The sequence below is a fragment of the Nonomuraea purpurea genome (assembly GCF_042650645.1).
In the GTDB taxonomy this organism is placed as follows: domain Bacteria; phylum Actinomycetota; class Actinomycetes; order Streptosporangiales; family Streptosporangiaceae; genus Nonomuraea; species Nonomuraea purpurea.
Window position 1 is genome coordinate 1 of sequence record NZ_JBHSBI010000005.1, and the last position, 54,356, is coordinate 54,356.

A 54,356-nucleotide genomic window follows, 5' to 3' on the forward strand; every position below is an offset into this window, starting at 1 on the left:
TGCCGGACAGGTCGACGAAGTTGGTCTCGAACCGCTCCAGCTTGTCCCAGCTGCCGTCTGGGTTCTTGCGCCAGCGGGCCCGTCCGCGGCGGGTCTCGTCGATGCCCAGCACCTGGACCGGCTGCGGTTCGGCCAGCACGGCGTCGGCCAGCGCGGTGAAATGGCGGTGCGTCAACGGCCAGCCCAGCCGGTACTCGCGGCAGGCCGCCGCGACCGAGGCGCCTGAGGCGACGCGGCGCGCTGCGGCTCGGCACAGCCGGCCGGTTACTCGTGCTCGGGGCGGGATCTCAGCGACGGACTCGGTGAACGCCTTGCGCGGACACAGCGCCTCCTTGCACGCGAACTGCCGCTTATGCCAGCGCACGTGCAGTGCTTGTTCTCCATAGGGCAGGTCGCGGGGCCGGGTCGTGCGTCGCTGCCGCACCGATGTGGAGATCACTCCGCACTGCGGGCAGGCTGCCCACTCCTCGGGTCGTTCGATATGCACCACCCGCGCCGATTGCTGCTCATCCTGGGCGACGCGTTCCACCTTGACGACCGTGATTTCCGGCATGCCGAACAGGATCGAAGTACTGTCGTTCACAGCTCGTGGCCCCCGTCACTAACTGTCCTTGATCAACAGCCAGCGTTACGGGGTCACGAGCTCTCGCGTGTCAGGCCACGCCGACACCCTTCCCCCTCAAGATCGAAGAGCTGATATGACAGACTGCGAGCAGAGGCGTACCGTCCAGGCGAATCGCTCACAATGATCAAGGAAACAGCAGAGCAATGGACCGTAAAGACCTGACCGCTGCAGACCTCGCCGGGGCTGCTTGGCGGAAGAGCTCCCTCAGCGGCAATGGCGGCGGGAACTGCGTCGAGGTCGCCACCAACCTCCCCGGGATCATCGCCGTCCGCGACAGCAAGAACCCCAACGGCCCCGCACTCGTCTTCACTCCGGACGAATGGCGGGCCTTCCTCGGCGGCGTCAGGCTCGGCGAATTCAACGAATAGCCTGATCGCTCTCCGTCGATGATCATCGTTGTCGCCAAAGGGGTGCACTGCCGTTTCTGTATCTCGCGCGCAAGCTCCTGGCCGAATCTGGCGTTCAGGAGCTTGCCGCTTTCCCCTGCGGTAATTTATGGAGCATCGCAGAATTGGCTGGGGCCGATGTTCGCCAACCTGACCGTCGGCAGGCGTGCCCTGAGGGAACGTGTGGTCGATGCCAAGCTCACCGTCATCATCGGCCCAGGAAGCCAGGCGGCGCCTCGCCGCCCAGCTCCGCGACTTGCGTGCGGAGGCACGCATCACTGGCCGGGAGTTCGCCCAACGTGCGGGTTGGGCCGACGCGACGACCGTCACAAAGATCGAGAACGCGCGGCGAACGATCACTCCTGACCACATTCGCCTGTGGTGCCGCATCTGTGGCGCGTCCGGGCAGCGCGAAGCCGAACTCCTCGCCGAGCAGCGCATGGTGATCCAGATGTGGATCAGCTATCGGGAGCTGGGATGGCGGGTGGGGTTGAACGCCACGCAGAAGATGGGTACCGGAGACCTCTTCGAGCGGCTCTCCGTCTTCCGCAGCTATCAGACGAAGCTGCCGCACGGGCTCTTGCAGACGCAGGCGTTCATGACAGGTGTGCTGCTCGGCGTCCGCGAGGAGCGGCATGTGGAGGTCGATGACGTGGCCGAAGCCGTCGCCGAACGCATGAGCAGGCAGCGGTTCCTGCGCACCCATCGGCGGTTCCTGTTCATCGTGGAAGAAGCCGTTCTGCGCTACTCCATGTTCAGCCACCGGACGCATCGCGAGCAGTTACAGCATCTCCTGCAGGTGATGGGCTGGCCGTCGATCTCCTTCGGCGTCATCCCGATGAGTGCCGATCGAAGCGGATACAGAGTTCGGGAGTCCTTCGAGCTCGTGGACGACGACAAGGCGACGATCGAGCTGATCAGCGGTTTCCTGTCACTCACGCACTCTGACGAGGTCGCGATGTACGCCGAGGCTTGGGACCGTCTGGCGGCCTTGGCCGTTCACGGCGACCAGGCCCGCGCCCTGGTGCTGTCGGCGCTGGCCGCATTCGACGATCAGGAGGATTTGTAGTCGGCGTGTGGGGTGGCCCGCTCCCAGGCGATCTCAAACGCGCCGACGATGTCGCGGATCACCCGCGGATCGGAGCTGAAGGTGTAGTGCCTCGGGTTGGTGCCGTCACCGCGCTGGAAGTTCCATCGGATCACCCGGTGATCGAACACCCAGCAGTCGGCGCCGGGCAGCATGAGGTCTGCCGCCTTGGTGCGTGGTAGCCACCGGATGTCTTCGCCCGCCTTGACGTTGGTGTCGGTGAGCGCATGCTCCCACTTGATGTACTCGCTCAGCGGCTCGGAGACGATCCGGACGCGCCGCCATCGAACACCGCGTGCTGCGGACTCACGTACCAGGTCCAGATGGTTGGACCAGTCGTAGGAGGAGGCGTCGCCGGTCTGTTGCCACTCGGCGAAGCCCTGCTCTGTCTCGTCGTAGGAGTCGCGCATCTCGAAGCGGATCAGGGATCGCTGTGTCGCAGCCAGGAGGGTGGCGAAATCATGCTGTCCCGGACCCTGCCGGCCCTCCTCGAAGCTGTCGTCGATTGCCTCCCGGATCGCTGGAAACAGCCGATCGGGAACCCAGATATCCGTCTCGTCCTCGCCCTTGCCGACGTCCTGGCCGAACCTGGAGACGAGGGCCGAATCCTCCACTGTCTTGCCGCGGATGTAGATGCCGCCCGGCGCGCTCCATACGGCGGGGCATTCGGACTGATTCGATGTGGGGTCGCCGCCGACGAAGGCGACCTCGGAAGGGCCGGGAAAGGTCATCGCGTCTCCAGCGCTCGGAGTGCCGTCAGGTAGACCTTCACTCACCGCTTTCACCTCGGTCAATGAGGATGAGGTGCCAATCCTTGCCAATTCTCTGGCCACAGTGCGTGATGAAGCGTCACCTTCGGTATATGACCTCGCAAGCCGTCGAGACCACCCGTGTAGTGCGTCAAGGAGTGGGATCTGCTGCGGCCCTCATGTGTGTGAAGTCAGCTGAACGGCGATGCGGGGACATCACCAACACATAGTGTCGAAACAAGTCGAAGGGGGCCCATGATGGGCAAGCACGAGGACGACGAGAAGCCCAGCGACAAGCCGTTGCCCAAGACGGAGCCGTCGCAGAACGGCCAGCAGCCGGGCGGCAAAGGTGACGGGGCGCACGGCGGCGGAGAGAAGAAGTGACCAACCTGATCGAACAGATCACCGGGGCGTTCGAGCCCCTGGGAAGTCGCTGGATGAAAGCGCTGCACGCCAACCCACGCGGCCTTTTTGTCCCCGACCAGGCATGGGTGCAGCCGGAAGACGACCACGGCTACCTCCTCGATCGCACCACGGATGCGGCGGCATGGGAGAAAGCCGTCAACTCCGACATTCCGATCATCACCCAGATCGACGATGGCGCAACACCGGTCGCGCAAGGCGGCGGCCTGTACACCTCCTCCTGCTCGATGCCCTCGATCGTCGCCGCCCAGCTCGAGCTGCTCGGCCTGTACGAGGATGACGACGTTCTCGAAGTGGGCACGGGCACCGGTTGGACGGCCGCGCTGATCGACAGCTATGTCGGAGAGGGCCAGGTGACCAGCATCGAGGTGGACATCGATGTCCACCGGCGAGCACAGGCCAACCTCGCCAGGGCCGGGCGTGACGTCCGGCTCATCCACGGTGATGGGACCCTCGGCCATCCCGACGGCCGTCCGTACGACGCTGTCCATGTCACGGTCGGCGTGGCGGAAGCGTCACTGGCGTGGGTCGAGCAGACGCGGCCCGGCGGCACAATCGTGTTCCCGTGGATGCCTGCCTGGAGGCCGGGCGCGTTCGTGGCGTTGCGCGCGCTCGGCGACGGCACGGCGGCCGGACGTATCGGCACCGGCTGCTCGTTCATGATGCTGCGCGGCCAGCGGACCTCGGAGCTGCGAGGGCTCGGTGAGGACGTACGGGAGCGAGTCGCCCGCGTCGATCCGCGACGGCTCGCTGGTGAGTGGGCGGCCGGCATCTTTGTGTCGGCGATGCTTCCCGGCGTCGTGTGCACCATCGGGACCGGCGGCTCGTTCGTGCTGTGGGCCCACACCGACACCTCAGCGGCCTGTGTGGGCTGGAGCAAAGCAGCCGGAGACTGGCTGGTGGAATGCAGCGGTGATCGCGACCTGTACGCCGAAGCCGAGGAGGCATTCCTGCGCTGGTTGTCGTGGGGCAGTCCGGCCGCAGAGCGTTTCGGCTACACCTGCACGCCGGCGGGCGACGTTGTCTGGGTCGACCACCCCGGGCGGCTCGTCAGTCTCTGACAGAGACAATCCGCTGGTTTTGCGGGTTCTTCGTTGTTTCACCGGCGGGTAGCAAGCCCTGTCAGACTGCGAGCAGAGGCGTACCGTCCAGGCGAATCGCTCAAAATGATCAAGGAAGCAGTAGAGCAGTGGACCGTAAAGACCTGACCGCTGCAGACCTCGCCGGGGCTGCTTGGCGGAAGAGCATACTCAGTGGAAATAACGGCGGGAACTGCGTAGAGGTCGCCACCAACCTGCCCGGGATCATCGCCGTCCGCGACAGCAAGAACCCCAATGGCCCCGCACTCGTCTTCGCCCCAGGCGAATGGCGGGCCTTCCTCGGTGGCGTCAGACTCGGCGAATTCAACGAATAGCCTGATGGGTCTCTGGCAGCAACACTTGTCATCGCCTCATGGGGCGTGCTGCCGTTTCCATATCTCGCTTACAAGCGCCTGACCGTCTCTCGTGGTCAGGCGCTTGCCGCTTTCTCTGCCAGGACGCAGGTCCGTCTTCCGTCATATGCGCGCCCGGAAAACTGGGGTGTCCCTTCGCCCGGTGGAGCGTCCGCAAGTTCGCCGACTACCTGGCCGACAACCCCGCCCGGCGTAATAACCGATGCCACGCCGCCGCGACGAACGCGTCATACTCCGATCGATCTGTCATCCCGAGGAGTGCCGATCGGGGCGGATACAGAGTGCGGGAGTCCTTCGAGTTCGTGGGCGACGATCGAGCTGATCAGCAGCTTCCTGTCGTTCATTCACCCTGACGAGGTCGCACTGGATGAGTAAGGGATGCACATGAGTTGGCAATCATGCGCCGCACAGCTCGCGACGGGGGTGACGCCAGCGGGGTCGCGCTGGCGGGAGCCGGTTGTGTCCACGCCTCGGCATCTGTTCGTGCCCCGCTGGTGGGACACACCCCCCGGAGCCGATTTCGGGCACTGGGAACTGCACGACGGTCCGTCCGATGCTGAGAGCTGGTTGGCGGCGGCGTACAGCGATCAAACGCTGATCACGCAGGTCGCGGGCAAGCATGCCGATCATGCGCACTTCGGCGACGTCGTGTCGGGGCGTCCGACGTCGTCGGCCACTCTGCCGAGCCTGGTGGTTCGTATGCTGCGGCACGGTGAGATCTACGACGGGGCACGGGTGCTCGACGTAGGAACAGGATCGGGCTACAGCGCGGCGCTGTTGTCACGGTTGCTCGGAGATGGCCGGGTGACCAGCATCGACGTGGACCCGTACCCGGTGGAGGCGGCTGCGGCCCGTCTGGATGCGATCGGTCTGCATCCCAAACTGGTCGCCTGCGACGCCACCGGCCCGCTGCCGGGGGAGTTCGATCGGATCGTGTCGATGGTGTCGGTACGCCCGATCCCGCCGAGTTGGCTGGCGGCCCTGAAACCGGGCGGACGGCTCGTCACCGTGATCGCGAACACCTCCTTGATCGTGACGGCTGTCAAGACCGCGGACGGTAAGGCGGTGGGGCACATCGCGCGGGACTGGGCGATGTTCATGCCCACGCGTTCCGGAGGTGACTATCCCCCGAGGTCGCATGAGCTGTTCGACCTCGCGCGGGAGCAACGGGGCGAGCAGGTGAGCCGGGGCCGCTTTCCGGTCGTGGACACCGGAGGCGCGTGGGAGCTCCGTTCCATGCTGGAGGTCATTACCTCCGGTGGGATCGAGCATGATTTTGAAGGGTGAGGACGGGCGGCGGACGGCGTGGCTGGTGCACGCGGATGGGTCCTGGGCGAGGGCCGGCGCACACGGGGCCGAATTGCCGGAGGTTCACCAGGGTGGTCCGCGCCGGCTGTGGGACGTCGTCGATGACATCCGTGAATACTGGCTGGTCAACGGGGCGCTACCGCTGTATGGGGCGCGGGTGTTCATTCAGCCGGACGGTGCTGTTCGGGTGGCCCGAGCCGGTTGGCGCAAAGTCATTCGGTGACGGGTCTGCCGCTTCCCGTCGTCGAATGACCAGTTGATGGAACCTGTTAATTGCGGCATACCTCATCTGCGCTTCGCTGGAAAGCAAACGACCAGGGCAGCTGAGCGTTCCTGAGGATCGCTCCTGGCACTATGAGGGGCATCAGGCTGTGTACGTTCGCGTACCCATCTCCAGGCCCGAAACTGTACCTCGACACACGCGAAGCTCAGCGCCTGGGCGGACCGTCCCCGCGTGTCTGGGGAGCACACGAGGTAGGTGTCCGTTCGGGCGTTGAACGGCGGACCATCCCCAAGGGTGGTTGACGAGACCGCCGCCGCACCGACGTCATCGGCATCTCCCCGCACCGGGACACGATCATCCGTCTGGTCGGCCCGGTGCTGGCCGTGCGGCACGACGAGTGGACCGAGGGTGGGTTCGCCAGATGGCCCCACTAATGAAAAAATATACGATGCCTTCGAATGGTAATAGCGTGAAGTGGATCGAGGCCACGGGTGGGCCATTCGTGCTCGTCGCGCTTGATGATGTTTCCCTCTGGACAGGGCATCGGGGCGACTACCAGCAGGCTTGCGAAGTGGATGGAGCTACAGGGTTTGTCGGTTTTGGCGACCCTGAGCGTCAGCGAACGGCCCTCATCTTGTGGGACGAGCCTCTACGAACCGCATATCTGCCAGAGCATCAAGCCTTTATGCAATGGCTGTATGCGGATTTAGAAGATGAGCTAATCCAAATGGTTAATTCTCAAATTTCGTTGGCCGCATGGAAGGACGGGCCGTCAATCGGGGTGCGTGATACAGTCATACTGTTCGATGCAGCAATGCCCGGAATAGAACTGACCTCAGACGACTCTCTAGAAATTCAACTGAGGCGCGGAGTGTATCGAGTCCGGACGGCCGACATTGAGTCTGGAGGTCGTCAGGCGGCACGAGTCCATCAACTTATTAGGCTGCTCGGATGGGAATTCTGCTGATGGACACTCAGCGGAAATAGCGGAGGGAACTGTGTCGAGGTCGCCACCAACCTGCCCGGGATCATCGCCGTCCGCGACAGCAAGAGCCCAACGGCCCCGCTGCCGTTTCCGTATCTCGCTCACAAACGCTTGCCTGTATCTAATGGTCAGGCGCTTGCGCTTTCTCTGCCACGACACAAGTACTCACGAGTGCTGCCGGTGCACATCCGGGGCCGGTTTCCCCTTCTCCATCCTGGCTTTTCCCGAGGTCTACGATCCCGACATGGTGACGAGCTGTGGATTGAGGACGACAGTGAGGTTCATCGCTATAGCCTCGTCTTCGACCAACTGCGTGTGATAACCGTGGGGGAGGCGACGAACATGACCATGGCAGTTCCTCGTAGGCCGAGTCCGTACCTTGCGGCGCTGATGACGCTGGTGCTGACGATCGCTGTTTCTGCCTGTACGCCGGACCCGGCGACAGCCCTTTCGTGTGCGCGCCTAAGGATGGTCGCGCTCAACTCCTTCGCCATCACCCATGGCGATTATGAGCTGAACAGCGGCACAGCCATCGCCGGAGCCGCCTGTGAAGACGGGGCTTTGCCCATAGAGCTCGGACCCCGTAGCGCGATGACTGAAGCTCCACGGTGGTCCGGTGAGATCCGATGGGGGAATGTAGGCGAGGTCCTGGCACCGGAGACGCTACCTTGGCGGCTCACCTCGATATTGAGCGCGGCCAGTGGGGCGACATCCGTAAGCGACGGCCTGGACAATCAGGAGGCATTGCTCGAAGCCATCCCAGCCGACACGCCCGTCCAGGTCTTCGTTCTCTTGGCCGAGCCGCTCAGGGAGAAAGAGGTACGAGCTCTCTGGCCACACCCACGCAGCGTGCTGGTGGCGCCCGACCAGCCGTTGATTTGGGATGCGCCGATACTGTGCGGCTACAGAGGATTCGACACGTGTCAGTTCGCCGCCAATCCCGAGCCGCTCACCGCCCAATTCAGAAAATGGGTTAGCCTGTTGCAGGAGAATGACGAGCAATTGCTCGGCCAATTTCATCTCAAGCTCGAGAATTTGCGGATGTACGCAAGAGGCGGCCTCATCTACGGATTCACCACCCGAAATCTTCCCGGCCCAATTCGAGGCATTGCCCGGGATTCCCGCATCCGAAAAGTCTATGTGGTTGATGCCGATTTGCCTCGTCTGTGAAGGGACCCACGATAGGCAAGGCACAAGAACACAACCAGCCGGTACTCTTGGGAGGCGAGTCGCGCCAAGACATTTGCCGCCCAGACGAGGATGTCATCAACGCGTGAGGCTGACGGCATCAGGAACCATCGCCAGCGATCCAAAGCGCTTTGGGCCAAGGCACCTGACCTCGATGATTCACGGGTTTGGGTGGTGGTGGCCGCTTCGGCCGAGGGTCTCCACGGGGGTCGCGCCGGGGCGGGTCCACTGCGGTACGGGGCGGCTGGTCGGGCCCCAGGTGGCGTTCCCGTCCGCGTCCGAGCGCCAGCACCAGCACGGGCTGCGCCCCTCGGGCCAGCCCTCCGGGTTGTCCTCCCACGCCTCGCCGCGGCCGTAGGGCGTCATGTCGAGCAGGCCCAGGGACCCGTTGACCCGCTCGTTGCCACGGCCCGTCGTGGAGTAGGTGAGGAACACGCGGTCGCCGTCGCGCAGGAAGCAGGTGATGTGACCCATGTTGCCGCCGACCGGCGCGTCCACGTCGCGCACCGAGTACCAGGGCTGGGTGTAGCCCATGAACTCGACGTAGGAGGCCACCTCGTCCCAGCGGCCCGTGGTCAGGATGGCGAACGAGACGCCGCGGGCGTTGAGGTAGACGGCGTCCTTCAGGTGCCAGGCCGTGGTGGTGCAGCCCTCGCACTGCCCCTGGTGCGGAGCCCCGTCGTGCCACATGTGCTTGTAGACCACGAGTTCGTCGCGGCCCTGGAACAAGTCCAGGAACGGGACCGGGCCGTCGGGCCCGACGACCTCGACCGTCCCGTCGAGCTCCACCATCGGCAGCCGGCGGCGGGCCGCGGCGATGGCGTCGCCCTCGCGGGTGTGGGCCTTCTCGCGGACCAGAAGCTCGTCACGGGCGGCCTGCCAGGTGGCCAGGTCGACCACGGGCGGGCGGCCGGGTAGCGCGGTGGCCGGGTTGTCGGGCGTGGTCGTCATGGTGTCCTCCGTGGTGTCGGGCCGCATCCTACGACGGTCACCAGAACAGACTCGCGACCCGGCCGGAACTCATCGCGGCAGGGGGCGCCCCGCGGTCAGGGAGTGGTTTGACCGCGCTCGACGGCTCCGGACGGCGCGGCAGTCCCGGCGGACGGGCGGTCGTAGATGCCGATCGCCCACTCGCCGGGCCGCTCGCCGACCGCCTCCGAGAGACGTTCGCGCACGTCCCGGTGGGAAAGCGCGACACCAGCGGCCTGCTCGTCGCACGTCGCCGACCTGGCCGTCAGCCTGGACATGCCCACACCGTTGGTGCCCGCGGAGGCCGCCGATGCGGTCACCGTCTGCCTCACCCGCATCGCCGTGGCCCGTCATGGCTTCCTGCCGGTGATGCGGGCCTTGTCCCGACGCGAACGCGCCGCTGATCCGATCGCAGCGTTCTGACCGGCGCAGACCGAGCGCCTGGAACGGAAGCAGACTATGCACGGCTGCAAGGGGGCAGCCCTTGGTCTGACCCGAGCAGAACTTAAACGACAAGCTTCACTGGGAACGCGGGGCCAGGATGCCGAAGGCTGTTCGCGTTATGCGGCGTGGGTGTCGGTGCCGCGTAGGATGTACAGGTCATCGCCGAACACGGCCGAGATCTGGAGTTGCCCGCCCAGGGCCTGCACATAGCGGGCGATGGCCTCGACGGTGAACACCTCACCGCGTTCGATCTGGGAGACCCGGCTCTTGGTCACTCCCATCAGGTCAGCGAGCTCGGTCTGTGACAGGCCCAGGCTCTTGCGCCGTTCGGCCAGCCGGTGGCCGTCGATGTAGGCCTGATTACGCCGCCCTGCCTCAGCCACGGCCTCCTCGCCGCCGGAGGTAGCCACGATGTCGGCGCGGACGTTGCTCCACTTGGGAAAATTCGTCATCGGTCCTTCTCCTCCGCTTCGCGTTCGGTCAGGTACTCCGCATACAGCTCTTCGGCGCGAGGGATGGCGCGCCGATACCAGCCCGACCAGTCACCATACGGGGCCGAGTCGCCGATTCTGGCAGCTATCCGGGGCGGGGAGAGTCAGGGCGGAGCTCTCGGTGGAAACGAGGGTCGAACCTGAGACTGATCAAAGCGCCTGGTCGGCGCGGGCGTGCGCCGTACACTGGAGAGCATGAACAGGGCCCAGCATGTGCCCTATGTCCTGGAGCAGGACGAGGACGGGATCTGGTGCGCCAGCGCTCAGCTCCGGCCCGGCGTGGGCGCGGTGGGCGACGGCTCCACAGCTGAGGCGGCAGCGGCCGATTTGCGCGAGGCTCTCATCGCCTTGATCGAGGAAGTCGGCTTTTCGCCCGAGGCGGCCGTGACGGTGGATGTCGCCTGATGCCACCAACGGGCGAGCAGGTGAGCCGGGGCCGCTTTCCGGTCGTGGACACCGGAGGCGCCTGGGGGCTCCGTTCCATGCTGGAGGTCATGACCTCCGGTTCATTCAGCCGGATGGTGCTGTTCGAGTGGCCCGAGTCGGTTGGCGCGAAGTCATTCGGTGACGGGTCTGCCGCTTCCCACTGTCGTCTGAACAGACGTGAGAGGCGAGGCCGTCCCCGTCGCCTCGACCCGGCGTGAGGCAGATGTGTGCGACTGCCGGGAGAGGGGCAAAGCTTCATCTCGTCGCCCCTCCCCGGGTGGTGATCAGGCGGATTCGGTGGGGAGGCCGGCGCCGACCCAGTCCTCTATGCCTTCACGGTACTTGCGGACGTTGGTGTAGCCGAGGGCGGTGAGCCGGTCGGCGACCTGTCCGCTGTTGGGGCACGCCGGGTTGGAGCAGTAGGTGACGATCGCGGCGTCGAGTTCGGGGAGCAGGGAGGATGCCAGTTTGTCGACATCGTTCCTGACCAGTGCGACGGCGCCGGGCAGATGCTGCTTTGCGTAGTACTCTCCGCCGAGCGCGTCGACGACGGTCACGGTGCCGGCGTCGATCTCCGCCTTCAGTTCGGTCCGGGTGATGAGTGCGGCCATGTCGCTACCTCCAAGAAATCGGACTATAGTCCGGTTGTGGCTCACGACAATAGCGGACCGCAGTCCGGTTCTGCAATCCCGTTGGAACTGCTGCGCACGCCACCTCCCAAGGAGCGGGTGGACGCGGCACGTAACCGGGCTGCGGTTCTGGAAGCCGCCGCCCGGCTGTTCGCCGAACATGGTGTACAGGCCGTATCCATGGACCAGGTGGCCGCAGCCGCCGGCGTCGGTAAGGGCACTTTGTTCCGCCGGTTCGGCGACAAGTCCGGGTTGGCCGTCGCTCTGCTGGACGCCCGGGAGAGGGCGCTGCAGGAGGCGATCCTGCATGGGCCGCCACCACTCGGCCCCGGGGCGGCAGCCGACGAGCGGCTCACCGCGTTCATCGATGCCTATTTCGACTATCTGTTGGAGCACCTGGATCTGATCCGAATGTCGGAGACCGCGACACCCGGTGCCCGATACCGGATCGGGGCCTACCGGTTCTGGCACCGCCACATGGCGATCCTGCTCGGCGGAACTTCTGACCCCGAACACACCGCCCATGCCGTGCTGGCCGCCTTGTCGGCTGAGCACGTATCCGCACTCCTGCCGGAGCTGGGCGCGGAGCGGATGCGCGCCGGCCTTCTCCGCCTTGCACGTTCAGCGATGCAACTCTCCGGACAGTGAGCCAAGGCTCAGGCCATCCGCGAACCTGCGCCTTCCCGCACGAGTCCTGAGCAGATTCGGCCGCGCGCAGATATGCAGAGGTAGCGCCGCGATTGGCTGGAGTGCCGCCGCGTCCTGGGGCATGAGCCGATGGGCGAACGGTCAGGATCGGCCCGTCCCCAGCCGCCGGGTGAGGAACTGTTCGAACGTCAGCAGTCCCCGGTGCTGCCGGCGCAGGGCCGCGATGTCGGCCTGGAAACTCCTATTGCGGTCGCATCAGTTCGAGGTCTTCGCCCCATGCGTCCAGTACCGCGTCGTGCCCGGCGTGCCGGGCTACTGCCTCGACCTGGGCGAACAGGTGCCGTTGCAGGTCCACGTCTCCCGTGCTCGAAATGCGGTTCACGGCGTCCAGCAGCAGACCGCTGTCCCAGCCGGGCAACGGGTATCGGGCCAGTTCCCACTCCAGGTACTTGTTGTAGGGGCGGGGGCGACGGTCGAGGGCGAAGAGCAGTTCCAGCAGGAACCGGATGCTGTCGGCGGCGTCGAGCCGGGCGGCGAGCAGATGTCCGTCCCGGTCGTTCTTGACCGAGCGGTAGAGAGAGTTGGCGTAAGCGTCGAGCCATTCAGCAGCGTCCCGGAACGCTTCGTCGGCCTCGAGTCGTGCCTTGGCGGCCAGGATCTGGGCGACGCCTCCGTCGAGCCGGTCGAGTACGACCCTGGCGCGGGCGAGGGCGTAGCGCTCGAAGCCCGGCATTCCGGTCGTGCGGAACTCGGTGAGGGGGACGATGGCGAGGTCGAGTTCGGGAGTGCGGTGGCCCGCGAACCGGGTGAGGTCCGTGGTCGTGTCGTCGGCGAGGACGACGTACAGGTCGTGGTCGGAGTGCTCGGTGGGCATGCCGTCGTGGGCGTGTGAGCCCTTGAGGACGAGGCCGACGACGGCGGGGTCGGCGGTGGCGAGTTCGACGAACGCGGGGTAAGTGGGGGGCTGCTGAGTGGGCATCGAGTCCTCTTCGTCCTGAAGGCGCGCAGCTCTGGTGAGACGCACGTCATACCCGGTGCCTATCAGTCGCTGCGAACTGCGCCCTGCCCGCTACAGCGCTTGCACGCCTCCCAGACCACCTTCTGCTCCCTGCTGCCGTCTTTCTTCTCCACGATGATCGTCTTGTGCTCCCCACATGCACCCTTGCACTTCGGGCAGATCATGTGCGGCATGCGCCCTCCTAGAGGAGGATGACGGTTCCCTGTCCTTGACAGCGCCGGCACCTGATCCAGGTGCCGTTCATGTAGGTGCCGCAGGTGCTCCGGCACCGCGGGCACATTCCGTGTGCCAGTTGCCGAACGTCGAACTCTGTCGGAGGGCGGAAGGTCGACCCGAGAGCCGTCCGCGCGTGACCGATCATCGCCATGACCTCAGGAGCCATGCCTTCGGGCAAAGGATCAGGCTGTACCCCGGACCGGTTGATCGTGATGCTCCCCCCGCCTGGAGCGGGAAGGGTGAGCGTTTCGTCTCGGCTGAGCCGGTAGGCGAGAATTTGCACGAGGCAGTCAGCGCGACTGGTCATGACTGCGATCCTAGGGACATACCGAGTCGCTGTCCGGCGGGCGGCTGAGCATCTCCCGGACAACCTCCGGCGACCTGCGCCGTCGCTTGCACACCTGCCCTACTGGCCACACATCCGTCCCTTCGGGTCGCGGTCCATGGAACCGGCAACCGAGTTGCTGCATCGACACGAGACCAGATGGAGCTACCCACTGGATCGCCCCGCCAACAGCGGATCCGGGCCCCCTTTCACCGCCGCGGGACCGGTTCCGAAGAACGGGACAGCCCGCCATGTAGCAGAATGGTCGTGTGACGGAGGTCATCCAGGCCGAGCGCATGCCGGCGACCGGGAAGTTTGTGCGCTGGGGCTCCATCGCCGTCGCGGTGGTCGCGGGCGGCGGCTATCTCGCCATGGCCGCGATCGACGGTGATCTCGGCGGGATCAAACTGCTCGCCCCGAGCGTGTTCCTCCCGCTGGCGATCGTCATCACGCTGCTCACCCCCTCGGCGGGACGCTGGTTCGACCGCTGACACGCGCTTTCATGGCCGCCGCGCTCACTGGGTGGTGAAGGGCGGGCAGATCTCGAAGGCCACTGATCGCTGCACCTGCTGCGGGGTCAGCAGCTTGAAGACGATCCGGTTCCGGCTCGGTGAGTCCAACCCCTGGGGCCCGTAGTGCCTCTGCGTCGAGCTCAGCGGAAGCGCAGGGCTGCGTCCCCTGTCGACGCCGTTGACGATCCACCGGTAGGTGTAGTCGACGGACCCACCGGTGGGCTTGAGCACGGCGTAGACGGTCGTTCCGCTGCTCCAGCATCCCTGACTCAGCTTGGCTCCCTGCATGTGGATCGACACGCTGACTCCACCGCCGGTCCTGGGCTTTGACGTGGTCTGCGTGCGCTTGGGGGCGGTCGATGTCTGGCCTGTGGACTTCGCTGTCGGCTTGGGCTCAGCCGTCGGGGTCGGCTTCGCTGTGGAGGCAGGGCTCGGTTTCTTGGTCTTCTTCCTCGTCGGTGTGGGAGTCGGGGTGGGAGTCGGGGTCGGGGACGAACTCGGGTGAGGGGATGAGTTCGGCTGAGCCGTGATGATTTGTGCCGTCGATGGCGGCCACCACCACACCACCGCCGCGGTGGCCAGGGCCGTGACCGTGGCGCCCCCGATGATCGGCAGAACCAGCAGTCGCTTGCCGCCCTGCCGTGCGGGCTGAGTCTTGTTCCGCCGCCTCGGGCGCGTGGGCGCCGCGCCGCCCAGCAGGCGGAGCAGGACCTCTTCCATGTCAGGCCGGTCCGCCGGGTTTTTGGCCAGACAGTCGAATACGATCTCGCGCAGCGGTGGGGCCAGGTCGCCTGCGTACGGCTCGTCGTTCAGGACACGCTTGATCACTGCCGGCATGGCGTCGTTGCCGAACGGCGGCGTGCCCGTCGCGGCGAAGACGATCACACCGGCCCACGCGAACACGTCGGCCGGTGTCCCCACCGGCGCACCGGCGAGCTGCTCGGGCGCCATGTAGGCGGGGGTGCCGACGATGCTGCTGGTGAGGGTGAGCGAGGTGTCGGTGGCACGGGCGATGCCGAAGTCGATCACACGCGGGCCGCCCGGGCCGAGCAGGACGTTGCCGGGCTTGAAGTCCCGGTGTACCACGCCGGCGCGGTGGATGGCGGCCAGTGCGGTGGCCGTGGCGACCGCCAGCCGTTGCAGGTCGGCGCCCTGGTGGCGGCCGGCCTCCTGGAGCGAGGGGCCTTGGATGTATTCGGTGACGATGTACGGCACACCTCCGAGGGAGGCGTCCAGTACCTGGGCGATGCAGAACGGCTCGACCCGGCGGGCGGCGTCGATCTCCTTGGCCAGCCGCTCGTCCCCGTTCCGCAGCACCTTGACCGCCACCCGCCGCCCCTCCGGGGCCTGGCCCAGGTAGACCACGCCCTGGCCGCCCTCGCCCAGCCGGGACAGGAGCCGATACCGGCCCACGAATTCCGGATCTCCCGGAGCCAGAGGATGCATCAGTTGTCGTCGTCGCAGCTCTCGAAGGTGACGCTGCGCTGGATGCTGATGGGCGAGGTGATCCTCAGCACGACCCGGTGCCTCCCGAGCTCCATGATGGGCCCGTATTGCGGCAGTTGCGTGGCGCTTTCACGCGTTTCCCACTGGGAGGTCTGTACGACCTTGCCGTCCAGGACCCAGGAGTACTTGAAGTCGATGCCCGGCGATCCCTCCACCATGGCCTTGATCAACGTGGCGCCGTAGAGGCACGTGGAGGGCGGGTGCAGATTCCCGATCGCCTCCACCGACAGGATCCGGATGTTCGGCTTGGCCGCGGGCTTGGGTGTGGTTCTCACGGGCGGCCGGCTGGTCGGCCGTTGCGTGGTGGGCCTGTCCGCCGACCGTCGCGTCGTGGGTTTGTCCGCCGGTGGTCGCGTTGCGGGCTTCTTGGTCGCGGGTTTCGTCGTGGAAGGCTGCTTGGCCTTGGTTTTCGTGGCCTTGGGTGTTGTGGTCTCGGGTTTCGTGGTGACCGGCTGGGCCAGGGCGGACGGGGTCGGGCTTGGGCTGCCGGAGGACATCGCGAGCGTCGCGGTGGAGGCGATTGCGGCGATGGCGACCGCTCCGGCCATGGCCACCACCGCCTTGCGCCGGCCCGGCGCGGGCCGCCGGCGGCGTGAGGCGGTCGCCGGCCACGATTCGCCGGTCGCCGCTGCCCCACCGCCCAGCAGGCGCAACATCACATCCTGCATCGTCGGCCGATCGGCGGGATTCTTGGCCAGGCACTGCAAGGCGATGCCGCGCAGCGGTTGCGGGAGGTCGGCGAGCTGGGGTGCGTTGTGCAGGATGCGGTTGATCACCGCGGGCAGCGAGTCCTGGCCGAACGGCGGCGAACCCGTGGCGGCGAAGACGATCACCGAGGCCCAGGCGAACACGTCGGTTGCCGGGCCGATCGGCTCGCCGGCGAGTTGCTCGGGCGCCATGTAGGCGGGGGTGCCGACGATGCTGCTGGTGGCCGTTTGGGCCTGGTCCATCGTGCGGGCGATGCCGAAGTCGATGACCCGCGGGCCGTCCGGGCCGAGCAGGACGTTGCCGGGTTTGAAGTCCCGGTGTACCACGCCGGCGCGGTGGATGGCGGCCAGCGCGGTGGCCGTGGCCACCGCCAGCCGTTGCAGGTCGGCGCCCTGGTGGCGGCCGGCCTCCTGGAGCGAGGGACCTTGGACGTATTCGGTGACGATGTACGGCAGGCCGTCCAGCGAGGCGTCCAGCACCTGGGCGATGCAGAACGGCTCGACCCGGCGGGCGGCGTCGATCTCCTTGGCCAGCCGCTCGTCCCTGGTCCGCAGCACCTTGACCGCCACCGGTCTGCCGTCACCTGCTTGGCCGAGGTAGACGACACCCTGCCCGCCCTGGCCCAGCCGGCCGATCAGACGGTACGCGCCGACCCCCGGGGGGTCGCCCTGCTGGAGCGGTTCGACATTCGACATGACGAGAGTGGCTCCAGGGACGAGTGCGACGATCTCAGCACCCTAGCTACCAAGAAACGAATTTGTCGGCTATATCGAGAAATGTTGCGCTACAGGGCCTGGCTTTCCGCTCCCGCCGGGACGGCTGGCGTTCACCGCTCGTCTGGCGGCTGGTCGAGTGCGGGGAGCCGGATCAGGAAGGCCGCTCCCTGACCGGCTGACGAGCGCAGCTCCACGCGGCCCCCGTGGGCGGTGACGATGGAGCGGACGATGGCCAGCCCCAATCCCGCCCCTCCCGTAGCACTGGAGCGTGAGCCGTCCGCCCGGTAGAAGCGGTCGAACACCCGCTCCGCCTCCTCATCACTGAGCCCGGGACCTGAGTCCTCGATGACCAGCACGGCCTCCGCTCCATCAGTCCCCACACCGATCCTGACCGGTGTGCCGGAGGGTGTGTGGGTGACGGCGTTGCCGACGAGGTTGCTGACCACCTGTCGCAGCCTGGCCTCGTCCCCCAGCACCGGTGCGCTGCCTGCCGCCCCGCCGGAGGGGCCGGTGAAGGCGATCGGGCGGGACGGGTCGAGCGCGGTGAAGTCGTGTCTGGCGTCGGCGGCCAGCGTGCGGAGATCCATGGGGGTGAGGTCGAGACCGGGAGAGTCGCTCTCGTCGAGACCCGCCAGCAGCAGCAGGTCGTCCACCAGCCGCGCCAGACGTCCGGACTCGCTCTCGATGCGGGCCAGCGCGGGTTCGGCCTCCGTGCCGCCCATGCGGTACAGGTCCGAGAAGCCCTTGATGCCGAACAGCGGGGTACGCAGCTCGTGGCTGACGTCGGCCACGAAGCGGCGCATGCGAGCCTCCGACTCCACCCGCGCCGTGACCCCCTGCTCGATCTGGGCGAGCATCTTGTTGAGCGAGCGGGCCAGCCGTCCGACCTCGGTGTTCGGCGTCGCGAGCTCGGGCACGCGCCTGGTCAGGTCGCCGTCCGCGATGGCCGCCGCGGTCTCCTCCACGCGGCGTAGCGGCGCGAGCCCGGCCTTGATCGCGATCCCGCCTGCCAGTGCGAGTACGGCGAGCAGCACCGAGCCCCCAACGAGGGAGGCCGTGCGGACCCGGTCGAGGGTGGAGTTCATGCCGTCGAGCGACACGGCCGCGACGACGCCCGAATATCCCCCAGAGCTCGTCCCCGCCCGTGGGAGTGCCACCGCGCGCCACTGTTCGCCGTCCGCCCCGCTCACCGTGAACGGCCGGCCCTCCCGCTCGGCGACGGCGGCGGTGTCGAGCCTGGGCAGCGTGGGCCCCTGAGCGTCGCGCAGCTCCCTGATCACCGTCCCGTCGGCCGACAGGTACGCCGCGTAGCTCCGTACGATCAGGTCGAGCTCGCCCAGGGCCGAGGACGTCCTGTTCACCTCCCGCATCCTGGTGAGGAAGTCGGGCGGGATGGCGGCGACCGCCTTGCCCAGCGGCGCCAGTTGCGCGTCCACGCGGGCCAGGAGCTGGGTTTCGAGCTGGCGTACCAGGACCGAGCTGATCACCACGAGGCCCACGACGAGCAGCGCGACCGTGATGGCGAGCAGCCGCGCGCGCAGCGACAGCCGCCTGATCATGGTTTGGGTTTGCGCAGGACGTAGCCGACGCCGTGGACGGTGTGGATCAGCTTGGGTTCTGCGGTGTCGAGCTTGCGCCGCAGATAGCTGACGTAGGTGTCGACGATGCTGGTGTCGCCCGCGAAGTCGTAGCGCCAGACGTGCTCCAGGATCTGCGCCTTGGACAGCACGCGGCCGGCGTTGAGCGCCAGGTGGAGCAGCAGCCTGAACTCCGTCGGCGACAGGCGTACCGGACGGCCCGCCCTGGTCACCTGGTGGCCGTCGGGGTCGACTTCGAGGTCGCCGACCACCAGCACGTCGGGGACCCCGCCCGTCCGCCGGAGGATGGCTCTGATGCGGGCGAGCAGTTCCTCCAGGTCGAACGGCTTGGTCACGTAGTCGTCGCCGCCCAGCCGGAGCCCGTTGATCTTGTCGGCCCTGGTGTCGCGCGCCGTCAGGAAGAGCACGGGCACGGGCCCCGGGCGGCCGCCGCCTCTGGGCAGGTCGCGCAGCCGCCTGATGACCTCGAAGCCGTCCAGGTCGGGCAGCATGACATCGAGCAGGACCAGGTCGGGCGGATCGCGCCGGGCCGACTCCAGCGCCTGTTCACCGTTCTCGGCCGAGCTCACGGTGAAGCCCGCGAACCGCAGCGTCGCCGACAGCAGCTCTTTGACCGTGGGCTCGTCGTCGACCACGAGCAGCCGCTCGCCCAACACCAGCCACCTCCCGAGTCCAGCGTAATCAGGCGTCGCGATTTTTGAACCGGACGAGCGCGGCAATCTGCATGACCGCCACGAATCCGATGAGCAGCCCGAACCCCGCCCAAAGTGGCAGTTCGGAGGCGCCGGAGACGGACCGGAAGGCAGCCATGCTCGGCCAGTACGTGGACATCAGCTCGCGGAAGAATCCCGGGGCCGCGCCGGACATGACGGGAGTCAGGAGGAAGGCGGTGCTGACGTTCACGGCGGCGGCCGTGCCACGCAGCAGGAAGCCCAGCGTCAGCCCGAACAGCGCCAGCAGCGTGAGCACCAGCGGCGCGAGCAGCAGTATGCGCAGGACGGCGGGATCGCCCGGCATCAGGTACGGCGCCCCGCCCGAGGCCAGCGTGGTCTGACCGGTCGTGTACATCAGCCACACCGAGGCCACGCTGACCGGCAGCGCCGTCAGCACGGTCATACCGGCCTTGGCCACCAGCAGCCGGCCCCGCCTGCCCACGGCGGCGACGCTGGCCCGCATCGTGCCCGACCCGTACTCGGAGGAGGCGACCAGCACGCCCAGCGCCGCGATCAGCAGTTGGACGATGAACAGCCCGCGCATGCTCATGTCCAGCGGCTGGAAGTCCAGCCGCTCCTGCGGTGTGGCCGTGGCGTACTCCCCGGCCGCCGAGCTGCTGAACATCCACCCGAGCAGCGCCGACACGGCCACGGCCGCCAGGGACAGCACCATGGTGGCCCTGATGCTGCTGAACTTGGTCCACTCCGCACGCAGCGTGCCCATCTCGATCATCGTGCCGCTCCGAACTCGACGCTGTCGCGGGTGAGCCTCATGAACGCCTCTTCCAGCGACGGGCGGTGCGGCGTCAGCTCCCACAACGGCACGCCCTCGGCCGCCGCCAGCCTTCCGACGTCCGGCGCGCTCATGCCCGTGACCAGCAGCTCGCCATCGATCCCCACCTCCACCAGGGCGCCGGACAGCTCCAGCCGGCGGGCGAAGGAGGTCTCCGGCGTACGCACGATCACCGCCGCCCCCGCCTCGGTGAACTCGCCGATCTCCCCCTCCGCGATGAGCCGGCCCTTGCCGATCACCACCAGGCGGTCCGCGGTCAACGCCATCTCATTCATCAGGTGGCTGGAGAGCAGCACCGTACGCCCCTCGGCCGCCAGGCCGCGGATGAGCGTACGAATCCACAGGACGCCCTCGGGGTCCAGACCGTTGACCGGCTCGTCGAGCAGCAGCACCGGCGGATCCCCGAGCAGGGCCGCGGCGATGCCCAGCCGCTGGCTCATCCCCAGCGAGAACCCGCCCGCCTTCTTGTCCGCCACGTCCGAGAGCCCCACCAGGTTGAGCACCTCGCTGACGCGGCCGGCCGGCAGATCGTTGCTCTGGGCCAGGTAGAGCAGGTGCTTGCGGGCGCTGCGGCGCGGATGCACGGCCTGCGCCTCCAGCAGCGAGCCCACCGTGCGCAGCGGGTGCAGGAGCTCGCGGTGCGAGCGGCCGTTGATGGTGGCGGTGCCGGAGGTGGGCAGGTCGAGGCCGAGGATCATGCGCATGGTCGTCGTCTTGCCTGCGCCGTTCGGGCCCAGGAAGCCGGTGACGAGGCCGGGCCGGACCGTGAAGGTGAGATCGTCCACGGCCAGGACGTCGCCGTGGCGTTTGGTCAGTCCGTTGAGCTGGATCATGTGGTCCAGCGTGGGGCGGTGGGTTGGGGGTGTTCTGAGCGCTTCTGTGAGTTCTCTGTGAGCGGTGCCGCCGTCACGTGGGAGTGTGGTGGCGGGACGGGCAAACCCACAGAGAACTCTCAGAGGGATTCGGTGCCGGCGGGCGTGGCTGTCAGGTGATGTATCCCGGCACCGAGGCAGCGCTCATGGGAGGCGGGCGACGAGTGTCTTGGGGGCGATCTGCCGGTAGGCGTCGATCACGATCTCGCCCACCTCGTCCCAGTCGAGGCTGGGAACGTCCAGATAGACGCCGACCCACCCGCGATGCCCCACATACGGCGGCCGGAAGAACCGCTCAGGGTCTTCCAGCACGAGCTCCTCCTGCACGCCGGGAGCGGCCGCGCACCAGAACGCCAGCCGGTCGTCATGGTGATGGTCGGCGAACATCACGAACGTCTTCTTGTCCCTGACGAACCACGTGGGTTCGCCGTGACTGAGCCGTTCCGTGGTCTCCGGCAGGGCCAGGCAGAGCTCGCGCAACTGCTCCAGTTCTTGCATGGCGGGCCTCAGCGGGTGAGCGTGAGCGGGTTGATCAGGTCAGCGTAGACCACCAGGCCCGCCGTGATCATCATCGCCGTCCAAGCCTTCGCCAAAAGCGTCCCGGGGCGGGCGGGTCAATCGCGGGTCCGCATGGCGGTGAGGACGGTTTCGGCGGTCTGCGCCAGGGCGATGACGCGGGCCGTGGTTCTTCTGGTGAGCCAGGCGAGTGCGCTACATGAGCGGGGGAGTCCTGTGATGGGGATGTAGGCCACGCCCGGGTAGCGGTAGTGCTCGGCGAAGGAGCCTACGGTGGCGTGCGCGGCCGTTCCGAGGGCGACGAGAGGGAGGACCTCGGTCAGGCGGTGCACCTCGTGGCGTGGGATCAGTCGTCCTGACGGGGTGTGGGGCGGGAGGAAGGCGTTCATCAGCTCACGCGGGACGGTGGCGATGTCGATCATCGTGAGGTCGCCGAGGTCTTCGGCGTCCGCCTGGCCACGGCGGGCGAGGGGGTGGTCTGCGGTTATCGCGAGCACCCGTTTTTCGTCGGTCATGATGGGGCCGACGGTCAGGTCCGAGGCGGTGTTGGGCAGGCGGATGACGAGCGCGTCCCCTGCGCCGGATCGCAGCCAGTCGAGTTGCGCCTCGAACGGGATGTCGCGCACGACCACCGTGCAATCCGGGTAGCGGGTCTCGAAGGTGCGGATGATAACAGTGAGGTGCGGGCCGCCGTATATCGGCGGGTCGAACATTCCCAGGTGAATCGTTCCCGCCACGCCACGGGCCATCTCACGCGCTGATGTGAGCGCCGCCGCGAGAGCGTCGTGCGCCGGCTGCAGGTGGTCGCGAAGCTGCCGGCCCAGTGGGGTCAGAGTGACGCGGCGGCTGGTGCGGTCGAACAAGGCGCCACCGATACGCGATTCCATGGAACGGATGGTCTGGCTCACCCGTGAGGACGTGAGTCCGACCCGCTCCGCCGCCCGCCCGAAGTGCAACTCATCGGCGACCGCAAGGAATGTGCGGATTTCCCGCAGTTCTATTCCCTCGATCATGTAGCCAGGCTACCCGGTGGAAGAAGAGATCTGTTCTTGATCGGCCTTACCCGAACTGCCGAAGATATGGCTTGTCCAGCCAATTCATTTGGAGGCCATATGGCAATCGAGTTCAACCACACGGTGGTCGCGGCGCGTGACAAGGAACGATCGGCGGCCTTCCTCGCCGAGGTGCTGGGGCTGCCGCAGCCTTCGGCGTTCGGCCCCTTTGCGGTGGTCGAGACGTCCAATGGCGTCAGCCTGGACTTCTTCGCCACCGACGGGCCGGTGCTCTCACAGCACTACGCATTCCTGGTCTCGGAGGCGGAGTTCGACGCCGTCTGGGACCGATTGCGAGCCCGGGACATCACGTTCTACGCCGACCCCGGTCACAAAGAGGCGGGCACGATAAACAGAAATGACGGTGGCCGTGGCATGTACTTCGCCGACCCGGACGGGCACAACCTCGAAGTGATCACTCGTCCCTACGGCAGCGGGGAGGCGCGGTCATGATCTCGCGCATCGCGGTCATCTACTACTCGGCGACCGGCAACGTGTACGCCACGGCCAAGGCCCTGGCTGAGGGCGCGGAGGAGGCCGGTGCCGAGGTGCGCCTGTTACGGGCTGCGGAGACGGCCCCGGACCGGGCGATCGATCGCAACCCCGACTGGCGGGCGCACCTCGACGCGACCACGAACGTGCCGGTCGCCACCCTCGACGACCTGATCTGGGCCGACGGCTACGGCTTCGGCACCCCGACTCGCTTTGGCAGCATCGCCGCGCAGCTCAAGACCTTCCTCGACACGACGGGAGGCATCTGGGAAGCCGGTCATCTCGCCGGCAAGCCGTTCACCGCGTTCACCAGCACGGGCGAACGGCATGGCGGGCAGGAGTCCACGCTGCTGTCTGTGTACAACGTGGCCTACCACTGGGGCTCGATCATCGTCCCCACCGGTTATGTCGACTACGACATCATCCACGCGGCAGGCGGCAACCCCTACGGGCTGAGCAACATCTCCGGTGAGGGCGAGCCGAGTAAAGAACTGCTGGTGGCCGCACGATTTCAGGGAGGCCGGCTGGCGCGCATCGCCGCCGCGGTGGCCCATCTGCGCGCCGCATGACCACGGCCGCGGCCGCGCCGGCGCGACAGGCCGGCGCGGTGCCACGCGTCGCGCTGATGGCACTGGCGGCGAGTGCCTTCGTGATCGCGGGTCTGCTGCCCGCGATCGCAAGCGGGCTCAAGGTGTCCATCCCGGTCGCGGGTTCGTTGATCTCCGGGTACGCGTTGGCGATCGTCGTCGGCGGGCCGTTGTTCACGGCGGCCGGTTTACGGGCGCCTCGGCAGAGGTTGCTCGTGCTGGCCGCCCTTGACTCAGAAGCGCTTCGTGTAGCGGGTGCCCCGGTAGTAGATCTTCACGCCATCCGGCTCGGAGGCGCTGTGCCCGAAGGAGTACTTGCCGATGTTGCGATAGTGGGACTTGCCTGAGGCGACCGAAACATAGCCGAAGTCGGACTGCCGGTCGCGCACGATGGCGTACTTGGTCGTGCGGGCGCAGCGGTTCTCCACCCGGACCTGCCACTTGGGATCGGACCAACCCTTGTTGTTCAGCTTGGTGCGGGTGGCTTTCACACAGGAGGGCCAGGCGGCGGCCGCGCGCTGGGCGCTCGAGCTTGCTACCTGGGTCAGGCCGGTGGCCGAGCCGGTGGCGGCCTGCGCGGGGAGTGGGGCGGCGAACAAAGTGGCGCCCGCAGCCAGGAGGGGGAGGACTCGCATCGGGTTCCTTCCGGAGTAGTGAGTTTCGCCGGGGGTGGCGTACATATTTGGATGCGTCCAAAATTGGATTGGTTCGTCCTGGGAGTTCAGTGGTGGCCCGAGCGCTCGGCCGCTGTGCCTCTTCGCCCGCTCGCGGCGACTCGGCCGCGAAGTTGTGAACGCCGATCAGAAGCCTGTCCGGATCAGCCGCTACGCCAGTGCCTGCCGGACGCGGGCGGCCAGGTCCTCGGCCTGTGCCTGCGTCCAGGGGATCACGCCGTGCTCGGACATGAGCGCGTGGAACTGCTGCCGTTCGTACGGGGTGCCCGGTGGGAGCGGGGCGATGTGCCAGTGCAGGTGGGCGTTGCCCTGCTGGCTGCCGAGTGAGAGCAGGTACGTGCGTTCCGACGGGACGACCGACTCCACGGCCAGCGTGACCTTCCTGACCACGCGCATCAGGTCGAGGTAGGCGTCCTCGTCGAGGTCGCGTACGGCGTGTTCGATGTGCTGCTTCGGGCTGACCAGCAGGTAGCCGGGCATGGTGGGGTAGCGGGCCAGGAAGGCGAGGTGGCGGTCGTCCTCGTAGACGATCTGCTCCAGGGTGTAGGCGGGGTCGCCGGCCACGATGGCGCAGATGAAGCAGGGGGACGATCGTACGCGGGCGACGTATGCCTCGACGTCGAAGGGCACGTTCCTGTCAAGGTCCATGCCCTGATGGTCTCAGGCCGCGATGTCGGCGGCGCTGGCCGCAGGTGAGCACGCCACCTCTCCTTCCTCAATGGTGCGGATGAACTCCTCGTGTGCTGGACGGCCTCGCAGACCTAGCGCCACGTCTCCTCGAATTCGGCGTTGTGACGCTTCTCCAAGTAAAGGATTTGCCACACTTCTGGGGTGGGGGAGCGGAGTACCTGACCGAACGCGAGGCGGAGGAGAAGGACCGATGACGAATTTTCCCAAGTGGAGCGACGTCCGTGCCGACATCGTGACCACCTCCGGCGGTGAGGAGGTCGTGGCTGAGGCCCGGCGGCGTAATCAGGCCTACATCGATGGATACCGGCTGGCCGAACGGCGCAAGAGCCTGGGCCTGTCACAGGCCGAGGTCGCTGACCTGATGGGAGCCACTAAGAGCCGGGTCTCCCAGGTCGAACGCGGTGAAGTGTCCACCGTGGAGGCCATCGCCCGCTACGTGCGGGCCCTCGGTGGGCAGCTCCAGATCTCGGCCGTGTTCGGCGATGACCTGTACATCCTGCGTGGCACCGACACCCACGCCGCATAACTCGAACACCCTCTGCACGGCCCGATCACGCAACTCGGGAGTACTTCCTCTGTGCGAGCTTGGCTCCCAGCCTTCCAGCCTTGACGAGAGCCGAGAAGAGCGGAGGTCTCCGTGACGCCCCTGCCCTTTTGCTGGGCAGGGGCGTCACGACTTGCCTTGCTCAATGGTCAGCAGGGACCGCAGATCCCCAACTATCGGCCGGTCCCGTTGATCCAACGGCACCGCCCGCAAAACCATGCGTGTGGTTTGTGCGATGGCGTTCGTCCGGTAGGTCGGTTCGATGCCGTCCAAGACGGCGGTCGCCTGCTGCACACCCCGGTCCACACCGCCGCTCACCACCAGGCACAGCGCCGTAAGCAGCTGCGCGTTGGCGGTGTACTGATAGTCCCCGCTGATGGCCAACACCCGAGCGTGTGCCTCGGCCGTTTGTTCTTCTCGCCCCGCGCCCGCAGACACCCACAGCTGCGCATAGGTGAGCTGCCCATGTCGCCAGTACTCGGGCATGATGCTGACTGGCAGGCCGCCCGTCTCCAGCCGGTCGCGGATACCGTCGAGCACGTCTCCTGCCTCGACGTGGCGACCGAGCATGCTCAGGGTTCGAGCCCGCACGACGTCAATCAAGGCCGCCCCGTAGGTGTGTGGTGCCTGATGCACGATCCTGTCCGCACTCTCCACCAGGCGTAGGACGGTTTCGGGGGCGCGCTGTCCACTGCCGAGGCCGATCCCGGCTTCGGTCGCGCGGACCCCCAACTGGAGATGCAGGTCACGGGATACGTCGGCTTGCCGTCGAGCCGTGCTCCACCAGCGCAGCGCCTCCCCGTACTTCCCCAACCGCGTCAGCACGTTGGCGTTCAGAGTGGACAGCGCGGCCAGCACTCGATACATGTCACCGGCCTGGGGGTGATCCGGCCCGAACTGCGCGGTGATCTGCTTCGCCTGACGCAATGCGGCTAGGAGATCGATGTGCAGGTCGTGCTGTGCTTGCGCTGGTGGGCGATTGCGTATGGCGTGAAGGTGGTCCGCGCACGCCAGCTCCCAGTCCTCGACTGATCGCGAGACGGGGATGCTGAGGTCGATGAGCTGGCGGAGGGCCTCGGCCGGTCCCAGCGCTCCGAGCCCGGCGGCTATTTGGAGTAGTCGGCGGCGTTCCGTGGCTTGCTCCCTGCTTGCGCGATACAGGTCTCTTTGGTTAAGAGTATGCGTGTGATGCATCTCGCTGGAAAGCGTACAAAACTCTGCATCTCGCCCTTGAGTCACATCCTCATCAAGAGCATCGATGAGCCTGCCGCCAGCGTTCAATCTTTGGTCTATAGAGGCGGCAGTCTCCGGCGTCGGGAGTTTTACCCCCTTCTCCAGTTTTGTCACATAGCTGGGGGAAATATGCGCGTGAGCTGCGAGTGCGCGCACCGGCATGTTGCCCCGCATTTCCCGCAATATCTCGCCAAACCGTGTGCCCATAAAGCGCCCACCGCCCTGACCTGCATTGACCGTTGTTGACCCTCGTAGGTCAACAACAGGAACTCCTGGTCACCAGCTAGCCCCTAGAACTGGCTCTTTGCACTGGTCACGCTACTCCTGGATGGCGGAACTCACATCGGGTTCAGTTCATCGCGTTCCACCGCCAAAAGGTGGCTCGAATTGATCTGTTAGGAGAGGCAGGGAAATGCATGGCTGGCTCCACAGTGCGCCGACTGGAAGCGCATCGTGCCCGGCGGAAGGCCTGGCCCGTCAGATGGCGGACCATCTGCGGCATCTCGGCATCGAGTCCCGCATCTCAGCGTGCGAGGGGATCGCGCTGGTGGGGATCTGGTCGGTGGGGCTGACGGTGTGGTGCGAGTGCGTGGCGGAGGGCTGGCGCTTCCGCTGGTGCGTGAACGGCCTGGATGAGCGGTCGCGGTGGAGGTACACCTCGTGTCCGGCCACGGCGGTGGAGACGGCGGCGCTGCGGATCGAACGGCTTTACCGGAGTCAGTACCTGGCCATTCACGGGGACGTCCCCACGGAGTTCCAGTGACGGCGGAGAGCGAGACCGGCTGTCGGACGGCTAGGCAGAGCCGTTGACGTAAGGCCTTACGGCTGGCCGGGGTCCTTCCCCCTCGGCCGGTCGATCCTGCCCTGGTGATGCCGTCGCGGGATGACGGCTGCCGCCATGCCAGGGCGTGCGGCCCCTGCTTGACCCGCTTGCAGGGGCCGCACATTCATCAACGGGCGGACGTCGGCGACTCCGGCATCCGGATCTGGAAGGTGACGCGGTGAGCGAACGGTTTCTCGCGGAGATGGTGGTCCCGGGAGTGGAATGTTCGGTGCCGCTGCTGCGGCGTTTCGTCGGGCAGGTGCTGACGGCGGCGGGGCACCGGAGTGTGGACGATGCGCAACTGGTGGCAGGCGAGTTGGCGGGCAACGCCGTCGTGCACACGCGATCGGCGCGGCCGGGCGGCTTGATCGTCGTGGGGGTGGCAGCGATCGGTGACGCGCTGGCCCGTATCGAGGTGATCGACGAGGGGGCGTTGACCGTTCCTCGGCCCCGTAAGGCTGGCGTCGGGGACTGTCATGGGCGTGGTCTGTGGCTGGTGGAGCAGGTGTCGGCGCGGTGGGGAATCGGCCAGGAGCCCTTCGGCGGGACCGTGGTCTGGGCCGAGGTGTTCACTGCGGAGGACACGCCGGACGGTGCTTTCGCCGTGCCGGCCTGCGAGGTGGAGGTGTGACGCCGCCGACCGGGGAGGCAGGAGGGGCCGGGTGGATCAGCCGGGGCGACAGGCCGCCGCGCTGCCTGAGCCCTCACGTCAGTCCGCCGACGTCGCATTGCGAGCGCCTGAACTGGACCGCTCCGGACCGGTGGCTGTTCGACGGGCGAGTTCTCAGATGGACGTGCGATTGCACGGGCAGCTTCTACGAACTGCGCCAGGCGGGCGGCCTGCGGTTCATCCGCTGGACGCTCCGCGAGCAGGAAACGGACGTGATCAGGGTGAGCGACCCGTGGCCCGCCAAGGTGGCAGACGCGCAGTGGACCGCCCTTCTGATGGGCCACCTCCGATAAGGCGAGCTCAGATAATCGGACGGCGAAGAGGGCCAGCCCAACCTGGCCCGGTCGGACAAAGCAGATTTGAGGGAGGTACTCGCCTGACGAGTCGGCGAAGCGGCTTTTCGGCGGGGGTTTGGGGGGCTGTGCCCCCCAATGTCGCAGCCCGAGCTCCCAAGCGCGAAGCGCCCCCTCCGCGAGGACCGCGCTTGTAGAGCCGGGGGTTTGGGGGGCCGCGCCCCCCAAACGACACAGCCTGAGACCTTTCGCGCGAAGCGCCTCCTGGGCGAAGACCGTATCGAAGGGCACGTTCCGCTCAAGATCTATCTCAGGCCGCGATGTCGGTCGCCTCCCTGGCGGGCAGCGGGGTGACCTCGGCCGGGCCGGGGCGGGGGAGGAGCCGGGAGGCCAGCGCGATCAGCACGCCCAGCAGGACGCCGACGCCGAGCGCGGTACGCAGCGATGTGGCGTCCGACACGAAGCCGATCGCCACGGGCCCGAGGAGCAGGCCCGCGTACCCCATGGCGCCCGCCTGGGCGATCGCGGGTCCGGGGGAGTCGGTCGCGGTGCCGGCCAGCGACAGCGTCAGCGGCGAGATCGTGGCCACGCCGAGCCCGACGAAGAACATCGCCAGCACCGCCACCAGGGCCGTCGGCGCCGCCAGCACGACCGCGAAGAACCCCGCCGTCGCCACGCCGGAGACCGTCAGCATGCCGCGCACCCCGAACCGCTCCCGCAGCCGGTCGCCGGTCAGCCTGGCGACCAGCATGCCCACCTCGAACACCGGGTAGCCGAGCGCCGCCAGCGCCTCCGGGGCGCCGAGCTCGTCGCGCAGGTACAGGCCGTTCCAGTCGGCCACCACGCCCTCGACCATGAAGGCGAAGAACATGATCGCGCCGAGCAGGTAGACGATCGTCGGCATGCGCCGCCGGGCCGCCGTCGCGGTCGGCGCCGCCGGGGGCTCGTTCAGGTACGTGCGGCCGATCAGGGCCATGACCGGCAGCGAGACCAGGCCGATCAGCGCCACGTTGGCGGTGAACGACAGGCCGGCCGCGATCGCCAGGCTGCCCAGCGCGCCCGCGGTGATGGCGCCGACGCACCAGCCCGCGTGCATGCCGTTCATCAGCGGACGTCCGTGCGCCTGCTCGACCGTCGACCCCTGGGCGTTCATGGCGATGTCGACCATGCCGAAGGCCATGCCGAAGAGCACCACGGCCGCCAGCAGCACCGGGAGGTTGGGGGCGAAGGCCACGGTTAGCAGGCCGATCGCCGTGAGCGGGCCGCCGACCCGCAGGACCGCGCGGCTGCCCACGCGCGCCATGACGCGCCGCATGGACTGCATGGTCACCAGAGCTCCCAGGCCCCATGCCAGCAGGATCGAGCCCACCGTGGCCTCGGACAGGCCGAGTTTGTCGGTCAGGGCGGGGATGCGCACGGTCATCGTGCCCACCATCAGGCCGGCAAGGACGAAGGTGAGGACCGCGCCGTGGCGCGCGTTCCTCAGCTCGCGGGTCATAGGGCATCTACCTTTCGTGTTCTCGCGTATTGCGATATTTCGTGATAAATCGGGCGCACTCAGCCCGCCGCAGTGCCGCAGTGCGGCAGCGCGGAGGTGTAGAGGGTTCAGGGGGAGGGCGGGGACAGCACGACGCCCCGGCCAGTCAGAGGGCCGGGACGTGGCGGTGATTCAGTCGGAGGAAGGTCAGGAGGGCCGCGGTTTGAGCAGCGCTTTCATGCGGCTCTCCAGCTCCTGGAGATCGTCCTCGCTGTTGAGCTCGGGATCGTGGCTGGCCACGTCCCACAGCCCCTCGCAGGCGAGCCGGACGATCTGGGACGCCCGAGGGTCGGGCTCCTCGCCCAGCTCCTCGCGGTGCCATCGGGCCATCGCCTCACGCAGCGGCGCGAGCAGGAAGAGGTTGCCGGACGCCCCCGTGACGACCGCCCATCGTCGCAGCCTGCCCGACCGGACGGCGGCCAGCGTGGCGCCGAGGTAGCGCTCGGTGTAGGTCTGGCCGGGCTGGGTGGACACCAGCTCGTCGAAATCGTCGATCAACCGCTCCACCATGCCCTTGATCAGGGCTTCTTTGGAGCCGTAGTGATACAGGAGCCCACCCTTGCTCACGCCGGCGCGGTCGGCTACGGCGGCCAGGGTGAGCGCGGCCGAGCCCTGGTCGCAGAGGAGCTCCTCCGCCGCGTCCAACAACTCGTCCTTTCGCATGCGTCGACTGTACCGTCCGGACGGTACAGTCGCAAACGAGATACCCTGATGGCGTGACCAGACCGTCGGCCTACCTTGACCATGCGGCGACCACGCCCATGCTGCCCGAAGCAATCGAGGCCATGACGGAACAGCTCAAACAGGTCGGCAACGCCTCCTCGCTGCACGCGGCCGGCCGCCGGGCACGCAGGGTCGTCGAGGAGTCACGCGAGACGATCGCCGACGCGTTGGGCGCCCGTCCGAGCGAGGTCGTCTTCACCTCCGGCGGCACCGAGGCCGACAACCTCGCCATCAAGGGCCTCTACTGGGCGCGCCGGCCGAGGCGGCGGGTCCTGATCAGCTCGGTCGAGCACCACGCCGCGCTCGACCCCACCCACTGGCTGGCCGACAGCCAGGGCGCGGAGGTCGAGCTGCTGGAGGTCGACGAGCTCGGCCGGGTCCACCCCGACACGCTGCGGGCCGCCGTCGAGCGCGACCCCGACGGTGTCGCCATGGTCAGCGTCATGTGGGCCAACAACGAGGTCGGCACCGTCCAGCCCGTCCACGTGCTGGCCGCCATCGCCCATGATCACGGCATCCCGTTCCACACCGACGCCGTCCAGGCCGTGGGGCAGTTGCCCGTGTCGTTCGCCGGCTCGGGGGTCGACGCGCTCACGCTGACCGGGCACAAGGTCGGCGGCCCCATGGGGGTCGGCGCGCTGCTGCTGGCCAGAGGGCTGACGCCGGTGTCGGTGCAGCACGGCGGGGGTCAGGAGCGCGACGTCCGCTCCGGCACGCTCGACGCGCCCGCCATCGCCGGCCTGGCCGCCGCCGTCAGCGCCGCGGTCAAGGAGCAACAGGCCCTGGCCCGCCGCCTGACGTCGCTGCGCGACGAGCTCATCCAGCGTGTCCGCCAGGCCGTGCCCGGCGTCGTGCTCAACGGCGACCCGGAAGACCGGCTGCCCGGCAACGCCCACTTCTCCTTCCCCGGCTGCGAAGGAGACGCCCTGCTCATGCTGCTCGACGCCAAGGGCGTGGAGTGCTCGACGGGCTCGGCCTGCTCGGCGGGTGTGTCGCAGCCGTCCCACGTGCTTTTGGCCATGGGGGCGCAGGAGGCGGCGGCGCGCGGGTCGCTCAGGTTCACGCTGGGGCACACCTCGACCCGCGACGACGTCGACCGCCTGATCGAGGTGCTCCCCGCGGCCGTCGAGCGGGCCCGCAGGGCCGGGCTCAGCTGAGGAAGGCCAGCACGGCCGACCACGAGGGGTCGGTGGCCACGTCCACGCGCGGCTCGCCCTCCTCCCAGCTCACGATCAGCTCCTTGGCGTGGATCGCGGCATCGCCTGTCGGGTCGGCGTACACGTGGATGATCCGGTGCCCCTCGGCGCTCAGGTGCGCGGCCAGCACGGCGTCGCCGCGCAGCTTGAGCAGGCGGGCCGCCAGCCGCTCCTCGAAGTCGCGCAGCGCCGTCAGCGAGTCGCCGACGGGCAGGCCGTTCTCGTCGCGGTGGGCGTACGGGAGCGTGATCGCGATGTGCTGGTCGAAGAGCGGGTAGTCGACCGGGCGCAGGGGGTGACGGGCCGTGGCGACGAGCGGCGCGCCGCTGCCGGTCTGGCCTTCGAGCAGCACCCACTCCTCATCCTGGTAGCCGGAGGCCAGGTCGGCCACCACGGCGGGCAGGTGCACGGCGGCCACGGCGTCGATCGGCTGGAACGTGGCCGGCGTGATCTCGCCCACCCACCTGGCCACGTCGTCCTCGCCGAGCAGCCAGTCGAGGGCCAGCAGCGTGGCTTCCATCCTGGTCTCGTCGTCGAGCTCGCCGAAGATCGGATGGTAGGCGGACACGTCGACCCTGGGCTGGTCGCGCGGCACCCGCAGGCCGAACATCAGCTTGTCGAGCGCGAACTCGTAGCCGCCGACGTCCAGCGTGAGCTCCAGCGCCTGCGGATTGGCCCGCCGCGAGGGATGGAACTCCCACAGCATGTCGGATTCGGGCGCCGCCATGGCCCAGCGGTGCGCGAGCGAGCGCAGCTCCGCGTCGCCCGCGGCCGTCACCACCAGGGCGTGCGCCGCGTTCCTGCCGGGAGCCACCTCCCAGACCAGGTCGGAGTGGATCGCGGCCACGGCGGGGGCGAGCAGCTCCTCCAGCCCCTCGGCCGCGCCGCCGGCCACCATCGAGTCGAGCCGTGGCCTGGTTTCCTGCCACCACGTCCAGAACTCGGCTATGCCGTCGCCGGCCTCGTCTTCCTGTGCGTCCTTGCGCCCGAACAGTCGCATGGCCCGATACTCCCAGACCGGCGCCATGGTCGTGCACTCCCCGCCGGACAGTACGCTGGAAAGGTCATGGGACTGCGTGTGCTTGCCGCCATGTCGGGCGGCGTCGACTCCGCCGTGGCCGCTGCCCGGATCGCCGAGGCCGGTCACGACGTCACTGGTGTGCACCTCGCGTTGTCGGCCAACCCCCAATCCCACCGCACGGGAGCCAGGGGCTGCTGCACGATCGAGGACTCTCGCGATGCGCGCCGCGCCGCCGACGTGATCGGCATCCCGTTCTACATCTGGGACATGGCCGAGCGTTTCCAGCGCGACGTGGTCGAAGACTTCGTGGCCGAGTACGCGGCGGGCCGCACGCCCAACCCGTGCCTGCGGTGCAACGAGAAGATCAAGTTCGCGGCGGTGCTCGACCGGGCGCTGGCCCTCGGCTTCGACGCGGTCGCCACCGGCCACCACGCCAGGCTGGTCGACGGTGTCCTGTCCAGGAGCGTCGACCAGGGCAAGGATCAGTCCTACGTGCTCGGCGTGCTGACCCGCGAGCAGCTCGGCCACGCGATCTTCCCGCTGGGCGACTCGACCAAGGTCGAGGTGCGCGCGGAGGCCGCCAGGCGCGGCCTGACGGTCGCCGACAAGCCCGACAGCCACGACATCTGCTTCATCGCCGACGGCGACACGCGCGGCTTCCTGGCCAAGCGGCTCGGCGCGGCCGAGGGGCCCATCGTCGACCAGGGCGGCGCGGTCGTCGGCAGCCATCAGGGCGCCCACGGGTTCACGATCGGCCAGCGCAAGGGCCTGCACATCGACCGTCCCGCCGCCGACGGCCGGCCGCGTTACGTGTTGTCGATCGAGCCGGTGTCCAACACGGTCACGATCGGCCCGCGCTCGGCGCTGGAGGTCACCTCGATCACGTGCGGCAGCCCCGTCTGGAACGGCCCGTCCGCCGATGGCGAGCTGACCGTCCAGCTTCGGGCGCACGGCGAGGTCTACGGCTGCCGCTACGCCGAGGCCGAGGGCGGCCTGCGCATCGACCTCGACCGCCCGGCCACGGGGGTCGCGGCCGGCCAGGCCGCCGTCCTTTACTCGGGGGCCACGGTCGTCGGCTCGGCGACGATCGTCTCGGCTAGCTGAGGGTGATCGGCTCGCCGATCTGGAGGCGGCGCATGTCGGCGTTCTGCCGGTCCGCCTCCATCTTCAGCCAGTTGTCGACCAAACGCAGCCCGATGTCGCTGTAAAGACCGTCGTGGGTGGAGTACGCCCGTGCCGGCCGGATCGTACGGAGATATTCAACAATCTCCATGAGCTTCAGCCACGGCGCCCCGGTCGGGACCAACAGGGTGGGCACCTCCGCCTCCGGGACGGTCAGGGCGTCACCCGGGTAGAAGACCTCATCGTCGACCAAAAACCCGACATTCTGGACGATGGGCTGGTCGGGGTGGTTCTTGGCGTGCCACTCGCCGAACGCCCGCACCCGGAAACCGGCCGTCTCGAAGTCGTCGCCGTGGCGGACCACCTGGATCTTGGCCGGCACGTCGGCGAGCTGAGCGGCGACGCCCTCGCACGTCCAGACCTCCAGATCGGGCGAGGCCGCCTTGAGCTTGGCGACGTCCACATGGTCGAAATGCTCGTGGGTGATGAGCACGGCGTCGGCGCCGTCCAGCACCGGCTCGTCGGTGAACGAGCCCGGGTCGATCACCAGGACCTTGCCGTTCTTCTCCAGGCGTACGCACGCGTGAGTGTATTTGGTGAGCTCCATTCGCCAGAGCCTACGCTTGTCCCCATGTCTACGTGGGAAGCGACTGGGATCGGCGCGCATCCGGGCGAGGATCACCTTGAAGCGATCAGGGTTGTGTTCGGGGAGGCGCCCGGGCTGCCGTATCTGCCCGAGTTGCCCGGCAGGGGCGTCGGGGCCGACATGGTGGGCAGGACGGCCGGGCTGCTCGTCGATCTGCCCGTCGAAGTGCAACCCTCCGGGTGGCGGCTGGCCGACCGGCCGGGGCGCGACCACCAGCGGGCCGTCGATCATCTGCGGCGGGATCTGGACGGGCTGGAGGAGATCGGCCACGACTACGCCGGGCCGCTGAAGCTGCAGGTCTGCGGGCCATGGACGCTGGCGGGGGCGATCGAGCTCAAGCACGGCGACAAGATGCTCTCCGACGTGGGCGCCGTACGCGACCTCGTCGCCTCCCTGGCCCAGGGCGTGGCCGACCACTGCGCCGAGGTGCGGCGGCGGCTGCCCGGCGTGACGGAGATCGTGCTGCAGCTCGACGAGCCCGGGCTGCCCGGGGTTTTGGCCGGGACCGTGCCGACGGCCTCCGGGTTCGGGCGGCTGGCCGCCGTCGAGGAGTGGCGGGTGGAGGAGTCGCTGCGCTCGTTCGAGGCCCCGATCGTCCACTGCTGCGCGCCGTCGGCGCCGTTCGACCTGCTGCGGCGGGCCGGGGTGCGCGGGGTTTCCGTGGACGCCGCGCTGCTGCGGCGCAGGGACGAGGACGCGCTCGGCGAGGCCGTCGAGGCGGGCCTGGCGTTCTTCCTGGGGGTCGTGCCCGGCACCGACACCCGGCTGCCCGGCCCCGGCGTGGTGGCCAAGCCCGCGCTGGAGCTGTGGCGGCGGCTCGGGTTCGCGCCCGACCGGCTGGCCGCGCAGGTCACGCTGACCCCCGCGTGCGGGCTGGCAGGGGCCACGCCCGGGTACGCGCGCGCGGCGCTGGCGGCCTGCCGCAAGGCGGCCCAGGTGCTCAGGGAGGATCCGGAAAGCGGGTCGTGAGGCGGGTTCTCCTTCGCGCGGTAGCGTTTGCACGGGACGTCGGATGGAAGGGGGCCAGCCGTGAGTGAGGCGCAGACCGGGGGCGTGCCCGTGGCCGCGCTCAAGCGGCATGCCGAGGTGAGCGAGCTGGTCGAGGAGGCCCGCTTGCGCTACTACGTGCTCGACCAGCCGACGGTGAGCGACGCCCAGTTCGACGGGTGGTTCAAAGAGCTGCTCGCGCTGGAGGAGGCCCATCCGTCGCTCCGGACGCCCGATTCGCCCACGCAGAAGGTGGGCGCGCCGGTCTCGGGCGACTTCGCCGAGGCCGTGCACCTGAACCGGATGGAGAGCCTCGACAACGCCTTCAACGACGCCGACCTGGCCGCCTGGACGGCCAGGGCCGAGCGGCTGGCCGAGGGAGAGCCCGGCCCCTACCTGTGCGAGCTCAAGATCGACGGGGTGGCGATCGCGCTGGTCTACCGCGACGGCAAACTGGAGCGGGGCGCGACCAGGGGCGACGGGCGCACGGGCGACGACGTGACGGCCAACGTCCGCACGATCAAGGGCGTCCCGCACCGGCTCCACGGCGACGACGTCCCCAGCCTGGTCGAGGTGCGCGGCGAGGTCTACATCCCGGTCGAAGACTTCAAGAAGTTCAACGAGCAGCTCGTCGAGCAGGGCAAGCCGCCCTTCGCCAACCCGCGCAACTCCGCGGCGGGCACGCTGCGCCAGAAAGACTCGCGCATCACCGCCCAGCGGCCGCTGCGAATGCTGGTGCACGGCATCGGCATCTGGGAGGGCGCCACCGAGCCCCGCGCGCAGTCCGACGTCTACGACCGGCTGCGCGAGTTCGGCCTGCCGGTCAGCGATCTCTACAAGGTGGTTCCCGGGCTCGACGGGGTCGGCGAGTTCATCGAGTACTACCGGGAGCACCGCCACGACCCCCCGTACGAGATCGACGGGGTCGTCGTGAAGATCGACGACTTCCGCACCCAGCGCGAGCTGGGCTCCACCTCGCGATCTCCGCGCTGGGCGATCGCGTTCAAGTACCCGCCGGAAGAGGTCAACACCAAGCTGCTCGACATCCAGGTGGGCGTCGGCCGCACCGGGCGGGTGACGCCGTACGCGGTGATGGAGCCCGTGCTGGTGGCAGGCTCGACCGTCGAACGGGCCACGCTCCACAACGCCGCCGTCGTGGCCAAGAAGGGCGTGCTCATCGGCGACACCGTGGTGCTGCGCAAGGCGGGCGAGGTCATCCCCGAGATCCTCAGCCCGGTGACGGCGCTGCGCGACGGGTCGGAACGGGAGTTCGTCATGCCGACGCGCTGCCCGGAGTGCGGCACGGAGCTGGCCTACGAGAAGGTGGGCGACGCCGACCTGCGCTGCCCCAACGCGCGGAGCTGCCCAGCGCAGATCCGCGAGCGTCTCTACTTCGCGGCCGGACGGCGCGCGTTCGACATCGACGGGCTCGGCTACGTCGCGGCCACCGCGCTCACCCAGCCGCTCCCGCCGCAGGAGCCCGTGGTGCGCACCGAGGCCGACCTGTTCGACCTGACGCTTGACCAGCTCATCCCGATCAGGTCCGTCGTCCGCGACCAGGACAGCGGGCTGCCCAAGATCGACCCCAAGACCGGCGAGCAGAAGGTCGTCTCCTTCTTCTCCAACCTCGACGGCGAACCCAGCGCCAACGCGCGCGTGCTCATCGAGGAGCTCGACCGGGCCAAGCAGGTGTCGCTCGCCCAGCTCCTGGTCGCCCTGTCGATCCGGCACGTCGGCCCGCCGACCGCCCGCGACCTGGCGGGCGCCATGCGCTCGATCGAGGCCATCATGAACGCCTCCGAGGAGGAGTTGGCCGCCGTCGCCGGCATCGGGCCCCGGGTGGCGGCGACGATCAAAGAGTGGTTCGAGGTCGACTGGCACCGCGAGATCATCGAACGGTGGCGGGCCGCCGGGGTGCGCATGGAGGACGAGCCCGCGCCCGAGAAGGGGCCGCAGATCCTCGAAGGCATGACGTTCGTGGTGACGGGGACGCTGGAGGGTTACACCAGAGACTCGGCCGCGGACGCGATCAGCGACAGGGGCGGGAAGGTCGCCTCGTCGGTGTCGAAGAAGACATCGTTCTTGATCGCGGGGGAGAACGCCGGGTCCAAGTACGACAAAGCGGTCAGCCTGGGGGTGCCGATCCTGGACGGGGCCGGCTTCGAGGTCCTGCTGAACGAGGGCCCCAAGGCGGCGGCGGGCCACGCCATCACCCCGCAACCGTAGTCGCCCCGGCCCCTGGGGGCGTGGGACTTACACGCCTCTTGAAAAGTGGCGAAGATCCCATGTCGGATCGGTCATCCGATCACGGGTCATAAGCGTCCAAGACGGGTGGCTGTCCGAAGAGTCAGGACGGCCGGTCTGGAGACGGCGAATGGGGACGACGTGGGCGACTAACCCACGCCGTTGTGCGGCAGCGTGCACGGTTTGCTACTTAGGGTGCTTTTTGGGTATATGTCGGAAAGGAGAAGTGACGGAACGTACGCGCTTGGTTTCGCGAAGTGGGGTGAAGGTCGTACCCTCCCATAGTGACCTAATGGGGGTTCTGTTACCGATGACTGACCCAACCGACACCCGCGACACAGGACCACGCGTCGGCACGCCGTTGTGGGCGTTCCTCGCGGGCGTAACCGTGATCGGCTTCACCGCCCTGGTGGTGGCCATGCTCAGGCTGAACCCGGGCTGGCTGGTGGAACTCGCCCGCACGCCGCTGTTCTGGATGCTGGCCGTGCTGGTGATCCTGGGTGAGCTCAGGCCCGTGATGCTGTCGTCCGCGACGGTCGTGGGCGGCACGTACCCGTCCACGATGTTCACGTTCGCAGTGCTGCTGCACCTGGGGCTGCCCGTGGCGGTGCTGATGCAGGCCGTCGCCGTCGCCATGAACGGCGTGGTGACGCGCAAGTCGTGGCATCGGGTCATGTTCAACATCGCCCAGTCGACGCTGGCGCTGACGGCCGCGGCCGTGGTGCTGGGGATGTTCGGGATCGTGCCGAGCCCCGCCCTGCCGTGGGTGCCGGGCAGCGGCGACGTGCTGCCGATCGTGCTGGCGGGAATCGCGTACTTCGCCGTCAGGGCCACCCTGGTCAGCGGCGCGGTCGCGCTGCACGAACGGCGTTCGATCACCCGCGTGCTGAAGTCCACCTCGGGCCCGCAGAGCCTCGTGTACGCCGGGCTGCTGGGCCTGGCGCCCCTGGTCGTCGTGGTCATGAACCACTCACCCGGCCTCGTGCCCCTCTTCGTCGCACCCCTGGCCGCCGTCTACTTCACCGCCACGCTCTCCATGCGCCGCGATCACCAGGCCATGCACGACGAGCTGACCGGCCTGCCCAACCGCAAGATGCTCATCGTCAGCACCGAGGAGGCGCTGGCCGAGGCCCGCCAGGACGAGCGGGTCGGCCTGTTCCTGCTGGACCTCGACCGGTTCAAGGAGGTCAACGACACGATGGGCCACCCGGTGGGCGACCGGCTGCTGCAGATGGTCGCGCACCGGCTCACCCATTCGGTGCGCCCCGGCGACGTGGTCGCCAGGCTGGGCGGCGACGAGTTCGCCGTGCTGCTGCCCTCGATCAGGGACACCCACGCGGCCAGGGAGGTGGCGGCCAGGCTGCGGGCCGCGCTCACCGAGCCGGTGCGCCTGGAGGGCATGACGTTTGACGTGGACGGCTCGGTCGGGATCGCGCTCTACCCGGACCACGCCCCCGACTTCGAACTGCTGCTCCAGCGGGCCGATGTGGCCATGTACCTGGCCAAGGAGGGACGCACCGGCGTCGAGCTCTACCAGCCGGACAAAGATCGCAACTCCCCAGAACGCCTCAATCTCCTCGGCGACCTGCGCCGCGCCATCGACAACCGCGAGCTGCGCCTGCACTACCAGCCCAAGGTCGGCCTCGGCAACGGCGCCGTCCACGGGGTCGAGGCGCTGCTGCGCTGGCACCATCCGGCCCATGGGCCGATCCCGCCGTCGGAGTTCGTGCCGCTGGCCGAGCAGTCGTACCTGATGCGGCAGCTCACGGCGTACGTGATCGAGGTGGCGCTGGACCAGGCCGCGCGCTGGTGGCACGCCGGGCTGCGGGCGCAGGTCTCCGTCAACATCTCCGCCCGCGACCTGCTCGACTCCGCCCTGCCCGAGCAGCTCGAACTGGGCCTGGCCAGGTACGGCCTGCCGCCGGGGGCCATCCAACTGGAGGTCACCGAGCGCATCCTGACCGGCGACCAGGCCTACACCCAGGAGACGATCAAGGCGCTGGCCACGCTCGGCGTGCCGCTGGCCCTCGACGACTTCGGCACCGGCTACTCCTCGCTGATCAGGCTGCAGCGGCTGGCGGTGTCGGAGGTGAAGATCGACGCCTCGTTCGTGCGCAGGATCGCCGAGTCGGAGGACGACGACCGGATCGTCCGCTCCATCGTGGACCTGGTGCGCTCGCTCGGGCTGCGCTCGGTCGCGGAGGGCGTGGAGACCGACGAAGTCGCCATGCGCCTGGCCGAGATGGGCTGCGACATGGGGCAGGGATGGCTGTTCGGCGAGCCGATGCCGGCCGCGGACGCGACGGCGTGGCTGCACGAGCACTACGAGGCCGCGCCCGACGTGGAGTACGGCTACAGGGCCGAGGTCAGCCGGACCGCTTAATGGTTCGGGCCTGCTCCGTGAGGCCCCCTAGGATGGCAGTGTCCAAAGACTCCATCCACGAAACGGGTTAACCGACTCATGTCCGCCATAACCCGCGACGAGGTCGCCCACCTGGCCCGGTTGTCCAGGCTGGCGCTCACCGACGACGAGCTCGACCACTACGCCACCCAGCTCGATGCCATCATCGAGGCGGTCGCGAAGGTGGCCGAGGTCGCCGCCGAGGACGTGCCGCCATCGTCGCACGCGCTTCCGCTGACCAATGTCTTCCGTGCCGACGAGGTGCGACAGTCCCTGACGCCCGACCAGGCGCTCTCCGGCGCGCCCGCCGTCGAGGACGACCGCTTCCGGGTGCCGCGCATCCTCGGGGAGGAGGCATGAGCTTGATCCGCAAGACCGCCGCCGAGCTGGGCTCGATGATCGCCGGTGGCGAGGTGTCGGCCGTCGAGGTGGCCGAGGCCCATCTCGACCGCATGGCCGAGGTGGAGCCCAAGGTCAAGGCGTTCCTCCACGTCGATCGCGAGACGACGATCGAGCAGGCGCGCGCCGTCGACGCCAGGCTCAGGGCGGGCGAGCGGCTCGGCCCGCTGGCCGGGGTGCCGATCGCGCACAAGGACATCTTCACCACGCGCGACATGCCGACGACGGCCGCCTCCAAGATCCTCGAAGGCTGGCGCCCGCCCTACGACGCGACCGTCACCGCGCGGCTGCGCGAGGCCGGCCTGGTCATCCTGGGCAAGACGAACCTCGACGAGTTCGCCATGGGCTCCTCCACCGAGAACTCCGCCTACGGCGCCACCCACAACCCGTGGGACCTGACCAGGGTGCCCGGCGGGTCCTCCGGCGGTTCGAGCGCCGCCGTGGCCGCCTACGAGGCGCCGCTGTCCACGGGCACCGACACGGGCGGCTCGATCAGGCAGCCGGCCTCGGTGACCGGCATCGTGGGGATGAAGCCGACCTATGGTGGCTCGTCCCGTTATGGGCTGATCGCGTTCGCGAGCTCGCTCGACACGCCAGGGCCCTTCGCCCGCAACGTCCTCGACGCGGCCCTGCTCCACGAGGTCTTCTCCGGGCACGACCCGATGGACTCCACCTCGATCGACGCGCCCGTGCCCGGCGTGGTCGAGGCCGCGAGGAACGCCGACGTCGCCGGCATGCGCATCGGCGTCGTCAAGGAGTTCGCCGGCGAGGGCTACCAGCCCGGCGTGCTGGCCCGCTACAACGAGGCCGTGCAGCTTCTGGAGTCGCTCGGCGCCAAGGTCGTCGAGGTCTCCTGCCCGTCGTTCACGACCGCGCTGCCCGCCTACTACCTCATCGCGCCCTCCGAGTGCTCCTCCAACCTGGCGCGCTTCGACGCGATGCGCTACGGCCTGCGCGCCGGCGACGACGGCACCCGCAGCGCAGAAGAGGTCATGGCGCTGACCAGGGCCGCCGGTTTCGGCCCCGAGGTCAAGCGGCGCATCATGCTCGGCACGTACGCGCTGTCCAGCGGCTACTACGACGCCTACTACGGCCAGGCACAGAAGGTCCGCACGGTCATCTCCCGCGAGTTCGAGGCCGCCTACCAGCAGGTCGACGTCCTGGTCTCGCCGACCACGCCGACCACGGCCTTCGCGATCGGCGAGCGCGCCGACGACCCGATGGCGATGTACCTCGCCGACCTGTGCACCATCCCGTCCAACCTGGCGGGCAACGCGGCCATCTCGGTGCCGGTCGGCCTGGCCGATGAGGACAACCTGCCGGTCGGCCTGCAGATCATGGCGCCGGTCCTGGCCGACGACCGCTGCTACCGCGTCGGCGCGGCCGTGGAGAAGGCGCTGGAGGGCCGCTGGGGCGGCGGCCTGCTCTCCAAGGCGCCGGCTCTGTAGAGGAGAGAGGGGGACGGCGGCATGCTCACGCGAATCGAGATCGACGGGTTCAAGTCCTTCCTGGACTTCGAACTCGACGTGCCGCCGTTCCTCGCCCTGGTCGGGCCGAACTCGAGCGGCAAGTCCAACCTGCTGGACGCGCTGGCGTTCGTACGTTCGGCCCTGTCGGCCGGTGATCCGGAGCTGCGGGACGACGACCCGCTGCTCAACGCGCGGAGAGGCAAGCCACAGGAGCTGTTCCACCAGCCGGTCGGTCAGGGCTCCGTCCCGCGGTTCACGATCGCGCCAGTGGCCGAGGTGGGTCGCGAGGGTGATCGGAGACGGATCGGCGCGAGGATCGAGGCCGCCCGAACCGACGCGAGCTGGTCGGTGGCGACAGACCCGCTGGATGCTCGCTCGAAGCTGTGGCCCGCCGAAGTGAAGCACTGGCATTTCCACGTGCCCGACCCAGCGGCCATGCGAAGGCCGACCTCCGTCCACGACCGTCGGCCTTTGACGGAAACCGCCGGCAATCTGGCCGCCGTGCTGGGCAGGATGAAGGGCACGGGCGAGCTGGACAACCTCATGGTGGACGTGTCCGCGCTGGTGCCCGACGTGACAGGCGTCAGCCCGGTGCTGGACGAGCGGCAGGAGGAGTGGTCGTTCGACATCCTCGTCGATCACGAGCCCCTGCCGGGCAGACTCGCCTCCGACGGCACGCTGCGGGTGCTGGCGCTGCTGGCCGCGCTCTACGACCAGTCGTCGTCGGGCCTGCTCATGGTGGAGGAGATCGAGAACGGCCTTCACCCGAGCAGACTCGGCCGGCTGCTGGAGCGGATCGCACAGCGAGTGGGGGTGTCGGGAAGGTCCTGGCGGCAGGTGATCCTCACTACTCACTCGCCCGTCGCGGTGTCGACGCTCTACCAGGCGGCTCCGGAAGCCCTGGTCTTTCTCGACTCGGCATGGCGCACGGGCGGGGGGAATCCTCGTTCCAGGCTGACCGTGGCCAAGCCGGTGCGTGAAGAGGGAGAACCCGGGACCTTTGTGTCCCCACGTCAGGTCCGCACCTACCTGAGCGCCGTGGGGCAGGTGCCATGAGCCGGCCCCTTGTGCCGGGGCTCGTGACCGAGGGAGACACCGACGTGCTCTTCCTCAGCCGGGTCATCGGACGTCAGCTACGCGCCTTGACCGACTATGCGCCCCGTCCCGTGGACGTGCAGGCGGTCCAGTACAGCGCATGCCGGATGATCAAGGACGACGAACGGATCCGGCAGGCCATCCACGAGTTGGCGGGCGACTGCCACCTGATCTTCCTGCACAGCGATCATCGGGAGCGAGCCAAGGCCGACCGGCACGCGGGCAGGGAGGTGATCCCTCTCATCCCGGTGAAGGAGACCGAGGCCTGGCTGCTGGCGGATGCGCAGGTCTGGGCTCGCGTTCCCGGCGCCGACGTCCGGCGTCTGCCGGCCAAGCCGCGTGAGGTCGAAAGGATCTCCGATCCCAAGGCCGTGCTGCGGACTGTGCTGTCGGGTGTCGGTCACCGGAAGGTCGACGAGCACTTCGCCTTCGCCGGTGACCATGTCGATCTCGCCGTGCTGGCCCAATTACCCGCCTATGCCGAATGGGTGGATACCACCTCGAAGGCGCTGAGAAGCCATGGCTTCCTCTGAGTGCCGAAGCGATAGCGTGAAATACAACGATCTGAACTAAGGACCTCACTATGACTGCCGGTACGCTCATGCCGTACGACGAAGCGCTCGAGCGGTTCGAGCCGGTGCTGGGGCTGGAGACGCACGTCGAGCTGGGCACCAGGTCGAAGATGTTCTGTGGCTGCAAGACAGCCTTCGGGGCGCCGCCCAACACGCAGGTCTGCCCGACCTGCCTGGCCTTCCCCGGGGCTCTGCCGGTGGCCAACGCCGAGGCGATCGAGTCGACGATCCGCATCGGGCTGGCCCTGAACTGCTCGATCGCCGAGTGGTGCCGCTTCGCCCGGAAGAACTATTTCTATCCGGACATGCCGAAGAACTACCAGATCTCGCAGTACGACGAGCCGCTCTGCTTCGACGGCTACATCGACGTCGAGGTCGAAGGCGAGACCGTGCGGATCGAGATCGAGCGGGTGCACCTGGAGGAGGACACCGGCAAGTCCACCCACGTGGGTGGTGCCACCGGGCGCATCCAGGGGGCCGACTACTCGATCGTCGACTACAACAGGGCCGGCATCCCGCTGGTCGAGATCGTCACCAAGCCCATCCCGGGTACCGACCGGATGGCGCCCGAGGTGGCCAGGGCGTACGTGACCGAGCTGCGTGAGATCATGCGCTCGCTCGGCGTCTCCGATGTGCGCATGGAGGAGGGGTCGCTGCGCTGTGACGTCAACGTCTCGCTCATGCCGCGCGGCGCCGGCGAGTGGGGCACCCGCACCGAGACCAAGAACGTCAACTCGCTGCGCAGCGTCGAGCGCTCCGTGCGCAGCGAGATCGAGCGGCAGGCGGCCATCCTCGCCGGGGGCGGGAAGATCTTCCAGGAGACGCGGCACTTCCACGAGGACACCGGCACCACCACGTCCGGCAGGTCCAAGGAGGAGGCGCAGGACTACCGCTACTTCCCCGAGCCCGACCTGGTGCCGATCGCGCCCGACCAGGCGTGGGTGGCCGAGCTGAAGGCGGCCCTGCCCGAGCTGCCCTCGGTCAGGCGCAGGCGGCTGCAGTCCGAGTGGGGGCTGTCCGACCTCGACATGCAGGCCATGCGCAACGCCGACGCGGTCGACCTGGTCGAGGCCACGATCGCGGCGGGCGCGCCGGCGGCCGACGCCCGCAAGTGGTGGATGGGTGAGCTGGCGCGCCGCGCCAACGAGACCGGCGTCGCGCTGGCCGGTCTGCCCATCACCCCTGAGCAGATCGCCAGGGTGACCGAGCTGGTCGCCTCCGGCGCGCTCAACGACAAGCTGGCCCGCGAGGTGCTCGAAGGCGTCATGGCCGGTGAGGGCGGGCCCGACGAGGTGGTCGAGCGGCGCGGGCTGCGGATCGTCAACGACGAGGGCGAGCTGGCGGCGATCATCGACCAGGTGCTGGCCGACAACGCCGACGCGGCCGAGAAGGTGCGCTCCGGGAAGCTCGCGGCGGCCGGTGCGCTGGTCGGCGGGGTGATGAAGGCCAGCAGGGGCAAGGCCGACGCGGCCAGGGCGCGGCAGCTCATCCTTGAGAAGCTCGGGGTGAGCGAGTAGGAGAACCGGCAGGCCCCGCCGACGCGGACACGTCGGCGGGGCCGTTTGAAGAAACTATTCGGCGTGTGAGGTGATTTTCCGTCGTGTCGCGAGTTTTCTGTACAGCGGCATGAGCAGCGCCAGGAACGACAGCGTCAGCAGCACCACGGCGATCGGGCTGCGGACGAGCACGCTCACGTCGCCCGCCCCGATGGCCAGCGCCCTGCGGAGCTGGATCTCCGCCATCGGGCCCAGGATCATGCCGATCACGGCCGGGGCGACCGGCAGGCCGAAGCGCCGCATGGCGAACCCGAGCAGGCCGAGCAGGTACAGCACGACCAGGTCCACCACCGTGCCGTTGAGCGCGTAGACGCCGAGGGCGGCGAACAGCACGATCCCGGAGTACAGGTACGGGCGCGGGATCCGCAACACGCGGGCCCACAGCGGCGCGAGGGGCAGGTTGAGGATCAGCAGCATCGTGTTGCCGATGAACAGCGAGGCGATCATGGCCCAGACCAGCCCAGGGTTGTGGTCGAAGAGCTGCGGGCCGGGCTGCAGGCCGTACTGCTGGAAGGCCGCCAGCAGGATCGCGGCCGTGGCCGACGTGGGCAGGCCCAGCGTGAGCAGCGGGACCAGGGTGCCCGCCGCCGAGGCGTTGTTGGCCGCCTCGGGGCCCGCCACGCCCTCGATGGCGCCCTTGCCGTACTCCTCGCGGGCCACACCGTGCGCCAGGCGCTTCTCGGCCGCGTACGACAGGAACGTGGGGATCTCCGCCCCGCCGCCGGGCAGCGCGCCGAACGGGAAGCCCAGCGCGGTGCCGCGCAGCCAGGGCGCCCACGAGCGGCGCCAGTCGGAGGCCCCCATCCACGCCCGCCCGACGGGCACCACCTCAGGGGTGGCGTGGCGCAGCCGGGAGGCCACGTACAGGGCCTCGCCGAGGGCGAACAGGCCGACAGCGACGATCACCACGTCGATGCCGTCGAGGAGCTGCGGGATGCCCAGCGTGAGCCGGGCCTGGCCGGTCTGCTGGTCGATGCCGACGAGCCCGATCACCAGGCCCAGCCCCAGGGAGGCCAGGCCGCGCACGATCGAGCGGGACAACACCGACGACACGGCCGTGAACGCCAGGATCGCCAGCGCGAAGTAGTCCTCGGGACCGAAGGAGATCGCGATGTTGACGACGGCCGGCGCGGCCACCACGAGCAGCGCCGTGGCCAGCGTCCCGGCCACGAACGAGCCGATGGCCGCCGTGGCCAGCGCCTGGGCCGCCCGCCCTCGCTTGGCCATCTTGTTGCCCTCCAGCGCCGTGATCATCGAGGACGACTCACCGGGCGTGTTGAGCAGGATGGAGGTGGTCGAGCCGCCGTACATGCCGCCGTAGTAGATGCCGGCGAACATGATGAACGCGCTGGCCGGCGGCACCGTGAACGTGATCGGCAGCAGCAGCGCCACCGTCATCGCGGGCCCGATGCCGGGCAGCACGCCGACCAGGGTGCCGAGGGTGACGCCGATGAGCGCGTACATGAGGTTGACCGGGGTGAGCGCGGCGGCGAAGCCGTCGAGCAGGAGCTGCAGCGAGTCCACTCAGATCACCCCCTCCAGGGGCCCGCCGGGCAGCGTCACGCCCAGGCCCTTGACGAACAGCAGGTACGTCGCCACGCCCATGACCACGGCGATCCCGGCGGCCCGGGGCTTGTGCTCGGCTCCGAGCACCACCGACAGGCCGAAGAACAGCAGGCTCGCGGCGATGACCCAGCCGACGGCGTTCAGGATCGCGGTGAAGGCCAGGAAGACGCCGCTGACCAGTCCGACGCTGCGCCAGTCCGCGGGCGCCTCCGCGTCCACGTCCTCGCTCTCCTCGGGCTCGCCGCGGCCGCCGCGCAGCACGTCGATCACGTAGAACAGGCCGATGACCACCATGGACCCGCCCACCAGCATGGGGAAGAAACGCGGCCCGAGGCCGAGCTGGGAGGCCGCGGCCGAGACGTCCAGCGTCCCGACCACGACGAACACTCCCAGCGCCAGCACCACGACCGCCAGCCCGAGTTCGGGCCGCCACCAACGGGACATCAGGACACGAGCCCCATCTCGGCGATGATGGCCTTGACCCGGGTCTGCTCGGCGCTCAGGTAGTCGCTGAACTGCTGCCCGGTCTGGAAGGAGTCGATCCAGCCGTTCTTGGCCACCGCGTCCTTCCAGGGCTGCGAGGCGTGCATCTTGGTCACCAGGTCGGTCAGCGCCTTCTTGTCGGCGTCGGACAGGCCGCCGGGGGCGACGAAGCCGCGCCAGTTGGCCAGCTCGACGTTCAGGCCGCCCTCCTTGAGCGTGGGCGCGTCCAGGCCGGGGATCCGCTCGGCGGACGTCACGCCCAGGGCGCGCAGCTTGCCCGACTTCACGTGCTCCGCGAACTCGGCCACGCCCGAGACGCCCGCGCTGACCTTGTTGCCGAGCAGCTCGTTCAGCGCCTCGCCGCCGCCCGAGTGGGCGATGTAGTTGACCTGCTTGGGGTCCACGCCCGCGGCCTTGGCCATCAGCCCGGCCACGATGTGGTCGGTGCCGCCGGCGGACCCGCCCGAGATCGACACCTTCGTCGGGTCGGTCTTCCAGGCGGCCACCAGGTCGGCCAGCGTCTTGAACGGGGACGAGGCCGGGACGACGACGATCTCGTACTCCTCGGTCAGCTTGGCGATGGGCGTGGTCTCCGTCAGCGTGACCTTCGACTTGTTCTGCTCGATGGCGCCCACCATGACCAGGCCCATGGTCATCAGCAGGTTGCCGTTGCCCTTCTCGCCCGCGAGCTGGGCCAGGCCGATCGTGCCTCCGGCGCCGGGCACGTTGAACACCTCGACCTTGCGCTGCGGGTCGGCGGTCTTGAGCGCCAGCTCCGCCGTGCGGGAGGTCTGGTCCCAGCCGCCGCCCGGCGCGGCCGGGGCCATGATCCGCAATGAGGCGTTGGCGGAGGTGCCCGACTGGCCGCCGCAGCCTGTCAGCGCGCCGAGAGAAAGTGTCGCCAAGGCGGCGAATACGCGCAAGCGCATGATCACTCCAGGGGGTGTTTTCACGGTTATGAAACTGGGATCGTGAAGTGTGTTCGCGCTCCCGTCGAGGCTTTGCGCGCTTGCCGTCATAGTGGTCGTATTGGTCGCGACCTGGACGTGACCTGCGTTTGTTTCCATGTGCCCTGTGAGAAGGGTGCGCGACGCGTCCCTCGGGACCCAGTTGTTCGTGCTCCAGATGGTGATCGTGTTGCTCGCCATCGGGGGCACCGGTGGAGTGTGGGCCGAGCACACGCGCGACCAGCTCGACTCGCTGCACCAGCAGCGGGCGCTGGCGATCGCGCAGTCGGTGGCCGGGCTCCCGCAGGTGCGCGAGGCGTTCAAGCTGAACAACCCGGAAACCGTGCTGCAGCCGCTGGCCATGAGCGTGCAGCAGGAGACCGGCGCCGACTACGTGGTGATCGCCAACGACCGGCAGATCCGCTACGCCCACCCCAACACCGCGCTGATCGGCAAGCGGCTCTCGACCGACGGCACGGTGGTGCTCACCACGGGCAGGGGCTGGGTCGGCACCGAGACGGGCACGATCGGCACCACGGTCAGGGGCAAGACGCCCATCCGCGACGAGTACGGCCAGGTGATCGGCCTGGTCTCGGTCGGCGTGCTGGAGACCACGGTCATCAGCCAGGTCGCCCAGGCGCTGCCGCCGCTGCTCTGGACGGCCCTGGCGGTGCTGCTGGCCGGGCTCGCGCTGGCCGCGGTGATCACCGCGCGGGTGCGCAGGCAGACGTTCGGTCTGGAGCCGCGCGAGATCGCCGCCCTGCTGGAGCAGCGCGAGGGCGTGCTGCACGGCGTCAAGGAGGGTGTGCTGGCGCTCGACCTGGAGGGCCGCGTCACGCTCGTCAACGACGCCGCCCGCGAGCTGCTCGGCGAGGTGGGGGAGGACCTCACCCAGATGCCCGTCTCCGAGCGCATGCGCGACGTGCTCGGCGGCGCCGACCCGGGCGAGGACCGCGTCGTGCTGCACGGCGAGCGCGTGCTGGTGCTCAACCGCACCCCGGTCTCCGTACGCGGCCAGCACCGAGGCTGGGTCGTCACCCTGCGCGACCGCACCGAGCTGGTACGCCTGGCGCGCGAGCTCGACGACACCAGCAGCGCGACAGAGGCGCTGCGGGCCCAGGCCCACGAGTTCGCCAACCGCATGCACACCGTCGTCGGGCTGCTGGAGCTGGGCGAGCACGAGGCGGCCATCACCTTCATCACCCGCACCACTCGCGGCACCTACGCCACCGACCTGCGCGAACGCGTCCAGGATCCCACCCTGGCGGCCCTGCTGCTGGCCAAGTCGGCCGAGGCGGCCGAGCGCGGCGCCAATCTGGTGTTGTCGGAGGACTCCGCCGTGCCCGAGGGCCTGCTCGGCGACCCGCAGGACGCTGTCCTCGTCGTCGGGAACCTGGTCGCCAACGCCATCGACGCTCTCGACGGCGCTGAGGGCACAATCGAGGTATCGGTGCAGGCCGACGCACACGGGTTGCGGGTGAGGGTCGGCGACTCCGGCCCCGGCATCGCCCCCGACCTGGTGGAGGAGGTCTTCAGGGAGGGGTTCACGACCAAGGCCGCGCACTCGGGCCCGCGCGGGCTCGGCCTGGCGCTGACGCGGCAGGCGTGCCTGCGGCGAGGGGGATGGGTGCGCGTGCGCAACGCGGGCGGCGCGGTCTTCACCGCCCTGCTGCCCGCGAAGGCGGCGGCCCCCGTGAACGACGGGGCGATGGTGAGGCCATGATCCGGGTGCTGGTCGTGGACGACGACTTCATGGTCGCGCGCATCCACAGCGGCTACGTCTCCCGCGTGCCCGGCTTCAGTGTGGTCTCCATGGCGCACACCGGCGCCGACGCGCTCGCCGCCGTGGCCGAGCTCCGGCCCGATCTGGTGCTGCTCGACATCTACCTGCCCGACATGTCGGGGATTGAGGTGCTCAAGGCGCTCACGGGCGTGGACGTCCTCATGATCAGCGCGGCCCGCGACGTGGCCACCGTCAGGGAGGCCATGCGCGGCGGCGCGGTCAACTATCTCATCAAGCCGTTCACCGCCGCCGCCCTGACCGAACGGCTCCAGCAGTACGCCGACACCCGCAAGCGCCTGACCGCCATCGGCCCCGAGGCGCGACAGGACGACCTCGACCGGCTTTTCGGCACGCCCAAGACGGGTGCGCCCATGCCGAAAGGGTTGTCGGCGGCCACGTGCGCGCTGGTGGCCGATACCCTGCGGGAGGCGGGCCGCGACCTGTCGGCCGCCGAGGCTGCCGAGCTCACGGGCCTGTCGCGGGTGAGCGCCCGCCGCTATCTGGAACACCTGTGCGCGGTGGGTCAAGCCGGGCTGCGACCGCGTTACGGAACGGCCGGTCGTCCGGAACATCGCTACCGGTGGCTAGGTTGACACACTTCCGTAGCCATTTCCCGTGACATACGCGGATCTCCGTGCCTTACTGTTGCCTGAGACTTGGCTGCGGAGCGGGAGGAGATTGAGGCGTGCGAAACGCCGGACCGATGCCTACCGACCCGTTCGCTTCGGTGCCCATGCCCTCGTCGGGCGTCTCCAAGAAACCGCGGATCGAAGGTCTCCCCCCGGGCGTCTCCCGGGACATCTTCGGCCCGCAGGACAGGCAGGAGTCCCCACGGCCGGCTCAAGCTCCGAGCGCTGCGGGCGGTCCTTCTGGCGGTGCGCTGCCTCCTGCGGCGCCGCCCGCGCAGCCGTGGCCGATGAAGGGTGAGGATCCGCCGGCCCCCGTGTTCGGCGTGTCCGGTTCTCCTGGACGGACGCCGGAATACGAACCCGAGCCGCCCAGGCGGCGCAGGCTCTTCACCGGGTTACTCGCGTTCATCGTGATCCTGCTGGCGCTGGCCTACGTCGTGCCCGCCGTGCTCATGTCCGGTTCCGTGCTGCGCGGCACCCACGTGGCCGGCGTCGACATCGGCGGGCTGACCGTGACGCAGGCCGCCGACAAGCTCCGCGCCGAGCTGGGCGCCAAGCTCAGCAAGCCCGTCGTGGCCGACATCGGCGGCAAGAAGGACACCATCCAGCCCGACGAGGCCGGGCTGGAGCTCGACGTGGTCGGCACGATCGGTCAGGCGCCCAGCGGGTTCCCCGGCCCGGTGGAGGTCTGGCAGGGGCTGACCGGCAGGACCGAGCTGGAGCCCAAGGTCAGCATCGACTCCTCCCAGCTCACCAGGACCGTCGAGGGCCTGGCCGAGGGCGCCGACAAACGCTCGCACGAGGGCAGGGTGTTCTTCTCCGAGCTGGAGCCCAAGGTCCGCCAGCCGCAGGACGGCGTCCTGCTCGATCGGCCCGACGCCGTCAAGCGCATCAGCGACGCCTTCCTGCGCGGCGGCGGCGACGTGTCGCTCACCCTGCGCCCGGCCAAGCCCGTCACCACCGAGGAGAGCGTCCAGGCCGCGCTGACCAAGGCGCGTCAGGCCGTCTCCGGGCCCATCACGCTGAGCCTGGGCGCCAAGCAGGCGCAGATCACCCCGGCCATGATCGCCGCGAACCTGACCTTCAACGCCGACGCCGACGGTGTGCTCGTGCCCAAGTTCGACGCCAAGGCCGTGCTGGCCTCCGTGGAGAGCGGGCTCGTGGACGCCGCCCAGCAGCCGCGTGACGCCACCTACGAGATCGTGGACGGCAAGCCGGTGCTGGTGGCCGCCCGTACGGGCCGAGGGGTGAACGACAAGCTGCTGGCCCGGCACGCCGAGAAGATGTTCGACCAGGGTGGCGACCGGGTCATCCCGGTGAGCCTGGGCGCGGTCGCCCCCGAGGTCGAGACCGAGAAGATCCGCGGGCTCGGCATCAAGGAGAGCGTGGGCTCCTTCAACACGACGTTCGAGTGCTGCACGCCGGGGGCGAAGAACATCCAGCGCATGGCGCAGGAGCTCGACGGCCACATCGTGCAGCCCGGCGAGACGTTCTCGCTCAACGACGTGATCGGCGAGCGGACCGTCGAGGACGGGTACGTCGAGGCCGGACAGGTCATCGGCGGGCGCACGGTGAACATCGTCGGCGGCGGGGTCTCCCAGTTCGCCACGACCATGTACAACGCGGCGTTCTTCAGCGGGTTCGAGGACGTCGAGCACCAGGCCCTCGACTCCTTCACCCAGCGTTTCCCCGCCGGGCGCGACGCCGCGCTCGTCTACCCGGACACCGACCTGAAGTGGCGCAACGACTCCGAGTCCGGCGTGCTGATCAAGGCGGCCACCACCGCCACGACCGTGACGGTGACCTTGTGGAGCACCAAGCGGTTCGACGAGGTCGAGGCCGTGGCGTCGGAGCGCAGGGACTTCAAGCCGTTCCGGCGTGAGACCAGCTCGGCGGCCGACTGCGTGCCCTCCACCGGGGAGCAGGGGTTCACGATCGATGTGACCCGGGTCTTCCACGACGACGGCAAGGTGGTCAAGCGGGAGGAGAAGCAGACCACCAAGTACCGCCCCCAGACCCAGATGACCTGCACCGCCACCGGCTGACCTCTCCCGACCCACGGCCCGTTCGCGGTCAGCCCCGCCGCACTTCGGCGGGGTGAGGCCGGGGGCGGCCGAGCTGCTACGGGCCGGCAGGTGCTAGGGGGTGGTGACCGACAGGATGCGGTCGTCGCCCGGCCGGGGCGAGCCGCGTCCGTCCTTGTTGCTGGTCCCGACCCACAACCCGCCGCCCGGGGCGGCGGTCACGGCGCGCAGGCGCCCGTACCGGTCGGTGAAGTGGGCGACCGGCCGACCGGCCGCGCCCTCGCCGGAGAGCGGGATCTGCCACAGCCGGGCGCCGCGCAGCGCGCCGACCCACAGCGAGCCGTCCCAGTACGCCATGCCCGACGGCGAAGCTTCAGAGGTCGGCCAGGTGAGGATCGGGTTGACGTAGCGCGGGTCGTTGCCGCGCCCCTCGACCTCGGGCCAGCCGTAGTTGGCGCCGGGCTTGATGAGGTTGACCTCGTCGTAGGTGTTCGCGCCGAACTCCGAGGCGTACAGCCGCCCTGAGCGGTCCCAGGCCAGCCCCTGGACGTTGCGGTGGCCGTAGCTGTAGACGAGGCTGCCGAACGGGTTGCCGGGGGCCGGGGCGCCGTCCACGGTCATGCGCAGGATCTTGCCGGCGAGCGAGTCGCGCTTCTGGGCGAGGCCGGGGTCGCCGGTCTCGCCCGTGGTCGCGTACAGGTAGCCGTCGGGGCCGAAGGCGAGCCTGCCGCCGTCGTGGATGCCGCCCTTCGGGATGCCCTGGACGATCACCTTCGGGTCGGCGATGCCGCCGTCGGTGAGCCGGTAGCGGACGATGCGGTTGTCCTGTTCCGCGGTGTAGTAAAGGAAAATTTGCGAGCCCTTGACCGCGACGCCCATCAGGCCGCCCTCGCCCTCCGGCCGTACCCCGTCGATCTTGGCCACCTCGTTCACCCGGCCCGACGGGCTGACGCGCAGCAACCTGGCCGTGTCCCGCTCCGTCACCAGCGCGTCGCCGCCGGGCAGGAACGCGATCGCCCACGGCACGGCCAGCCCCGTCGCCACGTCCTTCGGCGCGCCGGGGGCGCCGCCGGCCTGCACGGCGGCCGTCGGAGCCACCTCTCCCGTGCTGGAACAGGCGGACAAGGCGGCCACCAGCATGATCATCCAGAGCTTCCTCATGTGGTTCATACTTCCCGGGGAGCCGTAAGGTTCTGCGCATGAAGACCTGGGTTCCGTCAGATTCGGTGGCCGATGTTCTGTCCGATCTACCTGGGGTTGAATGTGCCGTTTATGATGGCCTGTCCCCGATGCCGGAGGGGATCGAGGAGGTGGAGGTCTGGATCCCGCCGCTGCTCACCCAGCTCGACGTGGAGGGGATCCTCGGCGCGA

General features: G+C 68.7%; 58 protein-coding genes and 2 pseudogenes (1 of these 60 running past the window's edge). 33 read left to right on the top strand and 27 right to left on the bottom strand.

Annotated elements, in window-relative coordinates; all coding sequences use genetic code 11:
• Nucleotides 1-583: transposase family protein (locus ACFOY2_RS11150; protein WP_379527892.1), on the bottom strand; the 583-nt coding region annotated here is incomplete at its 3' end.
• A 185-nt stretch (nt 584-768) separates the two neighbouring features.
• On the opposite strand from ACFOY2_RS11150, the gene ACFOY2_RS11155 reads away from it, so the two are divergent.
• Together ACFOY2_RS11155 and ACFOY2_RS11160 are read left to right on the top strand one after the other, a co-directional pair.
• Complete coding sequence (locus ACFOY2_RS11155; protein WP_379527893.1) at nt 769-993, top strand: DUF397 domain-containing protein; 225 nt, start codon at nt 769-771, stop codon at nt 991-993.
• Between the two features lie 208 nt (nt 994-1,201).
• Nucleotides 1,202-2,080 carry a Scr1 family TA system antitoxin-like transcriptional regulator gene (locus ACFOY2_RS11160; protein WP_379527894.1) on the top strand — a complete coding sequence of 293 codons (879 nt, stop codon included), beginning with the start codon at nt 1,202-1,204 and terminating at the stop codon, nt 2,078-2,080.
• On the opposite strand, the gene ACFOY2_RS11165 is transcribed toward ACFOY2_RS11160, so the two are convergent.
• On the bottom strand, nt 2,065-2,931 hold the full coding sequence (locus tag ACFOY2_RS11165; protein ID WP_379527895.1) for a DUF6879 family protein: 867 nt from the start codon (nt 2,929-2,931) through the stop codon (nt 2,065-2,067). The two genes, ACFOY2_RS11160 and ACFOY2_RS11165, sit on opposite strands and share 16 nt — an antisense overlap.
• Nucleotides 2,932-3,102: 171 nt before the next feature.
• Here ACFOY2_RS11165 and ACFOY2_RS11170 point away from each other — a divergent pair, with 171 nt between their 5' ends.
• From ACFOY2_RS11170 to ACFOY2_RS11205, 8 genes and pseudogenes are all read left to right on the top strand, one after another.
• Nucleotides 3,103-3,231 carry a hypothetical protein gene (locus ACFOY2_RS11170; protein WP_379527896.1) on the top strand — a complete coding sequence of 43 codons (129 nt, stop codon included), beginning with the start codon at nt 3,103-3,105 and terminating at the stop codon, nt 3,229-3,231.
• Nucleotides 3,228-4,331 carry a methyltransferase domain-containing protein gene (locus tag ACFOY2_RS11175; protein WP_379527897.1) on the top strand — a complete coding sequence of 368 codons (1,104 nt, stop codon included), beginning with the start codon at nt 3,228-3,230 and terminating at the stop codon, nt 4,329-4,331. Before ACFOY2_RS11170 ends, ACFOY2_RS11175 begins: the two co-directional genes overlap by 4 nt.
• 128 nt (nt 4,332-4,459) lie before the next feature.
• A complete protein-coding gene (locus ACFOY2_RS11180; RefSeq protein ID WP_379527898.1) occupies nt 4,460-4,684 on the top strand; it encodes a DUF397 domain-containing protein in 225 nt (74 codons plus the stop codon).
• A gap of 606 nt (nt 4,685-5,290) precedes the next feature.
• A complete protein-coding gene (locus ACFOY2_RS11185) occupies nt 5,291-6,010 on the top strand; it encodes a methyltransferase domain-containing protein (protein WP_379527899.1) in 720 nt (239 codons plus the stop codon).
• Nucleotides 6,011-6,562: 552 nt separating this feature from the next.
• Nucleotides 6,563-6,664, top strand: a pseudogene (locus tag ACFOY2_RS11190) (transposase); the annotation flags it as partial.
• Between the two features lie 59 nt (nt 6,665-6,723).
• Nucleotides 6,724-7,221: an Imm21 family immunity protein gene (locus ACFOY2_RS11195; protein WP_379527900.1), complete on the top strand. Its 498-nt coding sequence runs from the start codon at nt 6,724-6,726 to the stop codon at nt 7,219-7,221.
• 21 nt (nt 7,222-7,242) lie between these two features.
• Nucleotides 7,243-7,308: pseudogene (locus ACFOY2_RS11200) on the top strand (DUF397 domain-containing protein); the annotation flags it as partial.
• A 321-nt stretch (nt 7,309-7,629) separates the two neighbouring features.
• Nucleotides 7,630-8,409: a hypothetical protein gene (locus tag ACFOY2_RS11205; RefSeq protein WP_379527901.1), complete on the top strand. Its 780-nt coding sequence runs from the start codon at nt 7,630-7,632 to the stop codon at nt 8,407-8,409.
• A gap of 177 nt (nt 8,410-8,586) precedes the next feature.
• On the opposite strand, the gene ACFOY2_RS11210 is transcribed toward ACFOY2_RS11205, so the two are convergent.
• The 3 genes from ACFOY2_RS11210 to ACFOY2_RS11220 all read right to left on the bottom strand — a co-directional run bounded on the left by ACFOY2_RS11210 (nt 8,587) and on the right by ACFOY2_RS11220 (nt 10,292).
• Nucleotides 8,587-9,405 (bottom strand): DUF899 domain-containing protein, encoded by an 819-nt coding sequence (locus tag ACFOY2_RS11210; protein WP_379527902.1) that lies wholly within the window; start codon nt 9,403-9,405, stop codon nt 8,587-8,589.
• A 68-nt stretch (nt 9,406-9,473) separates the two neighbouring features.
• Entirely contained in the window at nt 9,474-9,716 is a 243-nt protein-coding gene (locus ACFOY2_RS11215; RefSeq protein ID WP_379527903.1) for a hypothetical protein, read from the bottom strand.
• Between the two features lie 240 nt (nt 9,717-9,956).
• The gene (locus tag ACFOY2_RS11220; RefSeq protein WP_379527904.1) at nt 9,957-10,292 is read right to left on the bottom strand and encodes a helix-turn-helix domain-containing protein; all 336 of its coding nucleotides are present in this window, start codon (nt 10,290-10,292) and stop codon (nt 9,957-9,959) included.
• Nucleotides 10,293-10,526: 234 nt separating this feature from the next.
• On the opposite strand from ACFOY2_RS11220, the gene ACFOY2_RS11225 reads away from it, so the two are divergent.
• A complete protein-coding gene (locus ACFOY2_RS11225) occupies nt 10,527-10,736 on the top strand; it encodes a hypothetical protein (RefSeq protein ID WP_379527905.1) in 210 nt (69 codons plus the stop codon).
• A gap of 305 nt (nt 10,737-11,041) precedes the next feature.
• On the opposite strand, the gene ACFOY2_RS11230 is transcribed toward ACFOY2_RS11225, so the two are convergent.
• Nucleotides 11,042-11,368, bottom strand: a complete 327-nt coding sequence (locus tag ACFOY2_RS11230) for a rhodanese-like domain-containing protein (RefSeq protein WP_379527906.1) — start codon at nt 11,366-11,368, stop codon at nt 11,042-11,044.
• Nucleotides 11,369-11,404: 36 nt separating this feature from the next.
• Between ACFOY2_RS11230 and ACFOY2_RS11235 the strand changes: the two genes are divergently transcribed.
• Complete coding sequence (locus ACFOY2_RS11235; protein ID WP_379527907.1) at nt 11,405-12,034, top strand: TetR/AcrR family transcriptional regulator; 630 nt, start codon at nt 11,405-11,407, stop codon at nt 12,032-12,034.
• Nucleotides 12,035-12,275: 241 nt separating this feature from the next.
• Here ACFOY2_RS11235 and ACFOY2_RS11240 read toward each other — a convergent pair whose 3' ends face one another.
• On the bottom strand, nt 12,276-13,013 hold the full coding sequence (locus ACFOY2_RS11240; protein WP_379527908.1) for a hypothetical protein: 738 nt from the start codon (nt 13,011-13,013) through the stop codon (nt 12,276-12,278).
• Between the two features lie 62 nt (nt 13,014-13,075).
• Nucleotides 13,076-13,225 (bottom strand): hypothetical protein, encoded by a 150-nt coding sequence (locus ACFOY2_RS11245; RefSeq protein ID WP_379527909.1) that lies wholly within the window; start codon nt 13,223-13,225, stop codon nt 13,076-13,078.
• Between the two features lie 637 nt (nt 13,226-13,862).
• Between ACFOY2_RS11245 and ACFOY2_RS11250 the strand changes: the two genes are divergently transcribed.
• Nucleotides 13,863-14,084, top strand: coding sequence for a hypothetical protein (locus tag ACFOY2_RS11250; RefSeq protein WP_379527910.1), 222 nt, complete (start codon nt 13,863-13,865; stop codon nt 14,082-14,084).
• Nucleotides 14,085-14,108: 24 nt separating this feature from the next.
• Here ACFOY2_RS11250 and ACFOY2_RS11255 read toward each other — a convergent pair whose 3' ends face one another.
• The 8 genes from ACFOY2_RS11255 to ACFOY2_RS11290 form a co-directional block, all read right to left on the bottom strand.
• Nucleotides 14,109-15,551, bottom strand: a complete 1,443-nt coding sequence (locus ACFOY2_RS11255; protein ID WP_379527911.1) for a serine/threonine-protein kinase — start codon at nt 15,549-15,551, stop codon at nt 14,109-14,111.
• Entirely contained in the window at nt 15,551-17,014 is a 1,464-nt protein-coding gene (locus ACFOY2_RS11260) for a protein kinase domain-containing protein (RefSeq protein ID WP_379527912.1), read from the bottom strand. The genes ACFOY2_RS11255 and ACFOY2_RS11260 overlap by 1 nt, the downstream gene beginning before the upstream one ends.
• 131 nt (nt 17,015-17,145) lie before the next feature.
• Nucleotides 17,146-18,594 (bottom strand): sensor histidine kinase, encoded by a 1,449-nt coding sequence (locus tag ACFOY2_RS11265; protein WP_379527913.1) that lies wholly within the window; start codon nt 18,592-18,594, stop codon nt 17,146-17,148.
• Complete coding sequence (locus tag ACFOY2_RS11270; protein WP_379527914.1) at nt 18,591-19,289, bottom strand: response regulator transcription factor; 699 nt, start codon at nt 19,287-19,289, stop codon at nt 18,591-18,593. The genes ACFOY2_RS11265 and ACFOY2_RS11270 overlap by 4 nt, the downstream gene beginning before the upstream one ends.
• Nucleotides 19,290-19,314: 25 nt before the next feature.
• On the bottom strand, nt 19,315-20,070 hold the full coding sequence (locus ACFOY2_RS11275; protein WP_379527915.1) for a hypothetical protein: 756 nt from the start codon (nt 20,068-20,070) through the stop codon (nt 19,315-19,317).
• A gap of 5 nt (nt 20,071-20,075) precedes the next feature.
• Entirely contained in the window at nt 20,076-20,972 is an 897-nt protein-coding gene (locus ACFOY2_RS11280; RefSeq protein ID WP_379527916.1) for an ABC transporter ATP-binding protein, read from the bottom strand.
• A gap of 183 nt (nt 20,973-21,155) precedes the next feature.
• Complete coding sequence (locus ACFOY2_RS11285) at nt 21,156-21,509, bottom strand: MmcQ/YjbR family DNA-binding protein (protein ID WP_379527917.1); 354 nt, start codon at nt 21,507-21,509, stop codon at nt 21,156-21,158.
• Nucleotides 21,510-21,625: 116 nt separating this feature from the next.
• Nucleotides 21,626-22,540: a LysR family transcriptional regulator gene (locus ACFOY2_RS11290; RefSeq protein WP_379527918.1), complete on the bottom strand. Its 915-nt coding sequence runs from the start codon at nt 22,538-22,540 to the stop codon at nt 21,626-21,628.
• Nucleotides 22,541-22,639: 99 nt separating this feature from the next.
• Between ACFOY2_RS11290 and ACFOY2_RS11295 the strand changes: the two genes are divergently transcribed.
• Together ACFOY2_RS11295 and wrbA are read left to right on the top strand one after the other, a co-directional pair.
• Nucleotides 22,640-23,032, top strand: a complete 393-nt coding sequence (locus tag ACFOY2_RS11295) for a VOC family protein (protein ID WP_379527919.1) — start codon at nt 22,640-22,642, stop codon at nt 23,030-23,032.
• On the top strand, nt 23,029-23,640 hold the full coding sequence (gene wrbA / locus ACFOY2_RS11300; RefSeq protein ID WP_379527920.1) for an NAD(P)H:quinone oxidoreductase: 612 nt from the start codon (nt 23,029-23,031) through the stop codon (nt 23,638-23,640). Before ACFOY2_RS11295 ends, wrbA begins: the two co-directional genes overlap by 4 nt.
• Nucleotides 23,641-23,891: 251 nt before the next feature.
• Here the strand turns inward: wrbA and ACFOY2_RS11305 are convergent, their stop codons facing one another.
• A complete protein-coding gene (locus ACFOY2_RS11305; RefSeq protein WP_379527921.1) occupies nt 23,892-24,293 on the bottom strand; it encodes a hypothetical protein in 402 nt (133 codons plus the stop codon).
• A 189-nt stretch (nt 24,294-24,482) separates the two neighbouring features.
• Nucleotides 24,483-24,980: an HIT family protein gene (locus ACFOY2_RS11310; RefSeq protein ID WP_379527922.1), complete on the bottom strand. Its 498-nt coding sequence runs from the start codon at nt 24,978-24,980 to the stop codon at nt 24,483-24,485.
• A gap of 232 nt (nt 24,981-25,212) precedes the next feature.
• Here ACFOY2_RS11310 and ACFOY2_RS11315 point away from each other — a divergent pair, with 232 nt between their 5' ends.
• Nucleotides 25,213-25,548, top strand: coding sequence for a helix-turn-helix domain-containing protein (locus ACFOY2_RS11315; RefSeq protein ID WP_379527923.1), 336 nt, complete (start codon nt 25,213-25,215; stop codon nt 25,546-25,548).
• A gap of 144 nt (nt 25,549-25,692) precedes the next feature.
• Here ACFOY2_RS11315 and ACFOY2_RS11320 read toward each other — a convergent pair whose 3' ends face one another.
• The gene (locus tag ACFOY2_RS11320; protein ID WP_379527924.1) at nt 25,693-27,006 is read right to left on the bottom strand and encodes a helix-turn-helix domain-containing protein; all 1,314 of its coding nucleotides are present in this window, start codon (nt 27,004-27,006) and stop codon (nt 25,693-25,695) included.
• A gap of 274 nt (nt 27,007-27,280) precedes the next feature.
• Here ACFOY2_RS11320 and ACFOY2_RS11325 point away from each other — a divergent pair, with 274 nt between their 5' ends.
• The 3 genes from ACFOY2_RS11325 (at nt 27,281) to ACFOY2_RS11335 (ending at nt 28,585) form a co-directional block, all read left to right on the top strand.
• Nucleotides 27,281-27,562 carry a hypothetical protein gene (locus ACFOY2_RS11325; protein ID WP_379527925.1) on the top strand — a complete coding sequence of 94 codons (282 nt, stop codon included), beginning with the start codon at nt 27,281-27,283 and terminating at the stop codon, nt 27,560-27,562.
• Between the two features lie 238 nt (nt 27,563-27,800).
• Nucleotides 27,801-28,253: an ATP-binding protein gene (locus ACFOY2_RS11330; protein WP_379527926.1), complete on the top strand. Its 453-nt coding sequence runs from the start codon at nt 27,801-27,803 to the stop codon at nt 28,251-28,253.
• On the top strand, nt 28,250-28,585 hold the full coding sequence (locus ACFOY2_RS11335) for a hypothetical protein (RefSeq protein ID WP_379527927.1): 336 nt from the start codon (nt 28,250-28,252) through the stop codon (nt 28,583-28,585). Before ACFOY2_RS11330 ends, ACFOY2_RS11335 begins: the two co-directional genes overlap by 4 nt.
• 310 nt (nt 28,586-28,895) lie before the next feature.
• Here the strand turns inward: ACFOY2_RS11335 and ACFOY2_RS11340 are convergent, their stop codons facing one another.
• Nucleotides 28,896-30,083, bottom strand: coding sequence for an MFS transporter (locus ACFOY2_RS11340; protein ID WP_379527928.1), 1,188 nt, complete (start codon nt 30,081-30,083; stop codon nt 28,896-28,898).
• Between the two features lie 186 nt (nt 30,084-30,269).
• Nucleotides 30,270-30,785 (bottom strand): TetR/AcrR family transcriptional regulator, encoded by a 516-nt coding sequence (locus ACFOY2_RS11345; RefSeq protein ID WP_379527929.1) that lies wholly within the window; start codon nt 30,783-30,785, stop codon nt 30,270-30,272.
• Nucleotides 30,786-30,838: 53 nt separating this feature from the next.
• Here ACFOY2_RS11345 and ACFOY2_RS11350 point away from each other — a divergent pair, with 53 nt between their 5' ends.
• Nucleotides 30,839-32,002: a cysteine desulfurase family protein gene (locus ACFOY2_RS11350; RefSeq protein ID WP_379527930.1), complete on the top strand. Its 1,164-nt coding sequence runs from the start codon at nt 30,839-30,841 to the stop codon at nt 32,000-32,002.
• Here ACFOY2_RS11350 and ACFOY2_RS11355 read toward each other — a convergent pair.
• A complete protein-coding gene (locus tag ACFOY2_RS11355) occupies nt 31,995-33,068 on the bottom strand; it encodes a DUF695 domain-containing protein (RefSeq protein ID WP_379527931.1) in 1,074 nt (357 codons plus the stop codon). The two genes, ACFOY2_RS11350 and ACFOY2_RS11355, sit on opposite strands and share 8 nt — an antisense overlap.
• 39 nt (nt 33,069-33,107) lie before the next feature.
• On the opposite strand from ACFOY2_RS11355, the gene mnmA reads away from it, so the two are divergent.
• Nucleotides 33,108-34,166 carry a tRNA 2-thiouridine(34) synthase MnmA gene (gene mnmA / locus ACFOY2_RS11360; protein ID WP_379527932.1) on the top strand — a complete coding sequence of 353 codons (1,059 nt, stop codon included), beginning with the start codon at nt 33,108-33,110 and terminating at the stop codon, nt 34,164-34,166.
• Here mnmA and ACFOY2_RS11365 read toward each other — a convergent pair.
• The gene (locus ACFOY2_RS11365) at nt 34,159-34,791 is read right to left on the bottom strand and encodes an MBL fold metallo-hydrolase (RefSeq protein WP_379527933.1); all 633 of its coding nucleotides are present in this window, start codon (nt 34,789-34,791) and stop codon (nt 34,159-34,161) included. The genes mnmA and ACFOY2_RS11365 overlap by 8 nt on opposite strands.
• A 24-nt stretch (nt 34,792-34,815) precedes the next feature.
• Here ACFOY2_RS11365 and ACFOY2_RS11370 point away from each other — a divergent pair, with 24 nt between their 5' ends.
• The 8 genes from ACFOY2_RS11370 (at nt 34,816) to gatB (ending at nt 45,514) form a co-directional block, all read left to right on the top strand.
• Nucleotides 34,816-35,799 (top strand): methionine synthase, encoded by a 984-nt coding sequence (locus ACFOY2_RS11370; protein WP_357808940.1) that lies wholly within the window; start codon nt 34,816-34,818, stop codon nt 35,797-35,799.
• A gap of 60 nt (nt 35,800-35,859) precedes the next feature.
• Nucleotides 35,860-38,043 (top strand): NAD-dependent DNA ligase LigA, encoded by a 2,184-nt coding sequence (gene ligA, locus ACFOY2_RS11375; protein ID WP_379527934.1) that lies wholly within the window; start codon nt 35,860-35,862, stop codon nt 38,041-38,043.
• 328 nt (nt 38,044-38,371) lie between these two features.
• Complete coding sequence (locus ACFOY2_RS11380; protein WP_379527935.1) at nt 38,372-40,444, top strand: putative bifunctional diguanylate cyclase/phosphodiesterase; 2,073 nt, start codon at nt 38,372-38,374, stop codon at nt 40,442-40,444.
• Between the two features lie 78 nt (nt 40,445-40,522).
• Complete coding sequence (gene gatC, locus ACFOY2_RS11385) at nt 40,523-40,822, top strand: Asp-tRNA(Asn)/Glu-tRNA(Gln) amidotransferase subunit GatC (RefSeq protein WP_344991736.1); 300 nt, start codon at nt 40,523-40,525, stop codon at nt 40,820-40,822.
• Nucleotides 40,819-42,309: an Asp-tRNA(Asn)/Glu-tRNA(Gln) amidotransferase subunit GatA gene (gene gatA / locus ACFOY2_RS11390; protein WP_379527936.1), complete on the top strand. Its 1,491-nt coding sequence runs from the start codon at nt 40,819-40,821 to the stop codon at nt 42,307-42,309. The genes gatC and gatA overlap by 4 nt, the downstream gene beginning before the upstream one ends.
• Before the next feature lie 21 nt (nt 42,310-42,330).
• The gene (locus ACFOY2_RS11395) at nt 42,331-43,386 is read left to right on the top strand and encodes an AAA family ATPase (protein WP_379527937.1); all 1,056 of its coding nucleotides are present in this window, start codon (nt 42,331-42,333) and stop codon (nt 43,384-43,386) included.
• The gene (locus tag ACFOY2_RS11400) at nt 43,383-43,958 is read left to right on the top strand and encodes a hypothetical protein (RefSeq protein WP_379527938.1); all 576 of its coding nucleotides are present in this window, start codon (nt 43,383-43,385) and stop codon (nt 43,956-43,958) included. The genes ACFOY2_RS11395 and ACFOY2_RS11400 overlap by 4 nt, the downstream gene beginning before the upstream one ends.
• A gap of 50 nt (nt 43,959-44,008) precedes the next feature.
• Nucleotides 44,009-45,514, top strand: a complete 1,506-nt coding sequence (gene gatB / locus ACFOY2_RS11405; RefSeq protein ID WP_379527939.1) for an Asp-tRNA(Asn)/Glu-tRNA(Gln) amidotransferase subunit GatB — start codon at nt 44,009-44,011, stop codon at nt 45,512-45,514.
• Nucleotides 45,515-45,568: 54 nt separating this feature from the next.
• Here gatB and ACFOY2_RS11410 read toward each other — a convergent pair whose 3' ends face one another.
• Genes ACFOY2_RS11410 through ACFOY2_RS11420 form a run of 3 tightly spaced genes read right to left on the bottom strand, consistent with a single transcriptional unit; the run spans nt 45,569 to nt 48,531 of the window.
• Nucleotides 45,569-47,077 (bottom strand): tripartite tricarboxylate transporter permease, encoded by a 1,509-nt coding sequence (locus tag ACFOY2_RS11410; RefSeq protein ID WP_379527940.1) that lies wholly within the window; start codon nt 47,075-47,077, stop codon nt 45,569-45,571.
• On the bottom strand, nt 47,078-47,563 hold the full coding sequence (locus ACFOY2_RS11415; protein ID WP_379527941.1) for a tripartite tricarboxylate transporter TctB family protein: 486 nt from the start codon (nt 47,561-47,563) through the stop codon (nt 47,078-47,080).
• Nucleotides 47,563-48,531 (bottom strand): Bug family tripartite tricarboxylate transporter substrate binding protein, encoded by a 969-nt coding sequence (locus tag ACFOY2_RS11420; RefSeq protein ID WP_379527942.1) that lies wholly within the window; start codon nt 48,529-48,531, stop codon nt 47,563-47,565. Before ACFOY2_RS11420 ends, ACFOY2_RS11415 begins: the two co-directional genes overlap by 1 nt.
• A 145-nt stretch (nt 48,532-48,676) precedes the next feature.
• On the opposite strand from ACFOY2_RS11420, the gene ACFOY2_RS11425 reads away from it, so the two are divergent.
• From ACFOY2_RS11425 to ACFOY2_RS11435, 3 genes are all read left to right on the top strand, one after another.
• Complete coding sequence (locus ACFOY2_RS11425) at nt 48,677-50,272, top strand: ATP-binding protein (protein ID WP_379527943.1); 1,596 nt, start codon at nt 48,677-48,679, stop codon at nt 50,270-50,272.
• A complete protein-coding gene (locus ACFOY2_RS11430) occupies nt 50,269-50,925 on the top strand; it encodes a response regulator (protein ID WP_379527944.1) in 657 nt (218 codons plus the stop codon). Before ACFOY2_RS11425 ends, ACFOY2_RS11430 begins: the two co-directional genes overlap by 4 nt.
• A gap of 323 nt (nt 50,926-51,248) precedes the next feature.
• Nucleotides 51,249-53,006, top strand: coding sequence for a VanW family protein (locus ACFOY2_RS11435; RefSeq protein WP_379527945.1), 1,758 nt, complete (start codon nt 51,249-51,251; stop codon nt 53,004-53,006).
• A 93-nt stretch (nt 53,007-53,099) separates the two neighbouring features.
• Here the strand turns inward: ACFOY2_RS11435 and ACFOY2_RS11440 are convergent, their stop codons facing one another.
• Complete coding sequence (locus ACFOY2_RS11440; protein ID WP_379527946.1) at nt 53,100-54,146, bottom strand: PQQ-dependent sugar dehydrogenase; 1,047 nt, start codon at nt 54,144-54,146, stop codon at nt 53,100-53,102.
• A 128-nt stretch (nt 54,147-54,274) separates the two neighbouring features.
• Between ACFOY2_RS11440 and ACFOY2_RS11445 the strand changes: the two genes are divergently transcribed.
• Nucleotides 54,275-54,356 carry the 5' end (the start) of a 2-hydroxyacid dehydrogenase gene (locus tag ACFOY2_RS11445; RefSeq protein WP_379527947.1) on the top strand. The gene runs 737 nt beyond the window's last position, so the window shows 82 of its 819 coding nt (coding positions 1-82); the start codon lies at nt 54,275-54,277; its stop codon lies off the right edge, out of view.

Bases quoted from the DNA above. Each gene is read 5' to 3' on its own strand.
- ACFOY2_RS11155 (WP_379527893.1), top strand. From the start codon at position 769: ATGGACCGTAAAGACCTGACCGCTGCAGACCTCGCCGGGGCTGCTTGG.
- ACFOY2_RS11160 (WP_379527894.1), top strand. From the start codon at position 1,202: ATGCCAAGCTCACCGTCATCATCGGCCCAGGAAGCCAGGCGGCGCCTC.
- ACFOY2_RS11170 (WP_379527896.1), top strand. From the start codon at position 3,103: ATGATGGGCAAGCACGAGGACGACGAGAAGCCCAGCGACAAGCCGTTG.
- ACFOY2_RS11205 (WP_379527901.1), top strand. From the start codon at position 7,630: ATGACGCTGGTGCTGACGATCGCTGTTTCTGCCTGTACGCCGGACCCG.
- ACFOY2_RS11210 (WP_379527902.1), bottom strand. From the start codon at position 9,405: ATGCGGCCCGACACCACGGAGGACACCATGACGACCACGCCCGACAAC.
- ACFOY2_RS11220 (WP_379527904.1), bottom strand. From the start codon at position 10,292: ATGACGAATTTTCCCAAGTGGAGCAACGTCCGCGCCGACATCGTGGCT.
- ACFOY2_RS11225 (WP_379527905.1), top strand. From the start codon at position 10,527: ATGAACAGGGCCCAGCATGTGCCCTATGTCCTGGAGCAGGACGAGGAC.
- ACFOY2_RS11230 (WP_379527906.1), bottom strand. From the start codon at position 11,368: ATGGCCGCACTCATCACCCGGACCGAACTGAAGGCGGAGATCGACGCC.
- ACFOY2_RS11240 (WP_379527908.1), bottom strand. From the start codon at position 13,013: ATGCCCACTCAGCAGCCCCCCACTTACCCCGCGTTCGTCGAACTCGCC.
- ACFOY2_RS11245 (WP_379527909.1), bottom strand. From the start codon at position 13,225: ATGCCGCACATGATCTGCCCGAAGTGCAAGGGTGCATGTGGGGAGCAC.
- ACFOY2_RS11255 (WP_379527911.1), bottom strand. From the start codon at position 15,551: ATGCATCCTCTGGCTCCGGGAGATCCGGAATTCGTGGGCCGGTATCGG.
- ACFOY2_RS11260 (WP_379527912.1), bottom strand. From the start codon at position 17,014: ATGTCGAATGTCGAACCGCTCCAGCAGGGCGACCCCCCGGGGGTCGGC.
- ACFOY2_RS11265 (WP_379527913.1), bottom strand. From the start codon at position 18,594: ATGATCAGGCGGCTGTCGCTGCGCGCGCGGCTGCTCGCCATCACGGTC.
- ACFOY2_RS11275 (WP_379527915.1), bottom strand. From the start codon at position 20,070: ATGGGCACGCTGCGTGCGGAGTGGACCAAGTTCAGCAGCATCAGGGCC.
- ACFOY2_RS11280 (WP_379527916.1), bottom strand. From the start codon at position 20,972: ATGATCCAGCTCAACGGACTGACCAAACGCCACGGCGACGTCCTGGCC.
- ACFOY2_RS11285 (WP_379527917.1), bottom strand. From the start codon at position 21,509: ATGCAAGAACTGGAGCAGTTGCGCGAGCTCTGCCTGGCCCTGCCGGAG.
- ACFOY2_RS11290 (WP_379527918.1), bottom strand. From the start codon at position 22,540: ATGATCGAGGGAATAGAACTGCGGGAAATCCGCACATTCCTTGCGGTC.
- ACFOY2_RS11295 (WP_379527919.1), top strand. From the start codon at position 22,640: ATGGCAATCGAGTTCAACCACACGGTGGTCGCGGCGCGTGACAAGGAA.
- wrbA (WP_379527920.1), top strand. From the start codon at position 23,029: ATGATCTCGCGCATCGCGGTCATCTACTACTCGGCGACCGGCAACGTG.
- ACFOY2_RS11305 (WP_379527921.1), bottom strand. From the start codon at position 24,293: ATGCGAGTCCTCCCCCTCCTGGCTGCGGGCGCCACTTTGTTCGCCGCC.
- ACFOY2_RS11310 (WP_379527922.1), bottom strand. From the start codon at position 24,980: ATGGACCTTGACAGGAACGTGCCCTTCGACGTCGAGGCATACGTCGCC.
- ACFOY2_RS11315 (WP_379527923.1), top strand. From the start codon at position 25,213: ATGACGAATTTTCCCAAGTGGAGCGACGTCCGTGCCGACATCGTGACC.
- ACFOY2_RS11320 (WP_379527924.1), bottom strand. From the start codon at position 27,006: ATGGGCACACGGTTTGGCGAGATATTGCGGGAAATGCGGGGCAACATG.
- ACFOY2_RS11325 (WP_379527925.1), top strand. From the start codon at position 27,281: ATGGCGGACCATCTGCGGCATCTCGGCATCGAGTCCCGCATCTCAGCG.
- ACFOY2_RS11340 (WP_379527928.1), bottom strand. From the start codon at position 30,083: ATGACCCGCGAGCTGAGGAACGCGCGCCACGGCGCGGTCCTCACCTTC.
- ACFOY2_RS11345 (WP_379527929.1), bottom strand. From the start codon at position 30,785: ATGCGAAAGGACGAGTTGTTGGACGCGGCGGAGGAGCTCCTCTGCGAC.
- ACFOY2_RS11355 (WP_379527931.1), bottom strand. From the start codon at position 33,068: ATGGCGCCGGTCTGGGAGTATCGGGCCATGCGACTGTTCGGGCGCAAG.
- mnmA (WP_379527932.1), top strand. From the start codon at position 33,108: ATGGGACTGCGTGTGCTTGCCGCCATGTCGGGCGGCGTCGACTCCGCC.
- ACFOY2_RS11365 (WP_379527933.1), bottom strand. From the start codon at position 34,791: ATGGAGCTCACCAAATACACTCACGCGTGCGTACGCCTGGAGAAGAAC.
- ACFOY2_RS11370 (WP_357808940.1), top strand. From the start codon at position 34,816: ATGTCTACGTGGGAAGCGACTGGGATCGGCGCGCATCCGGGCGAGGAT.
- ACFOY2_RS11380 (WP_379527935.1), top strand. From the start codon at position 38,372: ATGACTGACCCAACCGACACCCGCGACACAGGACCACGCGTCGGCACG.
- gatC (WP_344991736.1), top strand. From the start codon at position 40,523: ATGTCCGCCATAACCCGCGACGAGGTCGCCCACCTGGCCCGGTTGTCC.
- gatA (WP_379527936.1), top strand. From the start codon at position 40,819: ATGAGCTTGATCCGCAAGACCGCCGCCGAGCTGGGCTCGATGATCGCC.
- ACFOY2_RS11395 (WP_379527937.1), top strand. From the start codon at position 42,331: ATGCTCACGCGAATCGAGATCGACGGGTTCAAGTCCTTCCTGGACTTC.
- ACFOY2_RS11400 (WP_379527938.1), top strand. From the start codon at position 43,383: ATGAGCCGGCCCCTTGTGCCGGGGCTCGTGACCGAGGGAGACACCGAC.
- gatB (WP_379527939.1), top strand. From the start codon at position 44,009: ATGACTGCCGGTACGCTCATGCCGTACGACGAAGCGCTCGAGCGGTTC.
- ACFOY2_RS11415 (WP_379527941.1), bottom strand. From the start codon at position 47,563: ATGTCCCGTTGGTGGCGGCCCGAACTCGGGCTGGCGGTCGTGGTGCTG.
- ACFOY2_RS11420 (WP_379527942.1), bottom strand. From the start codon at position 48,531: ATGCGCTTGCGCGTATTCGCCGCCTTGGCGACACTTTCTCTCGGCGCG.
- ACFOY2_RS11430 (WP_379527944.1), top strand. From the start codon at position 50,269: ATGATCCGGGTGCTGGTCGTGGACGACGACTTCATGGTCGCGCGCATC.
- ACFOY2_RS11435 (WP_379527945.1), top strand. From the start codon at position 51,249: ATGAAGGGTGAGGATCCGCCGGCCCCCGTGTTCGGCGTGTCCGGTTCT.
- ACFOY2_RS11440 (WP_379527946.1), bottom strand. From the start codon at position 54,146: ATGAGGAAGCTCTGGATGATCATGCTGGTGGCCGCCTTGTCCGCCTGT.